General features: G+C 61.4%; 56 protein-coding genes, 3 pseudogenes and 1 riboswitch (1 of these 60 cut by a window edge). Of the genes and pseudogenes, 32 read left to right on the top strand and 27 right to left on the bottom strand.

The annotated features are described in order from the left end of the window. Window positions 1-110: riboswitch (cobalamin riboswitch) on the bottom strand; it reaches 287 nt to the left of the window's first position. 235 nt (window positions 111-345) lie between these two features. After that, window positions 346-1356, top strand: a complete 1011-nt coding sequence (locus tag ATC00_RS23365; RefSeq protein ID WP_037386339.1) for a FecR family protein — start codon at window positions 346-348, stop codon at window positions 1354-1356. Between the two features lie 53 nt (window positions 1357-1409). On the opposite strand, the gene ATC00_RS23360 is transcribed toward ATC00_RS23365, so the two are convergent. Beyond that, a complete protein-coding gene (locus tag ATC00_RS23360) occupies window positions 1410-3578 on the bottom strand; it encodes a CHASE2 domain-containing protein (RefSeq protein ID WP_064254670.1) in 2169 nt (722 codons plus the stop codon). A gap of 152 nt (window positions 3579-3730) precedes the next feature. Then, window positions 3731-5185: a cobyric acid synthase gene (locus ATC00_RS23355; RefSeq protein WP_064254594.1), complete on the bottom strand. Its 1455-nt coding sequence runs from the start codon at window positions 5183-5185 to the stop codon at window positions 3731-3733. Between the two features lie 244 nt (window positions 5186-5429). Here ATC00_RS23355 and ATC00_RS33070 point away from each other — a divergent pair, with 244 nt between their 5' ends. From ATC00_RS33070 to ATC00_RS23345, 3 genes are all read left to right on the top strand, one after another. After that, window positions 5430-5573, top strand: coding sequence for a hypothetical protein (locus ATC00_RS33070; RefSeq protein ID WP_153045277.1), 144 nt, complete (start codon window positions 5430-5432; stop codon window positions 5571-5573). A 415-nt stretch (window positions 5574-5988) separates the two neighbouring features. Beyond that, window positions 5989-6987, top strand: a complete 999-nt coding sequence (locus ATC00_RS23350) for a glycine betaine ABC transporter substrate-binding protein (RefSeq protein WP_064254593.1) — start codon at window positions 5989-5991, stop codon at window positions 6985-6987. A 293-nt stretch (window positions 6988-7280) separates the two neighbouring features. Continuing rightward, complete coding sequence (locus tag ATC00_RS23345) at window positions 7281-8327, top strand: quaternary amine ABC transporter ATP-binding protein (protein WP_064254592.1); 1047 nt, start codon at window positions 7281-7283, stop codon at window positions 8325-8327. 53 nt (window positions 8328-8380) lie between these two features. Here ATC00_RS23345 and ATC00_RS23340 read toward each other — a convergent pair whose 3' ends face one another. Then, window positions 8381-8791, bottom strand: a complete 411-nt coding sequence (locus ATC00_RS23340; RefSeq protein ID WP_064254591.1) for a tautomerase family protein — start codon at window positions 8789-8791, stop codon at window positions 8381-8383. Between the two features lie 109 nt (window positions 8792-8900). On the opposite strand from ATC00_RS23340, the gene ATC00_RS23335 reads away from it, so the two are divergent. Together ATC00_RS23335 and bmt are read left to right on the top strand one after the other, a co-directional pair. Continuing rightward, a complete protein-coding gene (locus ATC00_RS23335) occupies window positions 8901-9764 on the top strand; it encodes a LysR substrate-binding domain-containing protein (protein WP_064254590.1) in 864 nt (287 codons plus the stop codon). Window positions 9765-9874: 110 nt separating this feature from the next. Beyond that, on the top strand, window positions 9875-10891 hold the full coding sequence (gene bmt, locus ATC00_RS23330) for a betaine--homocysteine S-methyltransferase (RefSeq protein ID WP_064254589.1): 1017 nt from the start codon (window positions 9875-9877) through the stop codon (window positions 10889-10891). 80 nt (window positions 10892-10971) lie between these two features. Here the strand turns inward: bmt and ATC00_RS23325 are convergent, their stop codons facing one another. Continuing rightward, window positions 10972-12945: an acyltransferase family protein gene (locus ATC00_RS23325; protein WP_268801748.1), complete on the bottom strand. Its 1974-nt coding sequence runs from the start codon at window positions 12943-12945 to the stop codon at window positions 10972-10974. Between the two features lie 255 nt (window positions 12946-13200). Here ATC00_RS23325 and ATC00_RS23320 point away from each other — a divergent pair, with 255 nt between their 5' ends. Next, window positions 13201-13545 (top strand): hypothetical protein, encoded by a 345-nt coding sequence (locus ATC00_RS23320; RefSeq protein ID WP_037386359.1) that lies wholly within the window; start codon window positions 13201-13203, stop codon window positions 13543-13545. Between the two features lie 210 nt (window positions 13546-13755). Here ATC00_RS23320 and ATC00_RS23315 read toward each other — a convergent pair whose 3' ends face one another. The 5 genes from ATC00_RS23315 to ATC00_RS23295 form a co-directional block, all read right to left on the bottom strand. Beyond that, on the bottom strand, window positions 13756-15759 hold the full coding sequence (locus tag ATC00_RS23315; protein WP_064254588.1) for a vWA domain-containing protein: 2004 nt from the start codon (window positions 15757-15759) through the stop codon (window positions 13756-13758). Next, window positions 15759-16286, bottom strand: a complete 528-nt coding sequence (locus tag ATC00_RS23310) for an RNA polymerase sigma factor (protein ID WP_064254587.1) — start codon at window positions 16284-16286, stop codon at window positions 15759-15761. The genes ATC00_RS23315 and ATC00_RS23310 overlap by 1 nt, the downstream gene beginning before the upstream one ends. A gap of 103 nt (window positions 16287-16389) precedes the next feature. Continuing rightward, a complete protein-coding gene (locus ATC00_RS23305) occupies window positions 16390-17142 on the bottom strand; it encodes a phosphodiester glycosidase family protein (protein WP_064254586.1) in 753 nt (250 codons plus the stop codon). A gap of 98 nt (window positions 17143-17240) precedes the next feature. Beyond that, window positions 17241-17939 carry a 4Fe-4S dicluster domain-containing protein gene (locus ATC00_RS23300; RefSeq protein WP_064254585.1) on the bottom strand — a complete coding sequence of 233 codons (699 nt, stop codon included), beginning with the start codon at window positions 17937-17939 and terminating at the stop codon, window positions 17241-17243. Window positions 17940-18046: 107 nt separating this feature from the next. Continuing rightward, window positions 18047-19621 carry a trimethylamine methyltransferase family protein gene (locus ATC00_RS23295; protein WP_064254584.1) on the bottom strand — a complete coding sequence of 525 codons (1575 nt, stop codon included), beginning with the start codon at window positions 19619-19621 and terminating at the stop codon, window positions 18047-18049. A 519-nt stretch (window positions 19622-20140) separates the two neighbouring features. On the opposite strand from ATC00_RS23295, the gene ATC00_RS23290 reads away from it, so the two are divergent. Further along, window positions 20141-20839, top strand: coding sequence for a corrinoid protein (locus tag ATC00_RS23290; protein WP_037386375.1), 699 nt, complete (start codon window positions 20141-20143; stop codon window positions 20837-20839). Window positions 20840-20946: 107 nt separating this feature from the next. On the opposite strand, the gene ATC00_RS23285 is transcribed toward ATC00_RS23290, so the two are convergent. Further along, window positions 20947-21105, bottom strand: a complete 159-nt coding sequence (locus ATC00_RS23285; protein WP_037386377.1) for an entericidin domain-containing protein — start codon at window positions 21103-21105, stop codon at window positions 20947-20949. Between the two features lie 39 nt (window positions 21106-21144). Here ATC00_RS23285 and ATC00_RS23280 point away from each other — a divergent pair, with 39 nt between their 5' ends. The 3 genes from ATC00_RS23280 (at window position 21145) to ATC00_RS23270 (ending at window position 22927) form a co-directional block, all read left to right on the top strand. Then, window positions 21145-21765, top strand: a complete 621-nt coding sequence (locus ATC00_RS23280; protein ID WP_064254583.1) for a DUF1638 domain-containing protein — start codon at window positions 21145-21147, stop codon at window positions 21763-21765. Between the two features lie 138 nt (window positions 21766-21903). Beyond that, window positions 21904-22722, top strand: a complete 819-nt coding sequence (locus ATC00_RS23275; protein ID WP_082912520.1) for a formyl transferase — start codon at window positions 21904-21906, stop codon at window positions 22720-22722. 16 nt (window positions 22723-22738) lie between these two features. Continuing rightward, complete coding sequence (locus ATC00_RS23270) at window positions 22739-22927, top strand: hypothetical protein (RefSeq protein WP_037386383.1); 189 nt, start codon at window positions 22739-22741, stop codon at window positions 22925-22927. Between the two features lie 540 nt (window positions 22928-23467). On the opposite strand, the gene ATC00_RS23260 is transcribed toward ATC00_RS23270, so the two are convergent. Continuing rightward, on the bottom strand, window positions 23468-23935 hold the full coding sequence (locus tag ATC00_RS23260) for a BA14K family protein (RefSeq protein ID WP_064254582.1): 468 nt from the start codon (window positions 23933-23935) through the stop codon (window positions 23468-23470). A gap of 512 nt (window positions 23936-24447) precedes the next feature. On the opposite strand from ATC00_RS23260, the gene ATC00_RS23255 reads away from it, so the two are divergent. From ATC00_RS23255 to ATC00_RS23225, 7 genes are all read left to right on the top strand, one after another. Continuing rightward, window positions 24448-24750 carry a virulence factor gene (locus tag ATC00_RS23255; RefSeq protein ID WP_037386389.1) on the top strand — a complete coding sequence of 101 codons (303 nt, stop codon included), beginning with the start codon at window positions 24448-24450 and terminating at the stop codon, window positions 24748-24750. Next, a complete protein-coding gene (locus tag ATC00_RS23250; protein ID WP_037386393.1) occupies window positions 24743-25324 on the top strand; it encodes a methylenetetrahydrofolate reductase C-terminal domain-containing protein in 582 nt (193 codons plus the stop codon). The genes ATC00_RS23255 and ATC00_RS23250 overlap by 8 nt, the downstream gene beginning before the upstream one ends. Beyond that, window positions 25321-26412 (top strand): methylenetetrahydrofolate reductase, encoded by a 1092-nt coding sequence (locus ATC00_RS23245; protein WP_037386396.1) that lies wholly within the window; start codon window positions 25321-25323, stop codon window positions 26410-26412. The genes ATC00_RS23250 and ATC00_RS23245 overlap by 4 nt, the downstream gene beginning before the upstream one ends. 117 nt (window positions 26413-26529) lie before the next feature. Beyond that, complete coding sequence (locus ATC00_RS23240; RefSeq protein ID WP_064254581.1) at window positions 26530-27492, top strand: methyltetrahydrofolate cobalamin methyltransferase; 963 nt, start codon at window positions 26530-26532, stop codon at window positions 27490-27492. 42 nt (window positions 27493-27534) lie between these two features. Further along, a complete protein-coding gene (locus ATC00_RS23235; RefSeq protein WP_064254580.1) occupies window positions 27535-27837 on the top strand; it encodes a hypothetical protein in 303 nt (100 codons plus the stop codon). Between the two features lie 45 nt (window positions 27838-27882). Next, window positions 27883-28221, top strand: coding sequence for a hypothetical protein (locus ATC00_RS23230; protein ID WP_037386436.1), 339 nt, complete (start codon window positions 27883-27885; stop codon window positions 28219-28221). Between the two features lie 160 nt (window positions 28222-28381). Beyond that, window positions 28382-30454: an ASKHA domain-containing protein gene (locus ATC00_RS23225; protein ID WP_064254579.1), complete on the top strand. Its 2073-nt coding sequence runs from the start codon at window positions 28382-28384 to the stop codon at window positions 30452-30454. Between the two features lie 60 nt (window positions 30455-30514). On the opposite strand, the gene ATC00_RS23220 is transcribed toward ATC00_RS23225, so the two are convergent. Next, window positions 30515-30754, bottom strand: a complete 240-nt coding sequence (locus ATC00_RS23220; RefSeq protein ID WP_037386440.1) for a DUF1127 domain-containing protein — start codon at window positions 30752-30754, stop codon at window positions 30515-30517. 189 nt (window positions 30755-30943) lie between these two features. Here ATC00_RS23220 and ATC00_RS23215 point away from each other — a divergent pair. Then, window positions 30944-31699: pseudogene (locus ATC00_RS23215) on the top strand (winged helix-turn-helix domain-containing protein); the annotation flags it as partial. Window positions 31700-31767: 68 nt separating this feature from the next. Here ATC00_RS23215 and ATC00_RS23210 read toward each other — a convergent pair. The 3 genes from ATC00_RS23210 to ATC00_RS23200 all read right to left on the bottom strand — a co-directional run bounded on the left by ATC00_RS23210 (window position 31768) and on the right by ATC00_RS23200 (window position 33585). Next, window positions 31768-32241 carry an SRPBCC family protein gene (locus ATC00_RS23210; RefSeq protein ID WP_037386442.1) on the bottom strand — a complete coding sequence of 158 codons (474 nt, stop codon included), beginning with the start codon at window positions 32239-32241 and terminating at the stop codon, window positions 31768-31770. Between the two features lie 40 nt (window positions 32242-32281). Then, the gene (locus ATC00_RS23205) at window positions 32282-32602 is read right to left on the bottom strand and encodes an ArsR/SmtB family transcription factor (RefSeq protein ID WP_037386444.1); all 321 of its coding nucleotides are present in this window, start codon (window positions 32600-32602) and stop codon (window positions 32282-32284) included. Between the two features lie 68 nt (window positions 32603-32670). Then, entirely contained in the window at window positions 32671-33585 is a 915-nt protein-coding gene (locus ATC00_RS23200) for a LysR substrate-binding domain-containing protein (protein WP_037386446.1), read from the bottom strand. A 131-nt stretch (window positions 33586-33716) separates the two neighbouring features. Between ATC00_RS23200 and ATC00_RS23195 the strand changes: the two genes are divergently transcribed. The 3 genes from ATC00_RS23195 to ATC00_RS23185 all read left to right on the top strand — a co-directional run bounded on the left by ATC00_RS23195 (window position 33717) and on the right by ATC00_RS23185 (window position 35867). Beyond that, a complete protein-coding gene (locus tag ATC00_RS23195; protein WP_037386448.1) occupies window positions 33717-34055 on the top strand; it encodes a hypothetical protein in 339 nt (112 codons plus the stop codon). 114 nt (window positions 34056-34169) lie between these two features. Then, a complete protein-coding gene (locus ATC00_RS32345) occupies window positions 34170-34367 on the top strand; it encodes a hypothetical protein (protein WP_037386450.1) in 198 nt (65 codons plus the stop codon). Between the two features lie 495 nt (window positions 34368-34862). Further along, window positions 34863-35867, top strand: a complete 1005-nt coding sequence (locus tag ATC00_RS23185) for a GlxA family transcriptional regulator (RefSeq protein WP_012708387.1) — start codon at window positions 34863-34865, stop codon at window positions 35865-35867. Between the two features lie 52 nt (window positions 35868-35919). On the opposite strand, the gene ATC00_RS23180 is transcribed toward ATC00_RS23185, so the two are convergent. After that, window positions 35920-37251 carry a GGDEF domain-containing protein gene (locus tag ATC00_RS23180; protein WP_064254577.1) on the bottom strand — a complete coding sequence of 444 codons (1332 nt, stop codon included), beginning with the start codon at window positions 37249-37251 and terminating at the stop codon, window positions 35920-35922. Window positions 37252-37529: 278 nt separating this feature from the next. Next, on the bottom strand, window positions 37530-38363 hold the full coding sequence (locus ATC00_RS23175; protein ID WP_064254576.1) for a response regulator: 834 nt from the start codon (window positions 38361-38363) through the stop codon (window positions 37530-37532). A gap of 232 nt (window positions 38364-38595) precedes the next feature. On the opposite strand from ATC00_RS23175, the gene ATC00_RS23170 reads away from it, so the two are divergent. The 4 genes from ATC00_RS23170 (at window position 38596) to ATC00_RS23155 (ending at window position 41667) form a co-directional block, all read left to right on the top strand. Next, window positions 38596-40005 (top strand): adenylate/guanylate cyclase domain-containing protein, encoded by a 1410-nt coding sequence (locus tag ATC00_RS23170; protein ID WP_064254575.1) that lies wholly within the window; start codon window positions 38596-38598, stop codon window positions 40003-40005. 94 nt (window positions 40006-40099) lie between these two features. After that, on the top strand, window positions 40100-40342 hold the full coding sequence (locus tag ATC00_RS23165; protein WP_037386460.1) for a hypothetical protein: 243 nt from the start codon (window positions 40100-40102) through the stop codon (window positions 40340-40342). Between the two features lie 108 nt (window positions 40343-40450). Then, window positions 40451-41110 carry a dihydrofolate reductase family protein gene (locus tag ATC00_RS23160; RefSeq protein WP_064254574.1) on the top strand — a complete coding sequence of 220 codons (660 nt, stop codon included), beginning with the start codon at window positions 40451-40453 and terminating at the stop codon, window positions 41108-41110. A 137-nt stretch (window positions 41111-41247) separates the two neighbouring features. Next, the gene (locus tag ATC00_RS23155) at window positions 41248-41667 is read left to right on the top strand and encodes a CBS domain-containing protein (RefSeq protein ID WP_037386466.1); all 420 of its coding nucleotides are present in this window, start codon (window positions 41248-41250) and stop codon (window positions 41665-41667) included. A gap of 79 nt (window positions 41668-41746) precedes the next feature. Here ATC00_RS23155 and ATC00_RS23150 read toward each other — a convergent pair whose 3' ends face one another. Then, window positions 41747-42010, bottom strand: coding sequence for a hypothetical protein (locus tag ATC00_RS23150; protein ID WP_064254667.1), 264 nt, complete (start codon window positions 42008-42010; stop codon window positions 41747-41749). Window positions 42011-42387: 377 nt separating this feature from the next. Between ATC00_RS23150 and ATC00_RS23145 the strand changes: the two genes are divergently transcribed. Next, window positions 42388-43020, top strand: a complete 633-nt coding sequence (locus ATC00_RS23145; RefSeq protein WP_037386469.1) for a TerC family protein — start codon at window positions 42388-42390, stop codon at window positions 43018-43020. Window positions 43021-43283: 263 nt separating this feature from the next. On the opposite strand, the gene ATC00_RS23140 is transcribed toward ATC00_RS23145, so the two are convergent. From ATC00_RS23140 to ATC00_RS23125, 4 genes are all read right to left on the bottom strand, one after another. Then, entirely contained in the window at window positions 43284-45986 is a 2703-nt protein-coding gene (locus ATC00_RS23140; RefSeq protein ID WP_234782408.1) for a mechanosensitive ion channel family protein, read from the bottom strand. A gap of 106 nt (window positions 45987-46092) precedes the next feature. Next, window positions 46093-46560 carry a GFA family protein gene (locus ATC00_RS23135; RefSeq protein ID WP_064254572.1) on the bottom strand — a complete coding sequence of 156 codons (468 nt, stop codon included), beginning with the start codon at window positions 46558-46560 and terminating at the stop codon, window positions 46093-46095. 83 nt (window positions 46561-46643) lie between these two features. Further along, a complete protein-coding gene (locus tag ATC00_RS23130) occupies window positions 46644-47204 on the bottom strand; it encodes a DUF924 family protein (RefSeq protein ID WP_064254571.1) in 561 nt (186 codons plus the stop codon). Between the two features lie 168 nt (window positions 47205-47372). Then, the gene (locus ATC00_RS23125; protein ID WP_064254570.1) at window positions 47373-49148 is read right to left on the bottom strand and encodes an SLC13 family permease; all 1776 of its coding nucleotides are present in this window, start codon (window positions 49146-49148) and stop codon (window positions 47373-47375) included. Window positions 49149-49482: 334 nt separating this feature from the next. On the opposite strand from ATC00_RS23125, the gene ATC00_RS23120 reads away from it, so the two are divergent. Both ATC00_RS23120 and ATC00_RS23115 read left to right on the top strand, forming a co-directional pair. After that, window positions 49483-49761, top strand: a complete 279-nt coding sequence (locus ATC00_RS23120) for a putative periplasmic lipoprotein (RefSeq protein WP_064254569.1) — start codon at window positions 49483-49485, stop codon at window positions 49759-49761. 32 nt (window positions 49762-49793) lie between these two features. Then, window positions 49794-50084 carry a hypothetical protein gene (locus ATC00_RS23115; RefSeq protein WP_037386496.1) on the top strand — a complete coding sequence of 97 codons (291 nt, stop codon included), beginning with the start codon at window positions 49794-49796 and terminating at the stop codon, window positions 50082-50084. Between the two features lie 76 nt (window positions 50085-50160). Here the strand turns inward: ATC00_RS23115 and ATC00_RS23110 are convergent, their stop codons facing one another. From ATC00_RS23110 to ATC00_RS32675, 4 genes are read right to left on the bottom strand one after another with little or no spacing between them, the layout of a single operon-like run. Beyond that, window positions 50161-50499 carry a DUF1515 family protein gene (locus ATC00_RS23110; protein ID WP_037386497.1) on the bottom strand — a complete coding sequence of 113 codons (339 nt, stop codon included), beginning with the start codon at window positions 50497-50499 and terminating at the stop codon, window positions 50161-50163. Next, window positions 50492-50704, bottom strand: a complete 213-nt coding sequence (locus tag ATC00_RS33745) for a hypothetical protein (RefSeq protein WP_082912518.1) — start codon at window positions 50702-50704, stop codon at window positions 50492-50494. Before ATC00_RS33745 ends, ATC00_RS23110 begins: the two co-directional genes overlap by 8 nt. Further along, window positions 50622-50867 carry a hypothetical protein gene (locus ATC00_RS33155; protein ID WP_064254568.1) on the bottom strand — a complete coding sequence of 82 codons (246 nt, stop codon included), beginning with the start codon at window positions 50865-50867 and terminating at the stop codon, window positions 50622-50624. Before ATC00_RS33155 ends, ATC00_RS33745 begins: the two co-directional genes overlap by 83 nt. Then, a complete protein-coding gene (locus tag ATC00_RS32675) occupies window positions 50864-51682 on the bottom strand; it encodes a lysozyme family protein (protein ID WP_064254567.1) in 819 nt (272 codons plus the stop codon). Before ATC00_RS32675 ends, ATC00_RS33155 begins: the two co-directional genes overlap by 4 nt. A 541-nt stretch (window positions 51683-52223) precedes the next feature. On the opposite strand from ATC00_RS32675, the pseudogene ATC00_RS23095 reads away from it, so the two are divergent. The 3 genes and pseudogenes from ATC00_RS23095 to ATC00_RS23085 all read left to right on the top strand — a co-directional run. After that, window positions 52224-52532: pseudogene (locus tag ATC00_RS23095) on the top strand (hypothetical protein); the annotation flags it as partial. A 118-nt stretch (window positions 52533-52650) separates the two neighbouring features. Then, window positions 52651-53493, top strand: coding sequence for a glycosyltransferase family 2 protein (locus ATC00_RS23090; protein ID WP_064254565.1), 843 nt, complete (start codon window positions 52651-52653; stop codon window positions 53491-53493). 57 nt (window positions 53494-53550) lie between these two features. Then, a pseudogene (locus ATC00_RS23085) lies at window positions 53551-54551 on the top strand (glycosyltransferase family 2 protein). Window positions 54552-54638: 87 nt separating this feature from the next. Here the strand turns inward: ATC00_RS23085 and ATC00_RS23080 are convergent. Then, complete coding sequence (locus tag ATC00_RS23080; RefSeq protein ID WP_064254563.1) at window positions 54639-55109, bottom strand: hypothetical protein; 471 nt, start codon at window positions 55107-55109, stop codon at window positions 54639-54641. Between the last annotated feature and the right edge of the window lie 233 nt (window positions 55110-55342).

Raw genomic sequence — 55342 nt, 5'->3', positions numbered from 1 at the left:
GTCGCGGGGTCGGCTGCGATAAGGGCGCCCGGTGTGGGTCCGCCCGTCACATTCCCATTTACTCTCCCGCGCCGCTTCGGTGCGGGGGAACCATCCAATGCGTTAATTATGAAGCGGATGCGGCAAAGTCAATCGACGGTCTGCGACGCGAGGTCGGCAAGTTGCGGCAGCGCGAGGCGCGTCGCCAACTCGGCGCCTTTCTCATAATCCGAACGGGTAGGCAGACGCCCGTCCCCAGCGCGTGATAAAACGGGCATTCGAACCCGAGGCGGCTCCGATACTTCGCCACGGTGTTCGATCATGTCCACGGCACTGAAATTGTCAGTTCAGCCTGGAGGGGGTGCGATGGCATATCTGCGTCGTGCCGCATTTGTCGCGCTAAGTGTCGCGCTTTACGGCTCCATGCCAAGCAAGGCCGCCGAACCGATTGGTCAGGCGATCCGGATCAGGACTGAGGTCAGCGGGGCGAGCGGACCACTGGTGGTCAAGGACCCCGTCCACCGCGACGAGCGGATTCGGACATCCAGATCCGGCCTTGGCCAGTTCGTCTTCCGAGATGGAAGCAAGCTTGCCGTCGGTGCCGGCTCGTCGGTCGTCATCGACAAATTCGTCTTCGACGACTCGAGATCGGTGCAGAAGCTGACTGTCGCGGCAGCGAAGGGTACGTTTCGCTGGATCAGCGGCAACTCGGGGCACTCGGCCTACCAGATCCTGACACCGGCCGGAACCATCGGCGTTCGAGGCACGGTCTTCGACTTTTACGTCGGCGGCGACGGCACGACGGCAGTAGTGCTCCTGAGCGGCGCTGCCGAATTTTGCGGCCGAGGCGGCTGTCAACAGCTGACGCGGCGCTGCGACTGCGTGGTCGCCCGTCCCAATGGCGATATGACCGATACGCGACGGGTCGACCGAAGCATCCTCAGGACACTCGGCAACCAGCAGGCCTTGCCGTTCCTCTCCGGCAGGCAGCAGCTGTCGCCCGGATGGAGCGGCACCGGCTGCGGCCTTTCAGCTGAGATCCAGATCCGTCCTGATCGGGTCCGGCCACTCGTCGCACCGCCCGAACCGGCTCGGCCTGTCGAGACGCCGCCCCAACCCAAGCCTCCCAAACCCGATAAGCCACCCAAACCCGACAAGCCTCACAAACCGGACAAACCCCACAAACCGGACAAGCCCCACAAACCAGACAAGCCCCACAAACCAGACAAGCCCCACAAACCAGACAAGCCGGGCAAGCCGGACAAACACGACAAGAGCTGGCACGATAAGCCGAACAAGTTCGACAGGTCGGACAGGCCGCGCAACCGTGATTACTCGCACGACCGGAGCAAGGCCCGTTCGTTCGGACGACGGTGACTATAATTGAAGTTCCGAAAAGCGGCACCTTTTGCAGTGGTCGGCGACGCACTCTACTCGCCAACCGCATCCTTCGCCGTCGGCTCACCAATGAAATGATCGCCGCGCCGCGAAATCCGCCGATAGAACTCCGACAAGCCCGGCGTCAGCGCGGACGCCTTGAGCTTTGCCACGCCCAGCATGCGCCGGCTCTCGGGGGAGCGTGCGCGCAATGCGTCGACCAGCTGCCGGTGAACTTCGAGCAGCTCGGCGAATTCATCCGACTCGGCCAGCCGCTCGTCGCCAACGACTCCAAAGAGTCTCGTTCGGGTGCTCTTGCCTTTGAGCCCCAACGCTCCGGCCTCCAGCAGGGCGCAGCCGCCAGCCAAATTTGCCGTCGCCTCCGACACGAGGATGTCGTAGCCGATCTCCTTGCAGGCGGATTCGATGCGCGCCGCCACATTGACCGTGTCCCCGACCGCCGAATAGTTGAAATGCGTCTCGGCGCCCATGTTGCCGACGCAGGCAAGGCCGGTGTGGATTCCAATGCCGATGGCCACGCTTTGCCCCGCCCCGAAACCGAAGGCATCCGTGTCATTGAGACGAGCAAGCGTTTCCCGCATCGCCAAAGCCGCGCGAACGGCCCTGCGAGGATGATCTCTGACATCGACGGGGGCGTTCCAGAAGGCCATGATCGAGTCACCTATGAACTTGTCGAGTGTGCCCTCGTTTTCGATGACATGGCGGCTCAACGCATCGAGAAGCGTATTCAGGAACCCTACGACCTCGGTCGGCGCCAGGCGCTCGCTGATCTCGGTGAAGTTGCGCACGTCGACGAACATGATCGTCAGTTCCCGATCGTCTCCCCCGAGGCGCAGGGCGTTCTGCGTGTGCTCGACGCGGTAAAGCAGCGACGGCGACAGATATTGGCCGAAGGCGCGCCTGACAACGCGGCGTTCCCGGTCGGTCACCAGGAAGCGGTAGGCCGTAGCGGCGAAATGCGTGACCGATCCGGAAAAGATCGGAGCAAGCGGGTCGAAGAGCAGTCCCGCATAGAGAAAGGCGGTCCAAGAAGCCGCGAGAGCCAAGCTGGTGATCAGCAGCCCGCAGGCGAGCGCCACGCCGGGGCTGACGAAGGTCGTCACCATGACGAGGAGGGTGCCGGCAATGGCGATCGACAGTATCTCAAGCCCTTCGGCCCAGTCCGGACGGGAGAGGAAGCGACCCGACAGGATCTGCTCGACGGCCTGGGCATGCAGCGAGACGCCCGGGACGTTATGGCCGAGAGCCGTAGTGCGGATGTCGAGCAAACCGGCAGCCGACGTGCCGACGAAGACGATGCTGCCTTCGACCGCAGCCCTGACATCCTGGGGAGCACCCGATGCGGCAAGCACGCGGCCGGCCGACACATATCTTTCCGCCCGGTCCTCACTGACATAGAGCCATAGCTCGCCGGCCGCCGTGACCGGCACCGCGAAATCGCCGATCTTGATCCGGGTTAGGGTATCGGGCACGTCCGTCGCACCGGCCAGCAGGTAGGTGGAAGCGCCCTGTGCGACACGCAGCGCCTCGAGCGCCAGATTCGGATAGAGCTGCTCGCCATCGCTCAGAAGCAGCGGCACCGCCCGCACGACCGCTGACGGGCTGTCGGGATTGAGGCTGATATGCCCGATGCCGGCTGCATTGGCCTCGAGCTCCGGCCGGAGCGGCGTTGCGGCTGTTAGGCGCGGCGGCGCTCCGAAGGGGCTCTCGCCGGTGAAGGCGAAGCCGGCCTTCACCGGCGGCCGATAATTTCCCTCTCTCGAAAGGCCGAAGCCCAGCACCACCGGCTTGCCGGCAATCGCCTCCGCAAAGATCTCGTCATTGTCCGGCAGCCGCTCCAGCAAAGCCGGCTCGATCCCCCTCACGTCGCGCAGAACGGTGCGCGGCGACAATCGATCGGGCTCGGCGAACAGAATGTCGAAGGCGATCACGGCGGCGCCCATTTCCGAAAGCCTGTCGACCAAGGCAGCCAATCGATCCCTTGGCCAAGGCCACTGGCCGAACTCCCGGAGCGACGCCTCATCGATATCGACGACCCGCACGGGCAGGTTTTCGAAAGGCCGCGGCGCCAGGCGCTGGTATTCGTCAAAGGTGATTTCGCGGGCGAATCTCAGCAGTTGTGGATCGCTTGCCCGCAGCATCGTCAGAGCCGCGACAATCACCAATCCGATAAGGACGCCGACCAGCTGGGCGCGTGTCATGACCGCCGACCTTTGTGCCGGGCGGCGGCAAGACTTGTACTTTTCGGAAAAAAGGTCTGCCGCCTCGCCCGCCATGCTGCATCCTTCGCAGCGGCCATGCAATATCGACCAAAGAGGGCTGGACTGCGTGTCGCCCGCCGGCGGCGTAGCAGCTACCCGAGCAAGCCGTTGAGCCAGGCGCGGTCGAGCACGCCTTCGAGCTCGGAGGCAATCTCGTCGAGTGCGCTGTCGACCGACTGACGATAGTTGGCGCCTCCGCCTTCGATTCCCAGGCTCTTCAGCAGTGCAGCGCGATAGGCGTCGCTACCGAAGAGGCCATGCAGATAGGTTCCCATGACGCGCCCGTCCGGCGAGACCGCGCCATCGGGGCGACCGTCGATCGTCACAGGCGCTCGTTGGCAATCTGCCCCGATTGTCTTGCCGAGATGGATCTCATAGCCGTCGAGCGCCACGCCATGCTCCAGCGACCAGGCGCGGCTGTTGCGCACGGTCTTTTCCGGCGCCATTTCGGTTTCGACGGAAAGCAGCCCGAGCCCGGCGATCTCGCCGCCGCTTCCCTCGATGCCGAGCGGATCGGTGACGCGGAGGCCCAGCATCTGATAGCCGCCGCAGATGCCGATCACCCGACCGGCGCGGCGGACGTGGCGCTCCAGGTCACGGTCCCAGCCCTGCGCGCGAAAGTCCTTCAGATCCGAGATCGTCGATTTCGAACCGGGGATGACGACAAGCCTCGCATCCTCCGGAAGCGGCATGCCCGGCCGGATGAAGACGAGTTCGACCTCCGGTTCTGCCGCAAGCGGATCGAGATCGTCGAAATTGGCGATGCGCGACAGGACGGGCACGGCGACCTTCAAGGCCTTGCCGCCGCCGCGCGCCAGCTTCTCGAGAACGACCGAATCCTCGGCCGGCAGCCGCCCGGCGCTTTTCAGCCAGGGCACGACACCGAAACAAGGCCATCCGGTAAAGCGGTCGACAGCGGCGATGCCATCGTCGAAAAGCGTGACGTCGCCGCGAAACTTGTTGATGAGATAGCCGGTGACCATCCGCCGGTCTTCCTCCGGCAGGATTGCATGGGTGCCGACCAGCGATGCGATGACACCGCCGCGATCGATGTCGCCGACGAGAACGACCGGAACATTGGCGCGCGTGGCGAAACCCATATTGGCGATGTCGCCGGCCCGGAGGTTTATCTCGGCCGGCGAACCGGCGCCCTCGACGACGACGAGATCCGCGCCGGCCGAGATATGCTCGAAACTCTCCATCACGGCGCCGAGCAGCTTCGGCTTCAGCGCCTGATATTCCCTTCCCTTGGCCTGCCCCGCGACCTTGCCCTGCAGAATGATCTGGCTGCCGACATCGGATTGCGGCTTCAGGAGCACCGGATTCATGTGCACCGACGAGGGTACGCGCGCGGCGAGCGACTGCAGCCACTGCGCCCGGCCGATTTCGCCACCGTCATCGGAGACGGCCGCATTGTTCGACATGTTCTGCGGCTTGAAGGGCCTCACCTTCAGGCCGCGATTGGCGGCAAGCCGGCAGAGGCCTGCCACCATTACCGATTTTCCGACATCCGAGCCGGTCCCCTGGAGCATGATCGCGCGTGTCATGCGGTCTCCGTAGCATCGAAACCCTTTGCCGCAAAGCCCTGTCTCGACGTCATTTCACCGCACTTGCGGCAGCGGCGATCCCGGCCTCTGTCATCCGCTCATCAAGCTTGCGACGAACTTTGGACCTCTGGCCAAAATGCGACATGCGATGCCGAGTTTGGCATCGGGAAATACCCGCCGCACGCCTATATCGCCGCCATCGCAACAACCGGGAACAGACCGGACTCCCAAGGCAGGAAAAACAATGCTGTTCATCTTCAGCAAACCGAACTTCGTTCAGATCGCCTGGAACTCACAGGCGCCGCGCAGCCAGTCCCGCGTACGCAATTTGCCGGCCGACGCGCCATTCGGCCCGCTCGGCTTCATCCGCACGTCCAACGTCGGATAATCGGCTTATCGGGCTCTGACTTTTGTCGACATTCTGCGTCCCTGCAAGAATCGCATGCTGATCGCGTCCGTCGCCCGGACGCGCCTCCTGCCCCGCAAAGCGTCGAGCTTGCCAGGGAGGCAGGTCCGGTACGCAACACCTGAACCGGACCTGCGGCAGTCGCCCGCCGCAGCAAACAATTAGCCTGACATTCTTACCGGATGGTTAGTGAGAGCTTAACCAAACATGAATTCGCACTTTTTTCGAGTTCTTCGCGCGATCCTCCGTTGAAAGAGCAGCCGGCGCGGCAGCGCCTTACTTAACAGCAGTGCCTCGAACGGCAATCCATTCCAGATCATTTGAAGAGGTTGATTTCTCTTCGAAAACACCTAGGCTGATAGGTCGTGGGCCGCGTAAGGGCGGGAGGCCTGGGAACATGACGAAACTGCTCGCAATCACGTTTGCCGCTGCTGGCATCTGTGTCCTGGCCGCACCGACGCGGGCCGCCGAGTGCGGCGAGATCAGCATTGCCGAAATGAATTGGGCTTCGGCAGGCATCGCCGCCCATGTTGACAGCCTTATTCTCGAGAACGGCTATGGCTGCACCGTCTCTCTGGTCGCCGGTGACACGATGCGGACCTTCGCATCGATGAACGAGAAGGCCGAGCCCGACATGGCACCGGAGTTGTGGATCCATTCCGTGCGCACGCAGCTCGAAACGGCCGTCAAGGAAGGCCGCCTTATACAGGGTGCGCCTATTCTGAGCGAAGGCGGCGTCGAAGGCTGGTGGATTCCAAGATTCCTCGCCAATGCCCATCCGGAAATCAAGACCGTTCAGGACGCCCTGAAGCAGCCGGATCTGTTCCCCGCGCCTGACGATCCTTCAAAGGGAGCGATCCACAGTTGCCCCTCCGGCTGGAACTGTCGGATCTCGACGACCAATCTCTACAAGGCACTCGGTGCGGAGAAGGCGGGCTTCAAGCTTGTCGGCCCCGCTTCGGCAGCCGAACTTGACGGTTCCATAGCGGAAGCCTTCGAGAAGAAGACGGGCTGGCTCGGCTATTATTGGGCGCCGACGGCGATCCTCGGCAAATATGAGATGATCCGGCTCTCCTTCGGTGTCGACCACGACAGGGCGGAATGGGACTCCTGCTCGGCCGTGCCGAACTGCCCAAGTCCGAAGGTCAACTCCTATCCGGTCTCGGACGTGTTTACCGTGGTGACGAACTCCTTTTCCGAAAAGGCAGGCGTCGCCATGGATTACGTGAATGCCCGCGGATGGGACAATGCCACAGTCAACAAGATCCTCGCCTGGATGGATCAGAACCGCGCGACCAATGAGGACGCTGCACGGTATTTTCTCGAGCACTTTCCAGACATATGGGCAAAATGGGTGAGCCCGGACGTCGCAGAAAAAGTGAAGGCGGCGCTTTGAGGCTGTCCTTGCTGTGGACCGAGACTGGACCTCTTGCACTCGGTCGCGCTGCGGATCGAATGTTCGCGACGAAGCGGCTGCACGCCGCGTCGCAAACAGCACAGCAGCGAACCTGTTCCGCTGTCACATTGCTCAAGGGGAACCTGGAAGCGGTTGCGCCCGTGCACGCGCCCAAAGAAGCGCAACGGCGGAACGCGGCTCCAGCGGTGTTGCATTGATCGGCAGCGCCATCATTTCGATCGTGCCAGCCAAGCCTTCGGTAGGTGGCTGCAAAAGCATTCGGAGGTTAGTTCATGGCTAGTCGCGCAATCGAGGTGAAGAACCTCTACAAGATCTTCGGCCCGCGCGGGCACGAATATATCGATCCCGTCAAGAACGGCATGAGCAAGGCCGAACTCAACGAGAAATATGGCCATGTCCTCGGCTTGCAGGACATCAACATCCCGATGCCCGGCGGCTGCATTACGGTCGTGATGGGCCTTTCCGGCTCAGGAAAATCGACGCTCATCCGCCACATCAACCGGCTGATCGACCCGACCGCCGGCGAAGTGCTCTACGACGGCGTCGACGTCTGCAAGATGAACCAGAACGACCTTCGCCAGTTCCGTCGCCACAAGACGGCGATGGTGTTCCAGAAGTTCGCGCTGCTCCCGCACCGCACCGTGCTCGAAAATACCGTTTACGGCCTGGAGATCCAGGGCATCGATCAGCGCGAGAGCGAGAAGCGGGCGCTTGGCTGGATCGACCGCGTCGGCCTCAAGGGCTTCGAGAAGCACTATCCGAACCAGCTTTCGGGCGGCATGCAGCAGCGCGTCGGCCTGGCCCGGGCGCTGACCAATGACGCCGAGATCCTGCTGATGGACGAGGCCTACTCGGCGCTCGACCCGCTGATCCGCGTGGACATGCAGACGGTGCTCCTCGAACTGCAGAAGGAATTGAAGAAGACCGTGGTGTTCATCACGCACGACCTCGACGAGGCGCTGCGGCTCGGCGACAAGATCGCCATCCTGCGCGACGGCCGTGTGGTGCAGCAGGGAACCGGCCAGGAAATCGTGCTTGCGCCGGCGGACGATTACATCACCGCCTTCGTCAAGGAGGTGAACCGCGGCCGGGTCGTGCATGTCGCGACGATCATGCGGCCGCTCTCCGGCAATCCGGAGGGCCTCGCAATCGCGGCAGACGCGGTCCTCGAGGCGGCCGCCCGTACGATGACGAGTGCGCATATCAACACCGCCCACGTCGTCGACGCCCACGGCCGCCCCATCGGGGCCATCGACCTGCAGACAATAATCAGCGCCATGGTGACGCCGACAAGTTACGGCGACCGCGAGGCGGCATAAGAATCCTTCACGGGTTTAGAGGGGCGACCGAGGCGGTTGCCCCTTTCCCACTTCTACGCGGCCGGCTGCAATTTGCCGCTGATGAAGCGAAACTCCTGCGTCTTGCCGCCAAAGCCGTAAGCTGCAGCCGCTACCTCGTGAACAAGCACGTAGCTTTCGGGGTGAACCGTTCCGAGCAAGCTCTCGAACCCGGCATAAACCGCCTCGATATAGCTGGCGAGTTCCTGTTTCGTATTGGTTCCATCGACAACCTTGATGTCGAGCCAGAAACTCGCGGTCTCCTGTGAGGCAATCGACCTTCCACCGGCAAACCAGTGTTGCGGATCGATATAGCTGATCGTAACGGCCGTGACGGTCGGATCCTTGCGCAGGTGCAGGCGCGTCAATTCGGTCATGGACGCCGCGATTTGCGCGGAAAGGCTGGGGTTCGCCGGGGCCGCAACGGCGATGCTGATGATCGGCATGAGAGTTCCTTTCTCGTGTGAATAATGAGGTGACGAAATCAAGCCTGGCATCATCATTGCATCAATAAAATCGAATTGTTTGGCATCGACAATTCTGTATTATTGAAGCATGAGAATGATCGATCCGGAGCTTCTGCGTACTTTTCTCGCCTTTGCCGAGGGCGGCTCGCTCGCCCGGGCGGCGGATGTCGTCAGCCGCTCGCCTTCTGCCGTGACGGCACAGATGCAGCGGCTGGAAGAGCTGGTGGGCGAAGCTCTTCTCGCGCCGGCCGGGCGCGGGCGCTCCCTGACACCTGTGGGCGAGGAGTTCGTGGGTCATGCCCGCCGCATCCTCGACGCCCATCGCGAGGCGTGGTTGAGCCTCAAGGGTGCTCGGGCCGACGGCCGCGTGACACTTGGCAGCACCCAGGATTTCGCCGACACCACGCTTCCGGATCTGCTCGGCCGCTTCGCCCGATCGCATCCGCGGGTTCGCCTCGACCTTCGGATCGGCCGCACGAAGGAACTGACGGCCGCATACGAGCAAGGCCAGATCGACATCGTCCTGGCGATGCGGCAAGGGCCTTCGGCGGACGAACTGGTTACCTTGCGCGATCCGATGATCTGGTTGTGTGCCGAGAGGGGCCTGACTTTGCCCGACGCCGATCTCCCCGTAGCTGTACTCGACCCACCCTGCGGCTTCCGCGCTGCCGCGATTGCCGCGCTCGAGGCGATCAACCGCCCCTTCCGCTTGGCCGCAACCAGTCCGAGCCTTTCGGGTCTGCGGGCCGCGGTCCTCAGCGGCATCGCAGTGACGGCGCGCACGGGTCGTTTCCTGGGCACGGGGATAACGGCCGTGCCGAAGCACCTCGATCTGCCGCCGCTGCCCGACGCGGAATTCAGCCTGCGCCTGCGCCCCAACGCAGGGCCCGCCCCGACCGACCTCGCCCGTCTCCTGGCGGATGAACTGCCGCGGCTCTCGGCAGGCGCGTAGTCGCGGCAGGCCAGCGCGAGGTTCGATACACATTTAGCTTGCTTCCTCATGCGCAAGCACATAAAGATATGTTTATATCTTGCTACAAGCCATTCAGCCGGGAAACGCCGATGCCCATCGCAGCCAACGCCCTCTCCGACCTCCTCGCCCAGAAGGGCGTTCTGCTTGCCGACGGCGCGACCGGGACGTCGCTCTTCGCCATGGGTCTCGAGGCCGGCGAAGCGCCGGAACTCTGGAACGAGACCAAGCCTGAAAACATCACCAAGCTGCATCAGGATTTCGTCGACGCCGGCGCCGACATCATCCTGACCAATTCCTTCGGCGGCACGCGCCACCGGCTGAAGCTCCACCAGGCGGAAGACCGGGTTCATGCGCTCAACAAGCGCGCCGCCGAGATTGCCCGTGCCGTCGCCGACAAGGCGCCGCGCAAGGTCATCACCGCCGGCTCCGTCGGCCCGACCGGCGAGTTGCTGGTGCCGCTCGGCGCCCTCTCCTATGAGGACGCGGTCGCAGCCTTTGTCGAGCAGATCGAGGGCCTCAAGGCCGGCGGCGCGGAAGTCGCTTGGATCGAGACGATGTCGTCGCCGGACGAGATCCGGGCGGCAGCCGAGGCTGCCAGCAAGGTCGGCCTCCCCTTCGTCTATACCGGCTCCTTCGATACCGCCGGCAAGACGATGATGGGCCTGCATCCGAAGGACCTCCACACGGTTGCGGCGGGCATCGGCGAAGGCCCGGTCGCGGTCGGCGCCAATTGCGGCGTCGGCGCATCCGACATTCTGTCCTCGCTCCTCGACATGACCGCCGCCAATCCCGAGGGCACCGTCGTCGTCAAGGGCAATTGCGGCATTCCCGAGTTCCGCGGATCGGAGATCCACTATTCCGGCACGCCGCCGCTGATGGCCGAATATGCGCGCCTGGCCGTCGATGCCGGCGCCAAGATCATCGGCGGCTGCTGCGGCACGTCCTGCAATCACCTCGCCGCCATGCGCCTTGCGCTCGACAACCACACCAGGGGCGAGCGCCCGACGCTCGAGGTCATCGTCGAAAAGATCGGCCCCCTGCGCAACAAGACGGCCAATGAGGGCGCAGCGGCACCGGCCCGCGAACGGAGAAGCCGCCGCGCGTAGCCTGCCCCGTCTTCAGAGCGTAACTCTTCTCGTCGGGGCGATAGCGGCCCCTCGTCGCGGGTTTTCGCCTGACCGATGGATCACAGGGCCGCCGATGGGAGCGAAGGTTGCGCCGGTGCGATCTGTGCGGATACTGGATCGCGCTTCGCTGCATCGACAAAGGAGCGGTAGAAGTTGAGCGCGCGGCCCATCTGTCGCGATCCTTGCGCGGAGAAATGCCCATGGTCCTCAAAAAGCTCTACGCCCTGATCCTCGACCTTGCAGGCATCCGCATCGCAAAGGTAATTCATGAAGCTAACCACGGGATACTCGTCGGCGATATCGGCGAGGACATTTAGTATGTCCTTGTCATGAACGCGAACATTCTTGAGCGGCAACTCGCAGCGCTCAATCGGTTGTTCCAAGAGCCTTGCCCGCGCCACGCAAAGGCCGGTGTCGCGGCCGTCATGTGGCGTCGGCGCGACGAACACGGCCTCAAAACCATTTGCCTTCAGCCAAGCAAGCGTCGAGCGCAGGCTGGCCGTGAGTGTCTTCACCTCGGTCGGAACTTCGCGCTTTCCTTCGACGAGCACCATCTCTTCCGTCAGATACTGGCTGAGCTGCGATGACAGGACGACGTAGCGGATCGACTTGTTCGCTAGCAGGAAACGCCGGACATCATCATTATGTTGGGCGCATTCCTTCGGCCAGCTCCCGCCAAGCCGCGGGGCGATCGGGGCTAGGTCGAGAAACGGCCCGCAATTGTTCTTGGTAAGTTGTAGCAACCGGACGTCATGCTTCGAGGCAATGATGCCATCGACCAGATGTCGGGCAAAGGAATCGCCCCAAACAGCCATTTCCGGTGTGTGGCTTGTAGCGCATTTGAGATCGACCACCGCGTCGCACCGCTTGCCGAGGCCGATACTCGATCCGGTCAGCCGCGCCAAGTCCGGTTTTTGCGCAACCATGCCGTCCGTCCCATCAAGGCCAAGGCCCAAAAGGATTGCGACAGCGCCAGAGGCGATCGTGGAACTGAAGACGGCGCGCCGGCCTAAACGCGCGCTCTTGCGGAACGGCTGCTCGACATAGCGCCAGCTGAAAAAGGCGAGTACGAAGCAAAGCGCGATCAGCAGCAAATAACCGAGACGTGGAATCTCGTCGATCCAACGCAAGCGCGCGAAGGCGAAGACCGGCTGATGCCACAGATAGAGACTGTAGCTTAGAAGTCCGATTGCCACCAAGGGCCGCCACGAAAGCAGTTTGCCCACGATCGTGTCTCCGTGTGCAAAGGCAAGCACCAGAGTGGTTCCCAGCACCACCGGCAGCGTCGTCCAGCCGGGGTAGTAAGCCGTTCCTTGAAGGAGGATGTAACTGGCGGCGATGGCGAAAAGACCGAGCGCTGCCAGGATCTCACGCAGTCGTTGGGGAAAATCGAATTGCCTCTCATTGGCAATCGCCAACATTGCACCAATGCCGAGCTCCCAAAAGCGGCTCGGCAGCAGGTAGAAATTTGCGGCCGGATCGATGCGGGCAAGAATCTGCGTGGCTCCAAAGCTGAGGATCACGCCAGTCGCCAGAAGCGTCATCACCGTAGCCACCGAGTAGCGGCGAAGTGCGAATAGAAGCAGGGGCAACGCAATGTAAAACTGCTCCTCAACGGCCAGTGACCAGGTGTGCAGAAGGGGCATCAAGTCCGTGTTGGGCGCGAAATACCCGGTCTGATCCCAGAACAGGAAATTCGACCCGAGAAGACTCACCGCATAGAGGCTCTTGCCGAAATTGTTGAGCTCCTGGGGCAGCATCCAAAGAGCGGCAAAGACGGTCGAAACGGTGCAGATGAAGAGCAAGGCTGGCGCAAGGCGCCTCGCGCGGCGTTCGTAGAATCCGACAATGTTGAAGCTACCGTCGCGAGTTTCGCGATGAATGATCGCCGTGATCAGATAACCACTGATGACGAAGAAAACGTCTACGCCAGCAAACCCGCCCCCGATGAAGCCAAAACCAGCATGGAAGAGAAGCACGGGCATGACCGCGAGCGCGCGCAGTCCATCGATTTCGGGTCTGTATTGTAGCAACGGTGGAGCACCTCGTTCAGAGCTTGCCGGTTAACATGGCCCTGCCGAAGCCGCCACTGCGCGGTCGGGTATATCCACATTGGTGTGATTTCTATGGCACGGCCGACTTGATAAGCGGATTAGGCTGACGCAGCCGCTGTCCGCGCGCTCCACTGGTAGAGGTTCGGGAACTCGGCAAAGACGGCCGCAAGCTATCAATTGCAGATGGAGCGCGAGTCGCCTATCCGAGGATGTGCGACCAACGAAGATAAATCCATGAGCACGCCAGCCGCCTTTCCCGACCGGGACACGACCGCCGCCAAGCTTTCGAGCTTCGGCGAAGCGGAACAGGCTTTCGTCAAGCTGCTGATGGAAAATCCGGAACAGGATGAAAATCTGATGGAGGGGCTGCACCACCACCTCGACCTTGCCGCCGAAGCGCGGTTCCTGAATACGCTGAAACTCGAAAGAGTCGGAGAATGGCTCGGTAACGAGGCGCCGCCGCGTCTTCAGATGCGCCTGATGGAGGTGGCGCGCTCCAGCCAGCATGCGGCCTATCAGGCGTTCCGGAGCGGGCTGATCAAATCCGGTGGATTGCAGCGCGCGTTTCCAAAGGCGTGACGAGGAAGAGCGTCAGGCGGGCAGCATCTGCGAAATTCCAGGCTGTCGTATACCGTGCTGCCAGCCACTCCTGACGGTTCTCAGCGCGTCAGGAGTTGCCCGCCCTACAGCGCCGCGCGTCTTATCAGACGCGCGGCGCTGTAGGGCTTTGAATTGCTGCATTCTTTGCCCTTAAATCGAGGTCGATTTAAGGAGACATGCAGTAGGCAGCTACTGCTTTGCGCCCGAAAGCCCTTTCGCCAACCGCACCAAATTGACGAACTCGCCGCGGTAGCCGAACGGATCCGTGCCCTTGGCGGCGGCGGCGAGATCGGCGATCGCCGCATAGGAATAGTCGGCAAGGGCAGAACTTCCGGCAAGCTTCTGGCCAAACGCCGCGACAGCGACGGAAAAGCGGACATCAGCCGACGCCTCGGCGAGGCTCGGTACCGCGTTTGCCTCAGTGACCGGCGTGGTGATCAGCTCGCTCCTGTCGCCGTCCGGCTTCTTGTAGCGGATTTTCAAGAAAGCGAGTTCGCCGGAATGCGCCGCTGCCCGCTTCTCGACTGTCGCATAGCGCAGGTCATCGTTGAGCACGGCCGGACTGCCCTTGGGCGTCACTTCGTAGATCGCCGTCACGCTGTGGCCGGAGCCGATGTCGCCTGCGTCGACCCTGTCGTTGTTGAAATCCTCGCGCTTCAGCGCCCGCGTCTCATAGCCGATCAGCCGGTACTCGGCGATCGCCGCCGGGTTGAACTCGACCTGCAGCTTCACATCCTTGGCGATCGGGAAGAGCGACGACCCAGCCTCCTCGACCAGCGTTTTCTGCGCCTCGGCCAGCGTGTCGATGTAGGCAGCAACGCCGTTGCCGTTCTGGGCAATCGTCTGCATCAGCGCATCGTTGTAATTGCCGCGACCGAAGCCGAGGACGGAGAGAAAGATGCCGCTTTTGCGCTTCGCTTCGACCACGCGCTTCAATTCCTCGTCGCTCGAAGGACCGACATTGAAGTCGCCGTCGGTCGCCAGGAGGATGCGATTGACGCCGTTCTGAACGAAGGCCTTCTCCGCCAGCCGATAGGCGGCGTCGATGCCCGCAGCACCGGCCGTCGAACCGCCCGCTTGCAGCGTGTCGATCGCCGCCAGCACCTTTGCCTTGTCCTTGACTGCCGTGGGCTCCAGCACCGTACCGGCATTGCCGGCATAGGTGACGATCGACACTGTATCGTCCGGTCTCAGCCGGTCGACCAGCAGCCGGAAGGCATTCTTGAGAAGCGGCAGCTTGTCCGGTTCATCCATTGAGCCGGAGACGTCGATCAGCAAGACGAGATTGGCTCTCGGCGCCTCCTGCTGCACCACCTCATACCCCTTGATCGCCACATGCATCAGCCGTGTTGCTGCGTTCCATGGCGACGGCGTCACCGTGACCGTGGCCTTGAACGGCTCCGCAGCCGCCGTCGGACGGGGCCAGTCATAGGGGAAATAATTGATCATCTCCTCGACGCGGACGGCATCGTGGCTCGGCATCTCGCCTGCCATCAGCGATCGGCGGACGAAGGCGTAAGAGGCGGTATCGACATCGACGGAGAAGGTCGAGACCGGTTCGGTCGCAACGCTTTTTACTGGATTGGCATCGGAGTTGCCGAAGCGCTCGCGGTTTTCTATCGGCGGCGGAAGGATATCGCCTGGCACGGCCGGCGCCGGCATGAGTGCGGCGCGGCCACGCGCGGCAAAGCCCACCGTCCCGCCTTCGGCAGCGGGCGCTGCGGCCGTATCGGCCGTCTGGCTTGCCGTTGCCTCAGTTTCGGCGGCCGCCGGAGACACTTCGCTGAGGGCGGAGCCGGACGCTTCCCGCTTCGCAGGGGCAAGCGCCCCCTCTTCGATGGTCGCTGGCGCAGCCGATTTCGGCTGCGGGCGCGGTACCGGCTTGGCCGCCACCTGCACCTCCGCGTCACGTGATAAACCGCTGCGAACCAGTTCCAGCGTCAGGAAGGCGGCGGTCGGGACGACGATCAGTGTCGCCAAGGCCGATCCGGCAAGAAATTTCCGGTTCATGATGGGGCTCCATATCCGGTTGAGGATGGAGCTTTGACGCGCGGGCCTTGTCGAACCTTGGGCAGGCGACGAAATTTCCGCCGCGTCATAGGCCTGCATGGCGGCAGCAAGCGCCCGCGCCCGTCCCTCGTCCCTCGGCTTCGGCGGCGTCCGTCCGGAGAGCATCTCGAGTTCGTCGGTCATTACACAGCCTCCTTGCCGAGCAGCGTCCGCAAGCGCTTCCGGGCCTCATGGACATGCCAGGAGATGGTCGCTTCCGAGCAGCCGAGCACGTCGGCGGCTGCCGCATGGCTCAGACCCTCGGCATAAACGAGCAGCACGGCATCGCATTGCTTTTCCGGCAGTGCCCGCACCGCCGCCCACAACGCCTCCCGCCGCTCCTCGTCATCGCCGGCGGACATGGCGGACAGTGCCGGATCGGATGCATAGGCCTGCATCTTCCGCTCGTCGCGCGCCCGCCGGCGCCGGTGATCACGGGCCGCATTCAGCGTCAATGCATAGAGCCAGGTGCGGAACCGGCTGGTGCCGCGGAAGCCGCGAATCGCCGAGCCAAGCCTTATGCAGACCTCCTGGGCAATATCCTCCGCATCGGCCTCATTGCCCGACCACCGCCAGGCGACCGCATGGACGAAGTCATAGTGGCGCTCGATCAATCGGCCAAAGGCCTCGCGATCGCCGCTCACCGCCCGTTCAACGAGTTCCGCGTCCAAATCCCTGCCCGCCCAATCCCTGCCCGCTCTGTCCTATTTCAAGCTTAGACGGTCGCCGACCGCCATTCCTTGGGTGGAGCCGACAAATTCTTTTGCGGTGCGCTCAATGCGGAAACCTCGCGACGACGGCGATGATTGGCCCGAGCGGAAACAGCCGGTCGTGGCGGTTGATCTCCGGCGCATAAAGGCTCGAAATCGTGCCGTCGAGGAACAGCGCGTTGGGGCAGTCAAGCGCGTCCCGGAACAGCGTCGCGAAATTGTGGAAGCGCACCGGCCGCTTCGAGACCGCGAAAACCACCTGGCCTTCCGTCGTCACACCGACGCCGTTGCGGGTTTTGAAACTGTCGCTGTCCGGCAGGAAGCGCGGGTGAAGCTTGCCGTCGATCACCAGCATCGGCCCGGATTGCGTGGCAAAGCGCGGTGTGATGCCGGCGTCGCGGTAAGCCTCTGCCGCCATAACGCTCGCCTTGCGGTCCGTCACGTAGAAGACGCCGTTCGGCAGCAGGTGGAAATTGCCCCAACCCGGATTGGTGTTGAGCGGCGTCTGTTCGATGCCATCTTCGACATGCAAGCCGACGGGCGACAAATCCTCGTGATACATGCCGCCGTTCATGGCGAAGACCAGATATTCGTCGCGATGGCGCAACTCGAGCGATAGGGCCTTGAAGGATTTGAACGGTACGCCCGCCTGGTCCCTGTTGTAGAGGCGAATGTCGCTAGCCGCCGGATCGAAGCCGCAGGCGATGTAGTCCTCGCCGAGATGATTCACGTTGCGGCAGGCGGCGAACGCTGGGGCCGCGAGACCCATGGAGAGAATGGCGGCGCCGGCGAGAACAGATTTGGGAAACAGCGGCATGGATCCAAAACACAAGTGGAATCGTGACGCGAAGCATCGCATGGATTGCGGCGGATTGATGCCGGAGTTCCGCTCGACCTGCCTGCCACACGCGCGATCTACAGGCTCAGCGCTGCCATATGAAAACGCAGTTGCTCTATCGGATAGCGGTGATCTCGGCCGACCGGGCAGGCATCGCGGGAGAGGCAGCCGTGCCCAAGGCAGGCCTTTGCTCCCGTCCTCAGATGGGCGCGACATCGTCCCGCATCGAACACACCGAACGCCAAGGCGGAAGACGGACAGGCGGAAATGCAGGGCTTCTCGGCGCAGACATCGCATGGATGGCCGGCCGCCACCTCGCTTGTTGACGGCAAGGGCCGATCAAATCCGAGTGCGCCGCGATAGCCGTGCCAGAGGCCATAATGCGGGTGGATGAGGATGCCGAGGGGCGATGATTTCAGCCCTTCGGCATCCATTGCCCATCGCTGGAAGGGCTGCCAGGGCGGATCGGATGGAAAATAGGCCGTGGCGCCGAGCCGCTCCGCGACAGGTCGGATCACCTGCTTCGACCAATTGTCGAGCGGATCGCTGCCGCCGTGATCCGGCTCGCCTGCGCGCCAGCGGCTGAACGGCTCCCAGAGCGAGCTGCCGATATTACCGACGAGCAGGACGCTCGCGGCAGGCTCCCCGCCCTTTAGCTGCGGCGCCGCCTCACCCGACGCAAAATTCACAGTGCCGCGCAAAAAAAGACCGTGCGGCTCGAGAGCCGCACGGAGCGTTTGAAGAAGACTGTCGTCACAAGCGGAGGCCGCCGTCATTTCGGTTTCGGCCCCTGGGTTTCGTAATGCGGGCGCCAGACCTCCTTCTGGATCATGTCGGCCACCTGCGCCGCGCCGCCTTGCTCCCTGGCTCGCTCGGGAGCCCTTCAGGTGAAGGCGTCCGGCATCGAATCCTTGCGCTTGGCGATAAACTCCTTGAGCGCATCGTCGATCGCCGGGTCGAGATAGGGTGCCTCGTAATGTTCAAGCCACGACCGGGCGAGCGCATTGGCGCGCTGCTCGATCCGCTTTTCGCCTTCGATTTCCCACTGTTCGAAGGAATTGTTGTCGGCGAGCGGCGAGCGGTAGAAGGCCGTCTGGAAGTTGGCCTGGGTATGGGAGCAGCCGAGATAGTGGCTGCCCGGGCCGACTTCGCGGATCGCGTCAAGCGCCTGGGCGTTTTCGGAAAGGTCCACGCCCTCGGCCATCTTCTGCATCATGCCGAGCTGGTCCTGGTCGATCATGAACTTCTCGTAGGACGAGACGAGACCACCTTCCAGCCAGCCAGCCGCATGCAGCACGAAGTTGGTGCCGGCGAGCAGCGTCATGTTGATTGTGTTCGCCGATTCGTGTGCCGCCTGAGCATCCGGAACCTTGGAGCCGCAGAGCGAGCCGCCGGTACGGAACGGCAGGCCGAGGCGGCGGGCGAGCTGCGCCGCGCCGTAGGAGACGAGCGACGGCTCCGGCGTCCCGAAGGTCGGCGCGCCCGACTGCATCGAGATCGAGGCGGCGAAGGTGCCGAACAGCACCGGCGCGCCCTTGCGGATGAGCTGGGTGAACGAGGCACCCGCGAGCACTTCGGCCAGAATCTGCGTGAGTGTGCCGGCGACGGTCACCGGGCTCATCGCACCGGAGAGGATGAACGGCGAAAGCACGCAAGCCTGGTTGTGGCGCGCATAGACCTTGAGCGCGCCCACCATGGTCTCGTCGAAGACCATCGGCGAGTTGGCGTTGATGAGGTTCAGCGTCACCGTGTTCTTCTCGACGAAGTCGTCGCCGAAAACGATCTTCGCCATGGCGATCGTGTCTTCGGCGCGCTCGGGCGCGGTGACCGAGCCCATGAACGGTTTGTCGGAATATTTGATATGGCTGTAGACCATATCAAGGTGGCGCTTGTTGACCGGGATGTCGACCGGCTCGCAGACCGTGCCACCCGACGAATGGACGGACGGGGCCATGTAGGCAAGCTTCACGAAATTGCGGAAATCCTCGATTGTCGCATAGCGGCGGTTGCCGTCGAGATCGCGGACGAAGGGCGGGCCGTAGACCGGTGCGAAAACCGTCGCCTTGCCGCCGATATGGGCGTTGCGCTCCGGATTGCGCGCGTGCCAGGTGAAGTTCGACGGCGCGGTCTTCAGAAGCTCGCGGCAAAGGCCCTTCGGGAAATGGACGCGCTCGCCGCGCACATCAGCTCCCGCCGCCTTCCAGAGCTCCAACGCTTCCGGATCGTCACGGAATTCGATGCCGATCTCTTCTAGAACGGTATCGGCATTGCGCTCGATGAGCTGCAGCCCCTCCTCGTCGAGAACTTCGTACTCGCGAATCTTGCGCTGAATATAAGGCAGAGACGGTCCCGGACCGCCGCCGGTGCGGGAGGCCCGGCGTGCTGCCGCCCCACGTCCCTCGCCACGCGCGCGGCGTCCGCCGCCTTCGATCGCGCCTTGTTCTGTAACGTCGCTCATTCGCTCATTCCTCTCCCGCCAGGTCTCCGCACGGAGGACGCTGCAATATTTCGGTAGGTGGGCGCATAGTCCTTTCCGCCGGTCGAATCCAGTAGCGGCACCATGCGCCCGGCATGGATTTGGCCTAATGCTACCAAGCCGCCGGATCGGTACGGGTCTCAATGCGCCAACAGGTGGCGCAACTTAGACACTCGGCCGGCCCCGTCCACACGGTCCGTTGGTGCCGCCTGAAACCGTGGCTGTGTGCCGGCAATTCCCTAAACACTTGCTCAGTTGCCTAAACTAACACCTTGAACCGTTGCATAATTTTACCGAGCGGCGGATTCCGCATCGGTGAATTATGCGATACGACTGGCATGACAAACGTTGGGAAGCAACGCGTCGTCGTTTTTCACCATATGCGACGTCGCTTTCGAAAAGAGTTTTTTAGGCGCCGCCCGCTAAGGATGGGACAACGCGTCCGGAGTGTTATCGTGCCACCCCCGCGAAACGACTATGCCAGGAACCGAGGACCCTACTATGGCAGATGATGAAATCATTCTCGAGGACCTTTCCGACGAGGAACTCGTGCAGCAGATGCATGACGACCTTTATGACGGTCTCAAGGAGGAAATCGAGGATGGCACCCGCATCCTCCTCAAGCGCGGCTGGACGCCCTACGACATCCTGACCCAGGCGCTCGTCGAAGGCATGCGCATCGTCGGCATCGACTTCCGCGACGGCATTCTCTTCGTGCCGGAAGTTCTGCTTTCCGCAAACGCGATGAAGGCCGGCATGACGATCCTGCGGCCGCTGCTCGCCGAGACCGGCGCGCCGAAGCTCGGCAAGATGGTGATCGGCACCGTCAAGGGCGACATTCACGACATCGGCAAGAACCTCGTCGGCATGATGATGGAAGGTGCCGGCTTCGACGTGGTCGACCTCGGCATCAACAATCCGGTCGAGAACTATCTGGAAGCGCTCGAGCGCGAGCAGCCCGACATCCTCGGCATGTCGGCGCTGTTGACGACGACGATGCCCTACATGAAGGTTGTCATCGACACCATGAAGGAGAAGGGCCTGCGCGACGATTACGTCGTTCTCGTCGGCGGCGCGCCGCTGAACGAGGAATTCGGCAAGGCCGTTGGCGCCGACGCCTATTGCCGCGACGCGGCGGTCGCCGTCGAAACCGCCAAGGATTACATGAGACGCAAGCACAACCAGCTTGCCGCCGGCTGAGTCCGCCTGATGTAGAAGAAACGCCGGCTGTGCGGATGAAACCGACAGCCGGCGTCTTTGTTTATTATAAAGCGAGGCCGCTACGCCTCCTTACAGCCGCGTGGCGGTCAATTGGCCGCTCGGGCGACCCGGCGCCCGGCTCCCTCTGTGGCGTTCACGGTATTCGCAGTATCCTGCCCCATGCCGCGGATCGTATTGGCGCAGGAACTCAGGGTTGAGAGCGCTACCAGAAGAGCGCCGATCATCGCGATGGACTTTATTGTCATGACCGTGATTCCTTTGTGTTGATACAAGGCGGAATAAAGATGGAAAACGCACCGTCGGCAAGAGAACGTGCACAACCAAAGAAAGTTCATGTCATTGGCTGCGGCGCCATCGCGCGCGAAATTCTTGCGATCTGCGAAGCCAACAAGCTCGACCATATCGAGCTCAACTGTCTTCCGGCCATCTGGCACAACACGCCGGAAAAAATCGTGCCCGGCCTTCGCGATGCGATCGCGCGCGCCCGCGCCGACGGCTTCGAGCGCATCTTCATCGCCTATGCCGATTGCGGTACCGGCGGGCTCATCGACCGGCTCTGTGAGGAGGAAAGCGTCGAGCGCATTCCCGGCCCGCACTGCTATTCCTTCTTCGCAGGCAATGCCGATTTCGCCGCGCGCTGGGACGACGACCTCACCGCCTTCTTCCTCACCGACTTTCTCGCCCGCCAGTTCGAGGCCTTCGTCGTCGAGCCACTCGGCCTCGACCGGCATCCGGAACTGCGCGATATGTATTTCTGCCACTACCGCAAGCTCGTCTACCTGTCGCAGGTGGAGGACGAGGCGTTGCAGGAGAAGGCCCGCCGCGCCGCCGACTATCTCGGCCTCGCCTATGAGTACCGCTATACCGGTTACGGCGATCTCACCCGGTCGCTGATCGAGGCCTGATGCCCGGCAAACCGAGTTCTGTGATGTCCTGGAGGCTGCCCGTTTAAGACGACGGTAACACCTGTATCGGCATATCTGTTTCTGCGCGCCCCTGTGTCCGGGCGCCGCAGATGATCCTCAGACAACCCTTACCGACCTATGTATCGATCGAACAGCGCCCTCTCGGAAAGTGAAACGGAAGCGGCCGCCGCGACCGGCCGGCGCATAGTCGTCGTTACCGCAGGGGGCGACAATCCGAACATCCTGATCAACGCGCTTGCCGCACGCTTTTCAGACATTGTCGTGCTGCAGGAGCAGCCCGAATCCAAGGCGCTCTTCGTCAGACGGCGCGCTCGAAAGCTCGGATGGACGACGGCTTTGGGCCAGCTCGCCACGATGATCGCCTCGCGTTTCGGCAAACGATTCACGCGCCGGCGGGCAGCCGAGATCCTGCGCATCTACGGCGTGTCTGCCGATAAAGCCCCCTCCGTCCCGGTGCACCGGATCGTTTCGATCAACGATGCCGAAGGCCGCGCGCGGCTGACGGCGCTTGAGCCCGCCGTGGTCTTTCTCGTCAGTTGCCGGATGCTAAAGCCGGCGACGCTGGCGGCAATCCCCTGCCCGGTCCTTAACTTCCATGCCGGCATCAATCCGCAATATCGTGGCCTGATGGGCGGCTACTGGGCGCTCGTCGGCAAGGATCGGGAGAATTTCGGCGCCACCGTTCATCTCGTCGATGAAGGCGTCGATACCGGCGGCATTCTTTACCAGTCGCGGCAGATGCCGAACCGCGCTGATACGATCCACACCTATCCGCTGCTCCAGACTGCCGCCTCGACCGACCTTGCGATCAAGGCGGTCGAGGACGCACTCGACGGCAACCTCCGCCCCCTCGATATCGCCGCTCCGTCGCGCCAATGGTATCATCCGCCGGTCTGGGCGTGGCTGTGGAATGGCATACGGCGCGGGATCTGGTGACTAGGAGGGAAACCTGATGCAACACGACCGCTATGAACTCGTCCTCGACCCAACCGACCACTGGACCGTGTGGGACAATCTGACGGGTGTCCCGGCAGTCTTTGCGGGCCAGACTCTAGCCGGGCTCACCGAGGCTGAAGCAAATCTCAGAGTGCTCACCGCAGTCGAGCGAAAGCCCTCGAAGGCGGCCGAGAATGCGGCATAGACCCCGCTGCCGGAAGCGTTGTTCTACTGAGCAGCACCCAGGACACGCTTCGTAGCACTATCCACAGCGTGGCCGGTCTGCGTGCTATCCTGTCGGAATCCCCGCGCCGTGTTGGCGCAGGACGAAAGCGCGAGAAGCGCGAGGCACAACATTGCGATCGCAGTCTTTGACATCGTGACCTCCGAATGCGTCGGCACATCCAGTGGAAATGATGCGCGTTTCTGCGAAATCAAGCGGCGCGGATGTCGGGTGACCATCTCTCTGGGGAATACCAGCGGCACGCCATACGTCATACCCAATCTATGATTGGAGACTCATGATGACCCGCAAATCATCGATGGTCGCAGCCGCGATTGCCCTTTTGACGCTCGCGGGGTGTATGACCAATCAAGCCAGTCGAAACACGAGCCCGCCTCCCTCAAGCGCTTCAAGCGGCTCCGGCGGCAGCAGCATGGGCGGCAGCCAAGGCGGCAGTTCCGGTTACTGATCCGCATCCAGGCGACAGCCCGCTCGCGGTGTGGCGAGCGGGCTTCGATAGCCTCAATAATAGGGCGAATAGCACTGCTGCCGGGGACCGCCGTAGGGCTGGTAGGAATTGTCCCATGCGCGATAGGAGCGGTATTGATCGTAGCACCAGCTGACATGGCGCTGCGGCAGCCGAGGTTCGGCATAGCGGGGCTCTGCGTATTGCGGGGGCGCGGCGATGGCGCCGCCGATAATCATACCGGCTCCGAAGGCGGCCAGCGGATACCACCAGCCATCGTCATGCCGGCGATACCCGTCCCGATAATGGCGATAACCGCGATACCCATTGTAATAGCCGTAGCGAGCACCTTCCGGTTCACGCCAGGCCCGGCGGGGGCCGCCACGGTGGTGCCACGGCTTGTGGTGAACCAGCTCTACGCTAGAACCGGGCTGCGGCGCCGGCGGAACGGGCATGGCCTCGGCAGACCCATAACTCGTGAAAGCCGTCGCGGCCGCGACGAACAGGATGCCAACCTTCTTCATCTCGACAATCCGATCTGTTGCAATGGTGCATACTTGCCGGATGTGACGTGAATGGATGGTGAATGACGCCTTGCTTATATTCTGCGCCGGCTGCGTCGCCAGTATCTGGAGTAGCCAGCGCAACAGCGGCCTTCCCGACGTGTTTCGGCGTCTCGAAGGTCAAACACAGCCGCTCGGAGAGCCATGGAGCATTCCGCTCCTGTGCGAACCGTGGAGCGTCGTTTTTTGACATATCCGACGTCGTGTCAAGGTAAGCCACGTCGCATGGACATGCGCATTGTCGGCATTACAGCGCCGCGCGTCAGAATTGACGCGTAGGGGACGCTGTAACACTTTGACTGGGCGCATAGGCCTTCCCGAAAGCCGATTTCGATTTTCGGGCTTATGCGCTCTGCATGTATCCGTAAATCGCAATCGATTTACGGATGAATACATGCAGCAATTCAAAGTGCTACAGCGACCTTTGCGCGTCGGACAAGACGCGCGGCGCTGTAGAGGAGAACAGGAATCCCATGGCAGACCGCATCATCGTCTACTGGCGCGATATCCCCGCCCAGGTCATTATCAAACAGGGCCGCAAGAGCGCCAAGCGCGAGCTTTCGCTGCGCTTCACCGAGGCGATCGACATGTGCGCCATGCGGACCGGCGCTGCCGAGACCGACGACTACCTGGCCGAATGGCGCAAGGCAGATCCGGTCCCGGTTTCAGACGATCTGGAGGCGGAAGCGGACAAGGCAGCAGCCGAACTGGAGGCCGCCTACGATAGGGAGCGGCTCGTTGCGCTCGTCAAGGCCGGAGGGCGGGACAATGTCTGACCCGAAAGTCGTCACCGGCAACGCCCAGTCCGCCAAGAAGGCGGCCACCGGAGCCTATACGCCGACAAATGTCTCGCCGAGCCGCCGCTCGCGCCACAAATATACGGTTCGGCTCTGGGCGGTGCGCAACTCGCGCTTCCTCGAATGGTTTTACAACCGCTTCGCCGACATGTTCCTTATGCTCCATCCGCTCTGGAACGCTCTCGGTTACAATCGCGTGGAGCGCCCGGTGACCTTCGTCGAACGCCACGTCAAAGGTTTCCTCTTCGACTGTCGCATGTGCGGCCAGTGCGCGCTGTCCTCTACCGGCATGTCCTGCCCGATGAACTGTCCGAAGCAGCTCCGCAACGGCCCCTGCGGCGGCGTCCGCGCCAACGGCAACTGCGAGGTCGAACCGGATATGCCCTGCGTCTGGGTGCAGGCGTGGAAGGGGTCGCAGAATATGGTGAAGGGTGATGCGATTATGAATGTCCAGAAACCCGTCAACCAGTCGCTGCGTGAGACCTCGTCCTGGTTGCGGGTGACCGCCGAGGCCGCGGCTCTCGAAGACGCGAAAAAGGAAGGCCAGCGATGAGCCCGGATGTCAACCCTTTCGACCCCAGTGCGCCGCTCGATGCCCTGCCCGGTCATTCCTCACGCGGCCGACTGGAGCGCGTGCTTCGCCGCGGCGAATTTGCTGTCACGGCCGAGCTCAATCCGCCGGACAGCGCCAATCCTCAGGACGTCTACGATCGGGCGGCGATCTTCGACGGCTGGGTGGACGGCATCAATGCCGTCGACGCCTCGGGCGCCAACTGCCACATGTCGTCGGTCGGCATATGCGCGCTGCTGACGCGGATGGGCTATGCGCCGATCATGCAGATCGCCTGCCGCGACAAGAACCGCATCGCCATACAGGGCGACGTGCTCGGCGCCTCGGCCATGGGTGTGCAGAACATCATGTGCCTGACCGGCGATGGCGTGCAGGCCGGCGACCAGCCGGGGGCCAAGCCCGTTTTCGACCTCGACTGCATGTCGCTGCTCGAGACCGTCAGGATCATGCGCGACAATTCGAAATTCCTCTCCGGCCGCAAGCTGACGACGCCGCCGCAGGTCTTTCTCGGTGCGGCCATCAACCCCTTCGCGCCGCCTTACGACTTCCGGCCCTACCGGCTGGCAAAGAAGATCGAAGCGGGCGCCCAATTCGTCCAGAGCCAGTACTGCTTCGACGTGCCGATGTTCCGCGAATACATGAAGAAGGTGCGCGACCTCGGCCTGCACGAGAAGTGCTTCATCCTCGTCGGCGTCGGCCCGATGGCCTCGGCCAAGACGGCGCGCTGGATCCGCTCCAACGTGCCGGGCATCCACATTCCCGATTCGATCATCACGCGCCTCGAAGGCGCCCAGGACCAGAAGAAGGAAGGCAAGCAGCTCTGCATCGACATCATCAACGAGGTGAAGGAGATCGAGGGGGTATCGGGCGTTCACGTGATGGCCTATCGCCAGGAGGAATATGTGGCGGAGATCGTCCACGAGTCCGGCGTCCTGAAGGGCCGCAAGCCATGGAAACACGAAGCGACGCCGACGGAAACGCTTGTCGCCGAACGGCTTGGGCATCTTCGTGAAGGCATCGAGGAAAACCAGCAGCAGATGGCGGAGGCCGCAGCACACCATCCACATTGAGAGGGCCGCGGCCAGCGGCTTTAACAGAGGAAAACCGGCGTTTCGGCTCGTCCCGCGCTGACAAACACGAACGGGGCCAATTACATAGCCCCAGGCTCCAGGATCAGAGGATCTTTTATGACCCGCACCATCGTCGCTTCCGCCACCCGCGAGATCGTCATCGGCTTCGACCAGCCCTTCTGCGTCATCGGCGAACGCATCAACCCGACCGGTCGCAAGAAGCTCGCCGCCGAAATGATCGAGGGCAACTTCGAGACGGTCATCAAGGACGCGCTGGAGCAGGTCGCCGCAGGTGCGACCATGCTGGACGTCAATGCGGGCGTGACAGCTGTCAACCCGAACGAGACCGAACCGCCGCTGCTCGTCAAGACGCTGGAGATCGTCCAGGACCTCGTCGACGTGCCGCTGTCGATCGACAGCTCGGTAACGGCGGCGATCGAAGCCGGCCTGCGCGTTGCCAAGGGCCGCCCCCTCGTCAACTCCGTGACGGGCGAAGAGGAGAAGCTGGAAGCAATCCTTCCGCTCGTCAAGAAGTACGACGTTCCGGTTGTCGCGATTTCCAACGATGAGACCGGCATTTCGATGGATCCGGACGTCCGATTCGCTGTCGCCAAGAAGATCGTCGAGCGCGCCATGGATCATGGCATCAAGCCGCACGACATCGTCGTCGATCCGCTCGTCATGCCGATCGGCGCCCTGGGCGATGCTGGCCGGCAGGTCTTCGCACTGCTCCGCCGGCTGCGTGAAGAGCTCAAGGTCAACACCACCTGCGGCCTCTCCAATATTTCTTTCGGCCTGCCGCACCGCCACGGCATCAATGCCGGCTTCATCCCGATGGTAATCGGTGCCGGCATGACCTCGGCGATCATGAACCCCTGCCGTCCGCAGGAAATGGAGGCCGTGCGCGCCGCGAACGTCCTGAACGGCACCGACGCCAACTGCACCAACTGGATCATGACTTACCGCGACCACAAGCCGGCCGAAGGCGGACATGTGGCGGCCGCCGCGGCTCCGGCCGGCGGCGGTGGACGGCGTGGCGGACGTGCGGCGCGGGCTGGCGCCGCAGCGGTGCGGGAGTAATATCCTGCTTCGACGCTGCACTGCCCATCAGGGGGAATTGCCATGAGGAGCCATCTTCGGCTCCTTGCGGTCCTCATCCCGTTAATCCTCTTCGCCAGATACACGCTGTTTGAGGATGCGGAGGAGTTTCGAAGGTTCTACGGTGCGCTCTGGAACTATGTTCTGCCGATTGTGTTTCTAAACCTCGCGGTGCTTGCGGTCGTATCCGGCTTGGCTTTGACGAATAAGACCAATCCGGGATCTCAAGAGCGGGTCATAAACCTGTGCTTTTGGGGTGGTTCGATGGTGTTGGCCACGGCAGTCGCCTATGCATTCGCAGTCGTGAAGCTAACCGTGGCACCATAGCGAAGTATCCGGAACTCGCATCCGGCCGAAGAGTGGAGATAACCCATGACACCGCGCCGCCTCCGCTTGGACACTGCCACGCTTTGGTTCGATGCTCCATTCGTCATCGCGATTCGGCTGCATCAGATGCAGCTTGCGGCTATGACCGGCAAGACGCACGACGTGGCCGAACTCCAGCGCATGGTTTCCGAAAAGGTCGCAGCTGCGGTCGAGAGCGGCATGGCCGTGAACGTGGCCCTCTGGAAGGCCGCTCTCGACAGCACGATGCGGCTGATGACCGGAAGCGGTTCCCGGCACGGGACGGCTATTGCCGCGGCGGCCCTCAAGCCCTATGGCAAGCGGGTGCGCAGCAATGCCCGGCGGCTATCCCGCAGGAAACCGTGACCGTCCTGTTCGCAAGCGCACGGCAACCCTTCTGAAATGTGCTGGCAGATCTTTTCATGTCGGGATCTGACAACTATCAGGCGTCATTCCGGTGCAGTCTGAAGCGGTTTACCCGCGCTTCGCTCCCCGGTTGAAGCGGACCTACGAGAGACCGACCAGCATGCGCATCGAAAGCACTTCCGAAATCGAGAGCAATATGACCGAAGCCGCGCAGAAGGATCCTCTTGTGCTTTTCATGCCGTCGGGCAAGCGCGGCCGCTTCCCAGTGGGCACGCCTGTGCTCGATGCTGCGCGCAAGCTCGGGGTCTATGTCGAAAGCGTCTGCGGCGGCCGCGCCACCTGCGGGCGCTGCCAGGTTTCCATTCAGGAAGGCAATTTCGCCAAGCACAAGATCGTTTCGTCGAACGACCATATCTCGCCGATCGGCCCGAAGGAGCAACGCTACGCCACAGTGCGCGAACTGCCCGATGGTCGTCGCCTGTCCTGTTCGGCGCAAATCCTCGGCGATCTCGTCATCGACGTGCCGCAGGATACCGTTATCAACGCCCAGGTGGTGCGCAAGGCCGCAACCGACCGGGTTATCGAGCGCAATGCCGCCGTCCAGCTCTGCTATGTCGAAGTGGACGAGCCGGACATGCACAAGCCGCTCGGCGATCTCGACCGGATGAAAGCGGTTCTGGAAAAGGATTGGGGCTGGAAGGATCTGCTGATCGCGCCGCATCTGATCCCGCAGGTCCAGGGCATTCTGCGCAAGGGCAACTGGGCGGTGACGGCCGCGATCCATCGAGACATGGATTCCTCTCGCCCCTTTATCGTCGGCCTTTGGCCGGGATTGAAGAACGAGGCCTATGGGATAGCCTGCGATATCGGCTCGACGACGATCGCCATGCACCTAGTGTCGCTGCTCTCCGGCCGCATCGTCGCCTCTTCGGGCGCGTCGAACCCGCAGATTCGCTTCGGCGAGGATCTGATGAGCCGCGTCTCCTATGTGATGATGAACCCGGATGGCCGCGAGGCTATGACCAAGGCCGTGCGGGAAGCGGTGAACGGGCTGATCGGCAAGGTCTGCAGCGAAGGCGGCGTCGATCGGCACGATATTCTCGATATGGTGATTGTCGGCAACCCGATCATGCATCACCTTTTCCTCGGCATCGACCCGACGGAACTCGGCCAGGCGCCCTTCGCACTCGCGGTTTCTGGCGCGCTGCAATATTGGGCGCATGAGATCAACATCGAGGTCAATCGCGGCGCGAGGCTTTATATGCTCCCCTGCATCGCCGGCCATGTCGGAGCGGATGCGGCAGGCGCGACGCTTTCGGAGGGTCCGCATCGCCAGGACAAGATGATGCTGCTCGTCGACGTCGGAACCAATGCCGAAATCGTCCTCGGCAACCGGCAACGCGTTGTGGCAGCGTCCTCGCCGACCGGCCCGGCCTTCGAGGGCGCCGAAATCTCCTCCGGCCAGCGCGCCGCACCCGGCGCGATCGAGCGCGTCCGCATCGACCCGGAGACACTGGAACCACGCTTCCGCGTCATCGGCGTCGACAAGTGGTCGGATGAGGAGGGGTTCGCCGAGGCTGCCGCAGTGGTGGGCGTTACCGGGATCTGCGGCTCGGCGATTATCGAAGTCGTTGCCGAGATGTATCTCACCGGCATCATCTCGCAGGACGGCGTCGTCGACGGCGCGATGGCTGCCAGAAGCCCGCGGATCGTTCCGAACGGCCGCACCTTCTCCTACCTGCTCCATGACGGCGAGCCGCGCATCACCGTGACGCAGAACGACATCCGGGCGATACAGCTCGCCAAGGCTGCGCTCTATGCCGGCATCAAGCTCTTGATGGAAAAACAGGGCGTCGAGCATGTCGACACGATCCGCTTTGCCGGCGCCTTCGGTTCCTTCATCGATCCGAAATACGCCATGGTGCTCGGCCTGATTCCGGATTGCGACCTCGCCGAGGTGAAGGCAGTCGGCAATGCCGCCGGCACCGGTGCACTGATGGCGCTCCTCAACCGCGGTCATCGTCGCGAGATCGAGGAAACAGTGAGGAAAATCGAGAAGATAGAGACGGCTCTTGAGTCGAAATTTCAGGAGCACTTCGTCAATGCCATGGCGATGCCGAACAAGGTCGACGCTTTCCCGAAGCTCTCCGAGGTCGTCGCGCTGCCGGAGCGCAAGGTGCTGGCCGATGACGGCGAAGGTGGCGGTCGTAGACGGCGGCGTAGCCGGGAGTAGCCCCGACCGCCATGCTCGCCGGCACATCCCCCGTCATGTCCTGCGTGTCACAAGAGCCGCTCACTCGCGCCAGAACGGCTTGGTGAGTTCGTCCTCGACTTGCCGGGTGGTCAGCCCGATGTCATCGAGCAACTCGGGGCCATCCTTCGAAAGCCGCGCCAGCTCCTCACGATAGTGGATGCGCCGATTCCAGATCTCGACAAGGCTTCCGGTGGTCACCGGACCGTCGAGTGCGGTGGCTTCGCCTGTCCATGCATGCGCAAGCCAATGGCGACCGGTAGTTAAGGAAAAAATGTGCATGGAGCTCCCCCTTCCCTCCGCTGGAGTCCGTTCATGGCTGGCAGAACTCGCGCATTCTGGAGAAAGCGATACTCGGTGTATCGAAGCGGCGCCGAATAGTTCCGAAAAATTCCGAAACGCGTGACGACGCAGCGCCATTGTTTCACTCGGCACAATTTCCCATCGTGCCGCCATGCACTAAGATGCCCTATGCAGCGACCGTGCTTTGCCTTCGGTACGTTCGTGCTCGATCCCGAAGCGGGGACGCTCCGGCGCGAGGATATCCTTGTGCCCATTGCGTACCGCGGGCTGTTGCTTCTGGCGGCGTTTGCCCGACGTCCAGGCGAGGTCTTGCGCAAGGCCGATCTTCTTGAGGCAGCATGGCCGGGACTGGCCGTAGAAGAGAGCAACCTCTCAGTTCAGATAGCTGCCCTGCGGAAGCTTCTTGGTCCGGGCCCTCAGGGCGGCGAGTGGATCGCAACGATCCCTCGGGTCGGATACCGTTTCACCGCCCAGGTTCAGAGCTTCGGTGACGACCAGGGGTCGCCGCCGCCCGCGGCCCGACCATCGATCGCTGTACTGCCCTTTTGCGACATGAGCGACGATCTGGGGCACGCCTCCTTTGCGGATGGATTGACCGAGGATGTAATCACGGATCTGTCGCGGGTTCCGGACCTGTACGTCGCCGCGCGGAACTCGAGCTTCGTGTACAAGGATCAATCCGCTGACGTGCGCAGGATTGCCCAGGAACTGGGGGTCCGCTACTTGCTAGAGGGAAGCGTAAGGCGCGCCTCGGATCGTGTGCGTATCAACGCGCAACTGATCGATGCAATCGGCGGAGGACATCTCTGGGCCGAACGTTTCGACCGAAGCCTCGAGGACATTTTCGCGGTCCAGGACGAGGTTGCCCGGAAAATTGTCAAAGCGCTCATAAGCCAGCTCACAGCTCGTCCACCGCACCAGCAACTCGCCAGTCGCGAACCCTAGCGCGGCGATTGCGGGCGAAAAACCGCGCATACTTTTCCTCAGTCGCTCTAATTCGCGCTCACCTTGGCCGCATAGGACGCCAGCAATCCACCCCATCCTTTCTCAGAATCGAGCACCCCGCGCAGATCCTCGGCCCTCACGCCGTAATTGCCGAGATCGCGGTGCTCGAGCGTGACGATGGTCTCGCTTTCGCCCTTCGCCTCGAACCAGACTTCGACTTCGGTCTGGAATGTCGGGTCGAAGTCGAAATCGGCGTTGAGCTGCCAGGCGAGAAGAATGCGGTGCGGCGGATCGCAGGCGATGACGCGGCCCCATTCGCGCTCCTCGCCGGCATTCCCGACCTCGTACCATCTGCCGCCGGCTCTCGCCTCGATGATCACCGTCCTCTGTCCGGACTCCGTCAGGCTGTGCTCTTTGATCCACCAGTCCCCCATGCCGTTAACGAAGACCTCGAAGGCCTTCTGCGGGGATGTGCGGACGGCAATGGATTTGCGGACCGGAACCGGTTCGATCCTGTGCATGAGGTTTCTCCCGGTTGTTGTGCCTCTTTCAGGTGGTCGTTCAGCCTTCCTCCCGATCGGCCACCGCATCGACCTTTGATTGGAAGGCGGCGAGCTGCTCGATCCAGAAGCGGTCCAGCCACTGCCGCAACGGCCCCAAACCACCGGGATCGATGGAGTAGATCCGCCGCGCCCCCGCAGGTTCGTCACGAACGAGACGGGCTTCCTTCAAGACTTTCAAGTGCTGCGAGATCGCCGGTTGCGATACGGGCATGGCGCGCGACAGTTCGGAAACCGACTGCCCGCGAGCTGCAAGGCGCTCGAAAATCGCCCTTCGCGTCGGATCGGCCAGCGCAGCAAAGAGCCGAGTTTCATAAGTCATGGCTTATTATAAGCCTTGGCTTATTGCCGTCAACCCAAGCCCCTTGTCGCAAGCCGCAAGAGCTCCGTTTAAACGGGCTCGGCCACCCTGCCTGCCTGCAGTTGGAGGTCGGCGAACGCCTCACGGACGTGATCGGCGACCGCCAGCACCGGTGCCGGCGCATCCTCAACCACCTTCAGCCCGATATCGTAATGGCCGAGATCGGGCAGCCCGTCACGCTCGCCGAGCTGCACCATCTCCCCTTGGACCAGATAGCGGGGCAGCGGCGCGATCGCGAGGCCGGCGAGCACCGCCGCACGCTGTCCCGTCGTGTAGGCGCTCAGGAACGCGACGCGGAATTTGCGTCCGGCCCGCGACAGCTTCTCGACTGCATCGGCGCGCCACACGCATCCGTCTTCCCACATCGACACTGGCAGGGGATCGCGCATATGCGCGTTGCCGCACTTGGCGCCGGCCCAGACCAGCTTTTCCTGCATCAGGATTTCGCCGTCCTTGGACGCCTCGTCGGAAAGGCTATTGTAAATGGCAATATCGAGCCTGTGCTCGTCCACGCGCTTGCGCATGGCGTTGCTCATGCCGATCGACACGTCGACCGTGACATTCGGATAGGTTTCGGCAAAACGCTTCAGCACTTCCGGCAGGATGCGCTCGCCGACATCTTCCGGTGCCCCAACGCGGACGACGCCGTTCATGTCGGGCAGCAGGAAGCGAGACACCGTCTCGTTGTTGAGCGACAAGAGCCGGCGGGCAAAGCCGAGCAGCAACTCACCCTTCGGCGTCAATGAGACCGACCGCGCGTCGCGCAGAAAAAGAGTACAGCCCAGCGTCTCCTCGAGCTTTTTGATCTGCATCGAAACCGCGGATGGCGTGCGGTACACGGCTTCGGCCGCAGTCGTAAAGTTGCCGGTTTCGGCAATGGCGACGAAGGTCTTCAACACATCCATTTCAAGCAGGGGAAGCGCGTGGCGCAGGATCATGTTCATGGCGGCCTCCTCATTCAGAAAATCTGAAAGATAGCTTAACTCCATTTCGTTTGATTGAATATCACATAGGAGCGATAGTCAAGCTCGCAAGGAGGCGGGAAGCACCCCGCAAAACGCAAAGGAGCAAGGTCATGACCGCCCTGACATTGGCGATCGACAACGCCGCAACCCCACGACGGCTTACTGGCACTCCTATATTCGGGAACGGGGTAACGGACGGATCGACGCTGCAACATGATCGCGCCGTCCGGCAGGCAGGTGACGACGATTTCGTTCTCGCAACGCTGTCCCGGGTCCAGATCCTCATCGAGCGGATTGCGAACAGAAGGCGCGCGATGAAGCTCGCCAGAAATCGGGTGGAAACCCTGCGCCAATTGGCGAAACTGCCGGCAAGGGTCAGAAATGACCTGTTACAAGCGGAACAGAAGGTGATCAGGTCGCCTGATACAAGCTGTTACGTGCAGCAGTAAGAGATCACGATGTTTGATGAAATGTATCAAACATATTCGTTTGATTGATCAATATGGTTGCGCCATAACCAAGACGTGGTCGCGACCTTTTGAGAAGCTCAGAAGGAACCAGCAATGTCTACGAACCAACATTCGTCATCGTCGAGCCAGAGCCTTGCGGCTTTGCCCGGTCTTTTCAGCCTGCGCGCCCGCGCCTGGGCCGCCTGGAAGCGGCACCGCAACGAGCGCATATTGGAGAACCTCTCCTATGACACGCTGAAGGACATCGGCTTCCCCGCCGTCGACGACGCCGTGCATAAGACGGAACAATGAACAGCGACACGACCTGTCGAAAGCCCCGCGCCTGGCGGGGGTTGATGAACTGAAGAAGGGCATTCCCAATCGGGATGCCCTTCTTGCTTTAGGATATGCGCTAACCTTCCGCTGCGACCCGACCATGCCCGACCTGATGTCGTCCTGCAGATGGACTTGTTCTGAGCTAGTCCCGATGCGGCTCTTGTCAGATACCGACACCCTCCGCCGCCTCCTCGAGAAAGTCGCAATCTGCACAATGGCCTCAGCAACCCGGACATGGCGACATTTCGGACGTCGGACGACATTTCTTGTCGAAATGCGCCACGTCAGCGGGCCCTTCTGTCGCTTTCGTGCAATCGGCAATTCCTCGGACCGGAGAAGGTCCATTGTCGCGATGTCGCAATGCGAAATTTCTTCCCGGTCGCGGCTTTCCATGTCAATGTCGTAAACAGACAAGCCGCGTGACATATTACAAGCGACGAATAGACACCCTCGTCCAGCATGGGAAGCCTCATGAACAAGCCTCTGACCAAAAAGCGCTCGCTCGTCTTCTTTCTGGTGCCGAACTTTTCAATGCTGCCTTTTTCCGCGGCGATAGAAACGCTGCGCATCGCCAATCGCATGCTCGGCTACGAGGCTTACACATGGCGCCTCGCCTCGACAGACGGCCAGAAGGTCTTTTCATCGGCCGGCATCGCCCTCGAGGTCAATACGTCGCTTGCGGACGAGCGCAAGTTCCTGGCCGGCGAAAACCGCCCCTCCATGGTGCTTGTCTGTTCGGGCGTCTACGTCGAGGAGTTCCAGAACAAATCGGTCAATGCCTGGCTGCGCGAGGTCTACAATCGCGGCATTGCCGTCGGCAGCCTGTGTACGGGCGCCCATGTGCTGGCCTCCGCGGGCCTGCTCACGGGCAAGCGCTGCGCCATCCACTGGGAAAACCTGCCCGGCTTTTCCGAGAGCTTCCCGCAGGCGGAGGTCTATGCTGACCTGTACGAGATCGACAGCAACATCTATACCTGCGCAGGCGGCACCGCTTCGCTCGACATGATGCTGAACCTGATCGATCAGGACTTCGGCGAGAGCCTGGTTAACCGGGTCTGCGAGCAGGCCTTGACCGATCGCGTACGCGGTCCGCATGACCGCCAGCGGCTTCCACTGCGCGCCCGCCTGGGGGTCCAGAACGCCAAGGTCCTCTCGATCATCGAACTGATGGAGGCGAACCTCTCCGAGCCGCTCTCGCTCCTCGAAATCGCGGAAAGCGCCGACCTGTCGCGTCGCCAGATCGAGCGGCTGTTCCGACAGGAGATGGGCCGCTCGCCGGCACGCTATTACCTGGAGATTCGCCTCGACCGCGCCCGGCATCTGCTGATCCAGTCATCGATGCCTGTAGTCGAGGTGGCCGTCGCCTGCGGTTTCGTGTCGGCCTCGCACTTCTCCAAGTGTTATCGTGAGCTTTACAACCGCTCGCCGCAGCAGGAGCGCGCCGAGCGCAAGCTGACGCTGCAGATGGCGCGCTGAGCCCGGCTGGAGCAAGGCATCGAAGGCGGGCCGCCATCCGGCCCGTCAACACTCACGACGCCAGCGCGTCGAGCAGCGTCAGCTCGGAAATGACGCGGTTTCGCCCGGCATGTTTCGCCATATAGAGAAACTGGTCGGCGGCGTGCAGATAGTTCTCGAAGGCTTCCGGCGCTTCGATCGTCGCAAGCCCGATCGAAACGGTGATCGCCAGTTCCTCATCGTCGGCGACGATCCTCGTCTTCGCCAGTTCCGCCCGCAGCTTTTCGCAAAAGGCGAAAGCATCGCGCACGCCGAGGCCATCGAACAGGATACCGAACTCCTCGCCGCCGAGGCGCGCCAGAAGATGCTCCTCTCCGACGAGCGTCTTCAATCGCGCCGCGACATGCTTCAATACGAGGTCGCCGATCTCATGGCCGTAGGTGTCGTTCAGGCGCTTGAAATGGTCGATGTCGAGGACGGCGATCGAGGTCCCTTCGCCGCGTCGTAAATGTTGATCAACCAGCCGCGGACCGGTCATGAAGAAATGGCGGCGGTTGAAAATTCCCGTCAGGTAGTCGCAGGCCGCGGCGAGTTTCAGGGCCTGGATGCGCTTCTGAAGCATGGCGGCGTGCCGGACGCGGCCGCTGAACTCAGCCTCGAGGAAAGGCTTGCGGATGAAATCCGTACCGCCCGCCTCGATGAAGCGGGCTGCGACGCGTGCGTCGCCCTGTTCCGAGAGACCAATGATCGGTACGGCATCCTCACCTTGGCGCTTGCGCACCTCTTCGAGCAGGGCAAGACCGGCAAGGTCGGCAAGCCCCGTATCGGTGACGACGACGTCGACGGCACCGCCTTGGTCGAGGACCTGCAATGCTTCCCACGCTTCCGACGTCTCGATCACCGCAAACAGCCCACGCCGCAGGACGCCTGCCAGCTCCTGTCGCGAGGCCGCACAGGAATCCACCAGCAGCACATTGGTTCGTCCCTTTGTGAGGACCCGGTCGACCGCCGCGATCAGCCGCTCGATCGAATCCGGCTCGTTCTTGACGATGCAATCGGCAACACCCCGGTTGAGAATCTGATCGCGCGTGCTGTCGTTGAAGGCGGCCGTGAAGACGATGGCCGGGACATTGCTCGCCAGGATGAAATCCAAGGCCTCGCAATTCGGTGCGTCCGGCAGGTTGAGATCGAGGACCGCGAGCGAAAACGCCCATTCCTCCGCCGCAGCAACCTCGGCCTTCACCGCGGCGAGTGAGGCGCAATGGGCGACATTAATTCCGTGCATAAGTTCCAGCCCGTGCTTGAGAGCGGCCGCGAACATCCGTGAATCCTCGACGAGCAGCAGACGCTTGTCGCGGTGCTTCTGAATATTGTTCGCCCGGCCCGACGCGCGGCGCAATCTCACGACCCCTGCAACCCCATCCCCTGCGGCAGCTCGTTCCCAGTCGCAGCGACGCCGAGGTTTCTTGCCTCTGCGCGATCCGACTCTGCGGCGGAGCCCCGTGACCCAATATGCACTTGCGCCCATTCGCACCGTCACCGAAGCCCCTCGGTGAGCTGCGCCTATCTGGGAATTCCCCAGTTCATTATGTCGCGATTGAACGGGTTGCCGGTTGCAATTTCGTTAACGCAGCAACCACCAGCATGGAATTTCAACCGCTTGCTTGAAAATTCGCGCGAGCGTCAGGCGGGTATTTTCACTCTTTCGCTCAAAGTCTTGATTTTCGTCAAGGTGTCGAGATTCTGGTTGACGCGGCAATAGAACTCCTCGTTGACGAAGGGACGCACGACGAAATCATTACCGCCGGCCTTGAGGAAGCGTGCGGAAAGCAAGCGGTTGGTCGACGATGAGACGCCGATGATGCGCAACTGATGCGGTCCGTGGGCCGAGCGGATTCGGCGCGTCAGCTCAAACCCGTCGATGTCCGGCATGTTGTAGTCGGTGATGACCAGCGCAATATCGGGACTTTTCTTGAGGATCTCCAGCGCCGCCGCCCCGCTTTCGGCCGAGCTGGTGCGAAAATTGTAGCGCTTCAGCTGCGTTGTCAGCAGCGCCCGCGCGGTCGGGCTGTCATCGACGATCAGCACGTGATGCTTCTGGTTGGTGAGGAATCGGCAGACCGATTCTGCCAGCATATCGACCGCGAAGACGCTGTCCTTGATCACATAGTCGACGATGTCCTTGGCGAGAATCGCCTCGCGCGTCTTTTCCTGGAAGGAACCGGTGAAGACAACCGTTGGCACGCTCATGTCGATCAGATAGTTGAGCGCCTCGCCGTTCTCAGCACCCGGCAGGTTGATGTTGGAAATGGCAAGCGAGGCTGGAAAGGACGCATTCTCAACGGCGAACTGCAAATCCTCGTAATCGCGGCAGACGATCACGTCGATATCGAACAACTCCTTCAGTCGTTTCGAAACCATCGCTGAGAACAGGTTGGAGTCCTCGGCAAGCACAATGCGGTGCTCGCCAAGGGATTCGCCGGAATAATACATTCCGGAAACGCCGAAGAATGACATTGATCGCCTATGTGAAAGAGTGTTCCCCGAAAGCATCGTAGGGCAAGAGACTTTATCGGGTGTTAATGGGAGGCTTCGCGGGTGAAGCGCCGCAGTAAAGCTTGCGGATAAGGCTACCCTCACCTTGCCGGCAAAAGCATGACCGAGCCCCGTTTCGCGGAGCTGCTACTCGCGCTCTTTTAGGCAAGACAAATCGCCTGACCGTGCGGCAGTTTCCGTATAGAATGCCGCCATGGGTGAAGCTCAGACGCTATTCGAAGTGCTGCGCCAGTCTGTGAAGCCGGAGGTCGCTGATGCCTTCGAGCAGCTCGTTCGCGATGGGCCGGATCGCAAGCTCTGCCGCATCAATGCACTCGCCTTTGCCAGCGCCGAGGGGCTCGAGGAAGAAGAAGCGATTGCAGGCTTCCTGCACGCCTCCCGGCTCGGCATTTTCGAACTTTCCTGGAATGTCCTCTGCCCCGGCTGCGGCGGCGTGCTCGATGCCAATACCTCGTTGAAGACGGTGCAGAGCACCGAATACACCTGTGCGCTCTGTGCTGCCGGATACGAGCCAACCCTCGACGAAATGGTCGAGGTGACCTTCACGGTGAGCCCGCGCGTGCGGCACATCGAGGCACACAATCCGCACGAGCTGGCGCCGCTCGAATACTTCCGCCAGATGTATTGGGGTTCCGGGATCGATCTGCCCGAGAACGACTACGAGGAGAAATTCGACGAGTTCATGATCGAAACGCTGGAATTGCCGCCGGGCGAAAAGGCGGTCATCTCGCTGCAACTGCCGGCGGAATTCGTCATCGTCTTCGAGCCGGTGACGCATGCGGCGCAGTTCCTGGATGTCAGCGGCGAGCCGACCAGGGAGCGGCGGAACCTTTCCCTCGTCTTCGACCGCGCGCACCGGCATGCCGAAACGCTGAAGATGCAGCCCGGCCCGCTTCGCATCCAGGTGGAAAACCATGCGGAGGTCCGCACCCTCCCCTCGGTCTGCATGGCCAACGAGACGCTGCACGGCATGCTCGGCCGCCGGCGGCCGTTCCTGACCGCCAAGCGGCTGCTCTCCAACCAGACCTTCCGCGACATCTACCGCACCGACATGCTCGACGTCGATCAACGACTGAAGATCACCAGCCTTACCTTCCTTTTCACCGATCTGCGCGGTTCGACCGAGCTCTACGAGCGGGTCGGCGATCTAGCCGCATTCGATCTGGTGCGGGCGCATTTCCGCGTTCTAAACGAGATCGTTGCGTCCGAGGCGGGCGCCGTCGTCAAGACGATCGGCGACGCTGTGATGGCGACCTTTCCGACACCTGACCGGGCGGTCGCCGCGGCCATGCGGATGCGCGACGGCATGCGTACGCTCAACGACGAACGCGGCAGCGAGGACCTGCTCCTGAAGATCGGCATCCACGAAGGGCCGTGCATAGCCGTCAATTTGAACGAGCGGCAAGACTATTTCGGCCAGACCGTCAACATCGCCTCGCGCGTCCAGCACTTGGCCACGTCGCGCGAGATCTTCGCAACCGGCTCGGTGCTCGAAGACCCGCGGGCCTCCAACCTGCTTTCGGATCGGGGTCTGAGCCCGATGTCGCACAATGTCACCCTGCGCGGCATTGCCAACGAGATCAGCATCTTCGCTATTCCGTGAGGCCGCGACTGAGAAAGGTGCCGCACCTGGAGTCCATCGTTCAGTGGACGTTCAGGCTCGGAGGCCCACTCTGGCGGGAGTGAAGGAGGAAGCCATGCGTATCCTGCCGTTTCTACTTGTCGCCGCGGCAATGACAACCGAAAATGCCGAGGCCGGCAGTCAATCGTCGAACACGAGCTCGAACAGTTCATCCAACAACGGAGTCGTCAACGAGCGGATCGTCGACACCTACTGCGAGGACGGCTATTGCGAACGCCGCGTCTGGCGCCGGACTTATCGCGAAGGGCGCCATGGGGGCGAAGGCGAATGGCGCCGCTATTTTTATCATGAGGACTGACCTGATCGATTTTCGAAGTTAGGCCGAAATTGTCGCTGGCGGCTGTCGGAATCAGCCCCCACCATCCGTCTTAGTCGATATCAGGAGGCGACTAAGGAGAGAGCGATAATGAGAAAGATCATCGTTGGCGCATTCGTAAGTCTGGACGGAATCATGCAGGCGCCGGGCGGACCGCACGAAGATCCCGTCGGCGGCTTCAAATATGGCGGCTGGGCCTTCCCCTATTTCGACGAGGCCATGGGACAAGCGGTGGACGAGATGTTCGCCAAGCCGTTTGACCTTCTGCTTGGCCGGAAGACCTATGACATCTTCGCGGCGCATTGGCCCTATGCCGGCGCGGACGACCCGATCGGCTCATTGTTCGACCGCATCACCAAATACGTCGCGACGCGCAATCCGGACCTGAAGCTCGACTGGAAGAACAGCCAGACATTGGGCAACGACGTGCTTGCTACACTGCAAGAACTGAAAGCTGAGCAAGGACCGGACCTGCTGACGCAGGGCTCGACCGATTTCCTCCAGACCCTTTTCCGCCATGACCTGGTGGACGAGATGTATATCTCGTACTTTCCCGTCATTCTCGGAAAGGGGAAGAGGCTGTTCGGCGAAGGCGCAGCACCGATGGCGTTGAAACTGGTAAGTTCGAAGGTCTCCGGAACCGGCGTCACGGTCAACAAATATATCCGCGGAGGACCGGTCGTCACCGGTTCATTCGAATTCGATCAGCCATCCGAAGCGGAACTCGAACGGCGACGAAAATTGACGTGAGCGATTTCGCGACTGTGGACCGCATCTTTTCCACGAACGTGTAAAGTTCGTGCCGAATTCGCATCGAAACACCGGATTCCAACGATTGGCCATGTTTCAGGCGTGTAATGCGGCTGAGTATAGCAAGGGAGGATATGATGAGAACCGAAGAAGCGATGCATTCCGGTGTTCGTTGGATCGGCCCGGAAGCGGATCTGCGAACCATCGCGCGGATCATGAAGGAGGAAGACATCGGCGCGCTGCCGGTCGGCGAGAACGATCGCTTGATCGGAATGGTAACCGATCGCGATCTCACTCTGCGTGCATTGGCGAACGGCCGCGACGTCTCCTCGCTGACGGCTCGCGACGTTATGACCAGGGAGATCGTCTATTGCCGCACCAATGAATCCGTCGAAGACGCCATTCACCTGATGGAGTCGAAGAAGATCCGGCGGCTGCCGGTGATCAACGATGACAAGCGCATGGTCGGCATGCTGTCGCTGGGCGACATTTCCCACTGCACCAGCCAGCAATTGGCAGGCGAATTGGTCAAGGCAGTCAGCGCTCACCACGCCTGAGCCATTGGACACAATTGTCCAGCATTAAGGAGCGGCGGGGCACCACGGTCCCGCCGCCTTCACGCGACCGGCTGCTCCATTACTTCACCACAACGGAGCCGTTGACGATTTCGATGGTCTCGTCGCCTTGAAGGCCAATATGGTCGCCGCTCGGAGCGGTCACGAAGCAGCCGCTCGGGCAGATCATTTCCGTAGCGCCGGAATCGACGACCACCTCTATCCGGCTTTCTCCCTCGACGATCACCAATATGGCGGATTCGCCATCCTTGTTGGTCACCATTGCAGCATTCGCGACGCCAGCGGCAAACATGCTGCAAAGCAAGGCAGCAACAACTGTCTTCATCGCCATCGGCGCGCTACCCGCGCGCCGCCCCCTTTGGCCGGTCACCCTTTCGCCCCGTGGCAAAAACTACCGGCCCCCCTTCAGCCCACGCCAACCTAGACAATGGCCGGTTGAATTGCATGCTTTTTATGAGAGAACTGCTGAATAGGCGCTGAATGGCGCGTTGAGCTGTCGTTCAGAAGGACGAAGGCCGGCAGCTTGTATCGTGTTCTTCGACACGGGGACCGGAGCCGGACGCGGCGGCAATTTGCCGATCTCCGCAATATCTTTGGACGAGATCTCCCCCTGCCCCTTGATCCGGCGATTGTTGACGGTCTATGCGTTTGCGACGCCGGCCCGGCGTTTTCGGGGATCAGGGTATACAAGGATTACCGCTTATGGAGATTTTCACGTCCGCCGGACTATTGGCGCTTATGCAAGTTATCGTCATCGACCTCGTGCTTGCCGGGGACAACGCCGTCGTGATCGGCCTCGCGGCAGCGGGCCTGCCGATAGAGCAACGCAAGAAGGCCATTCTCGTCGGCATTATTGCGGCGACCGTACTTCGTATCGTGCTCGCGGCCTTCACGGTTCAGCTTCTGGCTATCATCGGGCTTCTCCTCGCCGGCGGCATTCTCCTGCTTTGGGTCTGCTGGAAAATGTGGCGCGAGATCCGTTCGGGCGGCCATGAAGAACTCGGATTGGACGCCGCCAACGCGCCGAAGAAGACATTCAGGCAGGCCGCGACGCAGATCGTCGTGGCAGACGTGTCGATGTCGCTCGACAACGTGCTTGCGGTCGCAGGCGCCGCACGCGAGCATCCGACCGTCCTCGTCTTCGGACTCATGCTCTCCATCGCCTTGATGGGCGTTGCGGCAACCTTCATTGCCAAGCTGCTCGCCCGCTACCATTGGATTGCCTATGTCGGTCTGGCAATCATTCTCTACGTCGCTCTCGACATGATCTATCGCGGCGCCCTGGAGGTATGGCCACACGTCGCGCCGGTCGCCCAGGCCATGGCCGGGCTCTAAAGCGGCTTCGATCGGGCGGCCTTGCGCCGCCCCGTTGGGTTGTCACCCTGTTGGGACCCGGTGCCTGAACGCGCCGGCTCCCCTTACTGCAGCGACACGACAACTTTGTGGAACGCCAAGGAGCGTGCCATCTGTGCCGGTGATGCAGGTCGCCTACACAGCGCGGTGCTTCTTCAAACGCACGAAGATCGCTTTAGCACATTGAATTGCTACCGACGCCCTCCGCGAACCGGCTCCCCGGTGACGAGCCTTCAAAATTCGCCTCAGCGGCGGCTGCTGCGCGTTCCGAAGGACCGGCGGCGCGTCTCGCTCTCCTCCGGCTGAATTTCCGCTTTTTCTTCCTCAGCTGCGGGGATTTCGATGTCGGATGGCGTCGCTTCCTCCGGCGTGGTGTCTTCCACCTTCACCGGGAATGGGGCGCCGATCTCCTCGTCGCGGAAACGCTCGTAGATCGAGACGCGAATGTCGTTGCGGACGTTGCCGGCCGTAAGCACGTCGGCGACATAGATGCGCAATTCGAAGGTCATGCGCTCGTCGCCGAAGGCGGTGAAGCCCACATTGGGCGCCGGATTCTTGAGGACCATCGGATGAGCGGCTGCGATTTCGTGCAGCACGTCGATGACCCGCCGCGGATCGCTGGCATAGCTGAGGGTGACGGAAATTTCGGAACGCCCTAGCTTGTTGCGATGCGTCCAGTTGCCGACCGACGCGTTGATGAGCAGCGAGTTCGGCATCATGATCGACTGGTGCTGGAAGGTCTCGATCTCCGTCGCGCGGACGGAGATGCGCCGGACGAAGCCCTCGGTCGTGCCGCTGACGATCCAATCGCCGACCTTGAAGGGCCGTTCGACAAGCAGGATCAGGCCCGAGACGAAATTCGAGACAATGTTCTGCAGGCCGAAACCGACGCCGAGCGAGAGCGCACCGGCGACAAGAGCGAGGCTTGAGAGATCGATGCCCGCCGCCGACAGGCCGATGAGGCCGGCAAGGCCGACGCCGATATAGCCGATGCCGGTGCGGATGGAATTGCGCACCCCGGCATCGACGCGGCTGCGCGCCATGACGTTGCCGTCGATCCAGCGCTGCACCCAACGCGTGAGCACGAAGCCAATCGCAAAGAAGAGCACGCCCGCGAGAAGGCCGACGAGCGAGATCGTAATCGTGCCGATCCTGATCTCTGTAACAAACCGATAGACCCAGGATTCGATATCCGCGATCTGAAAGCCCCATTGCAGCAGGATCAGCGGGATGAAGAAGAGCGCGACGAGCGCATATATCCCGAGGCCGGCAACAAGCCCGATCTGGTCGAGCCCCACCTGTTCCAGCTTGAAGCGACGCTCGAGATAGCGTCCCCCAACCGTTTCCGCGAAGGCGCCCTGTTTGGACACCGACCGACCGGTGAGAATGCCGATATACATCGTCACCAGGATGGCGCCGGTGACGATGATCTGGGTGGCGATGAACCGCGCCAGACCGACATAACCGGCAAGGGCTATTGCAATCAGCCCTGCTCCCAACAACAGCAGCGATACGGAAATGACCCGCGGCCATGGACGGCCCGGTGCGTCAAACGGCTCGTCCTGCCTGAGCGTCGGGCGGATCCATGCCATCGCCATCAAAATGAGCCCGATGATGATCGATGCGAGAAAGCTCTTGGCCACGGTCAGAAGGACCGGCGAACCGAGGGAATCGCTGATACTTCCGAGCAAGTAGTCGAGACCGTTGACCAGCACCATTGCGAAGATGGGCACCATCAGCATGCGTGCGCCGCGATCCGAAACGCGCACGAGACGCCAGCTCGAGCGCGCCGGCGAAAGCACGGCACTCGCGAGCCTGGTCACGAAGAAAACGGCGACACCCATGCCAAGCGTGACCGCAATGATGGGCGCTATGTCCGGCCGCAGGACATTGAAGCTGCTCAGAAAGAAATAGCTGGAGGCTGCGAAGGCGATCAGCGCCATCGTCGGTATAAGGGTGGACCAAAACGCCAGCGAAAGCTGCCGGAAATAAGTGGGCTCGTCCTGCTCCTCGTGCTGCAAAATGAACGGCGAGAAAAGCCTATAGCCCCCGACGAGAAAAATCATCGCCCCGCAGAGCGAAAGAAAGATCGCGGTCAAGAAGGGAATGCGCTTGTAGTTCCACGCAAACGTCAGCCAGCTGCTGACGCTGCGCCACAATGCCCTGCTCTCGTCAGCCGTGGTCGTGATCGCCTCGCTCAACATCGCCACGGAAACCTCGGTGCGCTTCAGCAGGGTGTTGGAGAACAGCGCGCGGCGGGTGGCAGTGATGCCGTTGGCGAGCTTCCTGGCCTCAACGGAAAGATTTTCCGCTCTCCCGGTCAGAGCGTTGATGGCGCCGCGCTCGGCCAGCAGGCGCTTTCGCTCCTCGGTGACGATTGCCGCCTCGGGCGGCTGGCCCTCGCCCGGCGGATCGCCCAACTCGGCAAGCCGCGCCTTGATTTCGTCGAGACGCGACCGCGTCGCCACCGATGCCGAGATGATCTGCTTCGACAGCTCGTCGACCTGCACCTTGAGTTCGGCAAGCAACGTATCGTCATCGGCAGCGGCGCCGACACGATCGGCCAGCCGCTTAAGCTCTTGGTCCGCCTGGTCGAGCTGGTCTTCCGCCTGCTGCAGCAAGGGTGAAGCATCTGCCGGGGCGTTGTCGGCTTCGCCTCGCGCCGCCGGAGCGGGTTGCGCTGGCTGCCCTTCCGGGCTCGGCTGGGGCGGCTGCGCAGCCGCCGGCGTCGCGGGCGCGGCGTGTTGCGGTTGCGCCGCCTGCTGGGCCGTCGCCGTGCCTCCGCCGGCGAGCGTCAGCACGACGAACGAAATGGCAATCGAGAGAACGGTCAGTTTCGCAGCGGAATGCAATTCGATATCCTTCGAAATCCGGGAGCCACACAGGCGAAAATCGCTTGCGTGATCAGTTCGTCCCCTGTGCATAGGCAAGACGGCAAAAAGATGCAAAAGCCGCGCTGGGCGACGAATTTCTACGTGAATCGGCGCCAATTCACAATTGTTTCACGGCACCCAAGTCCGAGACGAGGCGCTCTTCCGCAGACAACGCGACGTTCTACGAGTCGGGCTTCCCGGCCCATTCCGCATATTCTTGCAACAGGTCCTCATACTCCTCCATCGCCGGGATCGTTTCGTAACTATGGACGGCGGGCGTGGTCGCCCATGGCAATTTCTCGCTTGTCCAGGTTTCGATGAAGGGCGTGTACCAGCTGGCGTCGTCGAGCATCGTCGCGCGAAGGTTCACGAACCAGTCCATTCCTTCAGGGCGGGTGAACATCCAGCTCATGCAGTGCGGGCAAAAATAGTGGCGCGTCGCACCGTGCAGTCCGCCGATCACCGGGTCCCCCTTGGTTACCGCGAAGCCTTCGCTCGGGACTGCGACGCTCAATGAGTAAGTGCTCGCCGTCATTCGCTGACACCCCGTGCAATGGCAGGCCATGGTGACAAGCGGCGGAGCGCTGACCTCGATGCGCACCCGCCCGCAGCGGCACCCGCCTTCCCACGGCAGCCTTTTCATGCTCATGGCGTTCCTCCCTTGTCCACGGTCGCTGCGTCTGCTGAGATCGCAAACGGCGCTGTTGACCTGTTCTGTCTCGAGTAGCAGCTCTAGAATCCGGCGCCCGGTTGCGCGAGATAGTCCTCTTCGGCCGGCGTCGAAATTCGCCCCAGGATCGCGTTGCGATGGGGAAAGCGCCCGAACCGTTCGATCACTTCCCGGTGACGAATGGCATAGTCGAGATAGCCGGGGTCGCCGAGCGCCGTAAACAGCTTCACCGACATCGTCTGATCGGTCAGGTTCTCGGAGTGTTCGAAGGGCATGTAGAAGAACGGACGCCATTCCGCCGGCACGGCAATATCGGCACTGGCACCTACGGCGAGCTTCGCCTCGCGCAGCGCAAGACAGTCGGTAGCATAGACGAGTGGCGAGCCTCGATACATGTTCCGCGGCAACTGATCGAAAAGGAGGACCGCGGCGAGCCAGTTGCCCGGCGTCTGGCGCCAGCTATCGTCGAGCTTCCTTGAAAGCGCCAGATGCGACGCCTGAAACCGCTGCGCGCACTGCCGATCGAGCTCGGCACTCGGCGTGAACCAGTGGTCATAGGAAAGCTCCGTGAACCAGAACTCCAAAACCTCTTCCGGCGTGCAAATCTCCGCCCCATCGCTCATGTGACCGCCTCTCGTGACTCGTTCTTCAGATAGGAGCCGATCTTGCGGTTTCCACCGTCGATCTTCAATGTCGCCGATGCAGGCTTCAGCGCCGCCTCCGGAGGCCTGCTCCACAGGGCAGCTTCGGCAGGAGGCGCATAGAAACTGGGTGACCGGCCGCTTGCGTCTCTATCGCAGCGGCCAGACCCACATCAGCATCGGCACGGCGACGAGGATGATGACGATGGAGAGCGGCAGGCCGAGCCGCGGATAGTCGCCGAAGCGATAGCCGCCTGGCCCCATCACCAGCGTGTTGCACTGGTGGCCGATCGGCGTCAGGAAGTCGGAACCGGCGCCGATCGCCACGGCCATCAGGAAGGCATCAGGCCTGTAGTCCAGCGCCGATGCGAAGCTCGCGGCGATCGGCGCCATGACGAGCACGGTGGCGGCATTGTTGAGAAAAGGAGTCACAGCCATGGCTGCGACGAGGATGAGCGCGAGCGCGCCGGCCGGAGGCAGGTTGACCGCTATGCCGCTCAACCAGCCCGCTATCAGATCTGAGCCGCCGGTCGTGCGCAACGTGTCGCTGACCGGGATCAGCGCCGCCAGCATGACGAGGATCGGCCCGTCGACGGCCCGATAGACCTCCCGCAGCGGAATGACGCGCAGGACCACCATGGCAAGCGCGGCTGCGAAGAAAGCAACCTGTACCGGCAGAATGCCGACCGCCGTCGCGCCCATGGCCGTCGCCAGCACGATCAGCGGCACGGGCGCGCGTCGGGTCGTCCCGAGCAGGATGTCCCGCTGAGCAAGGGGCAAGCAGCTGAAATCCTGGAGAAACGCCGGCAGCTCCGCACGCCGCCCTTGCAAGACGACGATGTCTCCGGCCCGCAGCCTTATGCTGCCGAGGCGCTGCTTCAGCCGTTCGCCTTGGCGGCTTACGGCAAGCAGGTTGATATTGTGATTGTGAAACAGCGCGAGCCGCTCCGCAGACATTCCGACCAGCGGCGAGCCGCTGGCAATCACCGCCTCGATCGCCTCGACCTCCGTCCTCGCCGTCTCGGTGGACGTTGGCGATCGATCGCCGGAAATTTTCAGTTTTGCCTGGGAAACGATGCGGTCAAGCGCAGCAGGGCCACCTTCAAGCAGCAGAATGTCATCGGCCTCGATCACCACGTCAGGAAGCGGCGCCAGGTGGGTGCCGCGACGGAAGATGGCAATGACGACGGCGCCGCCGTCGCCGAGCTTCACGAGGTTGCTGAGCGACTTGCCGATGGCCGGAGAACCGGGTGCCGCCACAGCTTCGGACGTATAATCGGTGATTTCGATGGCGTGCTGCACCGAGACCTGCTGGCTCTTTCGCTCCGGCACGAGCCGATAGGCAAAGAGCAGAAAAATCGCCCCGACCAACGCCAGCGAGGCGCCGACGGGCGTGAAATCGAACATGCTGAAGCTTTCACCGGTCAGTTCCTGCCGCATACGCGATACGACAACGTTCGGTGAGGTGCCCACCTGCGTCATCAGCCCGCCGATCAGCGCGCCGAAGGCCATGGGCATCAGGAAGATCGACGGCTGCACATTCGAGCGCCGGGCGAATTGGAAGGCGACCGGCATCATGATGGCAAGCGCGCCGATGTTCTTGATGAAGGACGAAAGGACCGTAACGGTTACCACCAGCAGCGCGAGCTGTGCCCTCACCGAATTGAGGTCCGGCAGGAAGCGCTGGATCGCCGCATCGACGATGCCGGATCGCGCGACGCCGGCGCTGACGATCAGCGCACTGCCGACGATGATCACGATATCGTCGCTGAAGCCGTCGAAGGCGTGGTCGTAGGGTACGATGCCGACGGCGACCGCGAGCATCAGCGCCGAACAGGCTACGACGTCATAGCGGAAGCGGTCCCAGATGAAGAAGACCATCATCGTGCCAATGACGAGAAACGAAAGAGACTGTTCGACAGTCATGCAAAACACCTGCGGCGGACTGGTCGCGACATGCCAACAAGGACGCCCGCAGGGCGGCAACGCGTCATTGCCTGAAAAGGTCCACGTTCCCCCCGCGACGTCGCTGGTTGCGTGTCCGGCTGCCCTAAATCATTCAATCTTCCCGTTCTGCGCAACCGAAATGTTCGAGAATTTGAACTGAAATATCGTGTTTCACCAGAAATCCGCAGAAACGCGTTCCGCTCTTTGATCGTTGCGGCTTCGGGAATACAATGATGCACCAGTTAAACGTGCAAACAACTCCTGCGGACGCCGAGTTTACCGCGGCGTCGCGGCCGGAGCGGAGAACATCGCCATGCGGAGTGCCCTTTTCGCCATTTTCGCGGCACTGGTGCTCGGCGCTTGCAGTTCGACGCAGACCGTCGGCTATGGGCCCAATCTGGAGCCGATACCCGGCAGCATCACTTATGGCGGTCAGCCGCGCACCAAACTCACAAAGGCGCCTGTCGGCAGCATCGTGCCGCACCGCTTCTTCGACGATTTCGGACACCGCGTCTCGGAAACCTATATAATTGAGCCGGATCGCTCGCTGCGGCTGACGAGCCGGCGCATCGATTACGATATCTTCGACTGAGGCGGCAGGAACTCTGCAATTCGGAGATTGCCATGAAACACACACTTCCCACGCTCTGTACGGCCCTCTTGCTTGCCGGTTGCGAGATGACGACGTCGTCTGTCGGCTACTCGTACGGCCTTGAGCCCATTCCCGGCAGCATCACCTACGGTGGCCAGCCGCGTACGAGACTCACCAAGGCGCCGGTCGGCAGCATCGTGCCGCACCAATTCATTGGTCCGTTCGGTCGTCGCGTTTACGAGACCTATGTGATCGAGCCGGATCGGTCGCTACGGCTTGTCAGCCGGCGTTATCGGGATTTCCTGCTTTTCGACGACGACTGACGCGAAAGAGCCGTTCGAACCGGGCGACGAGGGCCAACTTCCCGAAGGCCCCGGGGGGGTGCGCACCGCACATAGGCTACGCTGCCCTGATCAGCATGATCGCCCGCCGGGCCGCATCGGCGAAGGTGACGCCGAGTGCCGCGCCGCCGATGCCGATGACGCCAAGCGCCCCCATGCCTATCAGCTTCCATTTGCGGACGTCCTCGGTCACCGGCTTCATCTCGGCGATCTCGTCCTTGACGAGCGTCATCGACGTCTCGAGCGTTCCAACCCGGTCGACGAGTTCGTCCATGCGCCGATCCATGGAGTTTCGCCCGGCGTCGGACCTGTCCTCCGCCCGGCGGAAATCCTCCCGCAGGTTCTTCACCTCGGCAATCAATGTCCCAAGCTGTTGGTGGACCGTGGCGTCAACCATCGCGAAGCTCCCCGTGTCTCATGCATTCGCTCTTTGTCCAGACCGAAGCGGCACAAAGGCCGACCACCGTCCTGTCGATCCGGTGCTGGTCTGCCGCCGTCGCGCCGCGAGCGCCGACGAGGTCAGTGCCGACCACCGCGCGCAGGCCGCTCACATTTGCCGGCGCCGAAGTTCCACAACCCGCCAGAATGAGAGCAGGCATCATAGTCAAGGCGCTTCGTATCAGCGCTATTCGCCGCTTCATTGTTTTGCCTTTCGATTGAATTGCGGACCGCCTGGGCACCGTTCTCGCGAATTTCCAGCACGGCCCAGGAGAGGGCGGCAAGCACGATCATGCCGCCTAATAACTTGACCCAGGGAAAACTCATCGCCCGAGCCCCAGCGCATCGCGTACCGCCGGCATCGATGAGATTGCGTAGATCGCGAAGCCGACGATCGTCGTCAGGATGGCAAGCTGCACCCGCCAGTCGAGCGCCACGAGGTTCAATTCCTTGAGCGCCGTGATGGTGGTTCCGCCGGCGGTCAACAGCCACGTCCAGAACCGCCCGGAACGGGCAACGGGTTTGCGCCGTACGTCGGGCCGCGCCATCACGGGCGGCACGTCCTCAGCTGAGTCCGGAACCGCTTCCGATGGTCGAGACGCAGCGAACACCTGGCGAAGCACCACCTCGACCTCGTCCGGTTTCACCAGCGCCCTGTTGAGTCCGTCTCCGGCATAATAGGACTGCCCGCGTTTCACGCGCCGCCGATCACCGTCCGTCTCCGCAAGCACCGGAAGCGATGCCCATTCCATGGCCAGCCGCCGGCCAAACTCGGTCAGGGTGATCTCGCCGGACGCGAAGCTTGCAAAGCCCCTGCGGTTCAGGAGATGGAGCCCCAATCCGTCCTGCAAGCCAGGCTCGAAGAGCTGCCCCTCCTCGAGCCACGGAACATCCCGCAGCAGCCCAACAAGCGTCGCGCGCATGAATTGGTAGGCGCCGGCCGCACTCGACCCATGCGTCTTCGACCAGGTCTTCTGGGCGGCGATCACCTCGCCAAGCGTCATGGCGGTCAGCGGCTTCTGCAGGCTGTTCTGTCTGTGTGCATAGATCACCTCATAGGAGCCGCGATCCTTTCCGCCGACTTCCGCTTCGCGGATGAAGCCAAGCAGAAGCGCCGCGCCCGGAGGCATGGTGTGGGTCATGGTGGTTACCTTTGCTGTTGGGGAAAAGGCTGATCGTACTCTTGGAGATGTAGACGGGCCTATTCTCTTTCGGTTCTACTTGCTGTAGGGATGCCTTCTGTTGAGGCAGGGCATCATTTCGTGGACAGCGTTCTTCTCACGGGAGCCAGCGGCTTTCTCGGGCGGCACATTCCCCAGTTCAGTTTGAAACCAGGCCTTGCAGTCCACACTCTGGGGCGGACGCCGTGGCCGGGACAATCGGACTGCGTGTCTTTTTCACGGAGTGAACCTGTTGTCCCCCGATGCGGACACATTCGAGCAGATATCCCGGATCGGAGCCGACACGCTGATCCACACGGCCTGGTGCACTAAACCGGGGGCTTACTGGAACAGTATAGAGAATATCCGCTGGCTGGCGGCCTCATTGCAGCTTGTCGATGCTTTCCTACGGGGGGCGGCAACCGCGTCGTCGTCGTGGGCACCTGCGCCGAGTACGACTGGCGATACCACACGCTGGTAGAACGAGAGGGCCCCTCAATCCGCCAAGACCTATGCTGCCTCGGAAAACCAAATGGTGAATACGGTGCGGACAGCCATAGCGGATATCAACAGCACGGCAGTTTGGGGCATGGCAACGAAAGGCGTCATGCTATCTTGCCTCATAAGCGACGGCCTCATTGGTGACGGCATCGACATCAAGCCAAGAAAGCAAGGCAAATTTGCTCCCCTGTCCGGCGTTCGCATTCGTGGGCCCGAATGGCTCAAGAGTCATCCTGTCCAAACGATTTTGGTTATGAACGGTAACTACGAGGCTGAGATCAGAGACGCAACGAACAAAATCGGCGTTGCTGCCAAAGTCATTGCAATGTAGTACCGGAGTTCGGCGCACGTCTGAGCACAGCGGGGATGATGCCGTCGTGAATGCAACCAGTTGCAGGCGATGGCGGCATTCTATATGAGCGGTACGATTCCAATCCCGAGATGGTGTAATGGCCAAATCTAAGGTCGTGGTCGTTTTTCCCGTATACAACGGCGAAAGGACCCTCAGAAGCAGTCTACAGTGCATCGCTGATCAGACCTATAGGGATTTCGAAGCGATCATTCTCGACAACCAATCAACAGACGACACACTGCACATCGCTCAGCAATTTTGCAGAAAGGATCGTCGTTTCTCCGTTGTGAGATCTGAGCAGCATGTGGGTGCACTGGAAAACTTCGCTCGCGCTGTCCAACTCGGCGCAACTCGTGGAGAATATTTCTGCCTGCGTGCATGCGATGACTACTCCTCTTCAGATTTTTTGGCGTGCCTGGTCGGAGCGCTTGATCAGAACGACGGAAAGTTACTTGCAGCATGCTCTACAAAGCTGGTTGGGCCGAACGGAAGCAAAATAAAATCTCCGGACAAATCCATATTTGATTTCACAAAAGGGTATGTATCTGGACGCGTCCCGAGAAACCTGACGTTTCCCGCAGAATGGATTTACGGTCTCTACAGGGCCAGCGCGAAAGACGTGTTGATGCCCCGCTGGTTCGAGCTCGGCAATCCATGGTGTTTCGCATCCTATGTCGTCTCAGAATTAGTAATTCGAGATCTTGTGGCGTACGTAGAAGGACCGACTTACGATTTTACAGAGGGCTCTGGATCAGAGCAACGTTATGGAGCAAAAAGCTTTCGTGACAAGCTTAATCAAAGGCTGAAATACACATTGGGATGCTACAAGATCTCAGAAAAGCTGCCCGAAGTGAATTTTATAACAAAATTTAAGTTTTTCAGAATGTGCTGGAACGATGCGCGACGGAAGACCCGCTACAAGCTCTTGTGGATTTTTTAAATGAAGTATCCTTTTGACCGTGACTTCTCGTTTCCTGAGCGGGGCATCGTTGATCGTCTGCAAACCCTCTACGACACCTGGCGGGTCACTGCGAGAGAGCGTAGGAACACTGAGGAAGCCATCATTCCCCCGCAAAGGACGTGCGTCCGCTGGATGCGGCGGATCTGCCGCTAGTATTCGTCACACACAATGAAATGTCGCTCATTCCCGCATTCCTAAGCCACTACCGAAAACTTGGCGTTACGCGGTTCATTTGCCTCGATGACGTTTCTACAGACGGGTCTCGTGAGCACTTGATGGACCAGCCGGACGTTGACGTCTGGACATCGCCCATTCGCTTTGAAGCGGCCCGAAGGGGGCGCCGGTGGCGTGAAGAATTGTTCGAGCGTTATGGATACAACCGCTGGTACATCAACGTCGACTCGGACGAATTCCTTGTCTACGATCAGTGCCCTCGCGAGCCGCTAAAAGCGCTGATTGAAGTGCTCGAAGAGCGCGACATCAAGAGACTCCCAGCGCCTATGCTGGATTTTTATCCATCCAACGAAGCAAAGAGCGGAAACGGCAACATGCCGTGGCATTCCGTAGACCATGTCGATGGCAGCGGGTATGAAGTAGAATTTCTCAAGCGCGGCATCAGTGTCAAAGGAGGTCCAAGAAAGCGTCTCTTCGACGAAGAAAATGAACTGATTAAATTCCCGGTGATTTATTGGGACAGGTATTGCTATTTTGGGAGCAGTATCCATCGCCCACTCCCTTTTTATCGTAATTTCTCGCAGATATGGGGCGTGTTGCTGCACTTCAAATTTTTTACGAATTACCGAGATAAGATTCACGAAGCTGCATCCAATAAGCAGCACTACAACGGCTCGCAACATTACTTAGCTTTGAAGAAAGAGATCGACAGGGCTGGCGTTATAGATTTTGTTAGCAACTCGTCGATCCGATTTCTTCATCCGGAACAACTCGTTGAACTAGGCTTCATGCCAACGATTGAGTTTGATCCCGACGATGTACGCCTCGGGCCACCGCGAAATTGGGGGTTATCGAACGTATAGCTGAGGACGAACTGGCTTTTGGCGCCGCGGCCAAACAAGACACCCCCAGATGATGAGGATTGGGGCGGCCCGCAGCAACCAATTCGCCTATAAACTTGCGGCATCTCTCCACATTGTATCGATTTGCTCCTCCGAAAGCCCGAGGACCACGCAAATGGTGCCAATTAGGTGATGTGCGCGATCAAAAGTAGCCGCGTACTCCCACTCTATCCGCGCTCGATCCTTAATCGCGCCGGCGGGCATAGCGCCGATTGCTGCCGAGACCTCGCTCGGCGAAATACCACCGTCAAGAAGGCCAAGTCGCAATTGCCGCGCAGTCAGAGGTGGCATCGAGGCCCGTATCTGCTCACTAGTTGGCGGAACATAAGGCTCAATCGTAGCGTCCGGGTTTTCCTGCAGCCATTTTCGGACAGAAGGATTGAGACCATAGGGATCGTCCGGTCGGCTCATATAGATAGTGTCATAGCTAGCTCCGGTGATGTCCGTGATATTAGACGACAGTTCGTAGACATCTTGGTTTCGGGTCGCTCTCACTGAGTGCACCTGGTTTAGTTTCATTAGGCTACCCTTTGCAAAATGTAGCGATCGGTGCCGCCCACAACACCACACGATCGCCACGTTCCCGACAAGGATGTACCGGCCCCGGAGGTGCCGCTTGCTACATATTGCATGGTGTCTGAGCTATATAAGCATGGCGCAACGGAGGCACGTCGTACGCATCCGAGGAGGGCCGCCTTGCTGAGAAGTGAGGCGAACTGGATGTTCTGTCTATATGGACGTCAATATAGACA

This window comes from Sinorhizobium americanum, from assembly GCF_001651855.1.
GTDB classification, from domain to species: domain Bacteria; phylum Pseudomonadota; class Alphaproteobacteria; order Rhizobiales; family Rhizobiaceae; genus Sinorhizobium; species Sinorhizobium americanum.
Note: the sequence above shows the minus strand (reverse complement) of the source record. Positions and strands in the feature narration are given on the sequence as shown.

Coding starts and splice junctions, on each gene's coding strand:
- ATC00_RS23365 (WP_037386339.1), top strand. CDS start 346: ATGGCATATCTGCGTCGTGCCGCATTTGTCGCGCTAAGTGTCGCGCTT.
- ATC00_RS23360 (WP_064254670.1), bottom strand. CDS start 3,578: ATGACACGCGCCCAGCTGGTCGGCGTCCTTATCGGATTGGTGATTGTC.
- ATC00_RS23355 (WP_064254594.1), bottom strand. CDS start 5,185: ATGACACGCGCGATCATGCTCCAGGGGACCGGCTCGGATGTCGGAAAA.
- ATC00_RS33070 (WP_153045277.1), top strand. CDS start 5,430: ATGCTGTTCATCTTCAGCAAACCGAACTTCGTTCAGATCGCCTGGAAC.
- ATC00_RS23350 (WP_064254593.1), top strand. CDS start 5,989: ATGACGAAACTGCTCGCAATCACGTTTGCCGCTGCTGGCATCTGTGTC.
- ATC00_RS23345 (WP_064254592.1), top strand. CDS start 7,281: ATGGCTAGTCGCGCAATCGAGGTGAAGAACCTCTACAAGATCTTCGGC.
- ATC00_RS23340 (WP_064254591.1), bottom strand. CDS start 8,791: ATGCCGATCATCAGCATCGCCGTTGCGGCCCCGGCGAACCCCAGCCTT.
- ATC00_RS23335 (WP_064254590.1), top strand. CDS start 8,901: ATGAGAATGATCGATCCGGAGCTTCTGCGTACTTTTCTCGCCTTTGCC.
- bmt (WP_064254589.1), top strand. CDS start 9,875: ATGCCCATCGCAGCCAACGCCCTCTCCGACCTCCTCGCCCAGAAGGGC.
- ATC00_RS23320 (WP_037386359.1), top strand. CDS start 13,201: ATGAGCACGCCAGCCGCCTTTCCCGACCGGGACACGACCGCCGCCAAG.
- ATC00_RS23315 (WP_064254588.1), bottom strand. CDS start 15,759: ATGACCGACGAACTCGAGATGCTCTCCGGACGGACGCCGCCGAAGCCG.
- ATC00_RS23305 (WP_064254586.1), bottom strand. CDS start 17,142: ATGCCGCTGTTTCCCAAATCTGTTCTCGCCGGCGCCGCCATTCTCTCC.
- ATC00_RS23300 (WP_064254585.1), bottom strand. CDS start 17,939: ATGACGGCGGCCTCCGCTTGTGACGACAGTCTTCTTCAAACGCTCCGT.
- ATC00_RS23295 (WP_064254584.1), bottom strand. CDS start 19,621: ATGAGCGACGTTACAGAACAAGGCGCGATCGAAGGCGGCGGACGCCGC.
- ATC00_RS23290 (WP_037386375.1), top strand. CDS start 20,141: ATGGCAGATGATGAAATCATTCTCGAGGACCTTTCCGACGAGGAACTC.
- ATC00_RS23285 (WP_037386377.1), bottom strand. CDS start 21,105: ATGACAATAAAGTCCATCGCGATGATCGGCGCTCTTCTGGTAGCGCTC.
- ATC00_RS23280 (WP_064254583.1), top strand. CDS start 21,145: ATGGAAAACGCACCGTCGGCAAGAGAACGTGCACAACCAAAGAAAGTT.
- ATC00_RS23275 (WP_082912520.1), top strand. CDS start 21,904: ATGTATCGATCGAACAGCGCCCTCTCGGAAAGTGAAACGGAAGCGGCC.
- ATC00_RS23270 (WP_037386383.1), top strand. CDS start 22,739: ATGCAACACGACCGCTATGAACTCGTCCTCGACCCAACCGACCACTGG.
- ATC00_RS23260 (WP_064254582.1), bottom strand. CDS start 23,935: ATGAAGAAGGTTGGCATCCTGTTCGTCGCGGCCGCGACGGCTTTCACG.
- ATC00_RS23255 (WP_037386389.1), top strand. CDS start 24,448: ATGGCAGACCGCATCATCGTCTACTGGCGCGATATCCCCGCCCAGGTC.
- ATC00_RS23250 (WP_037386393.1), top strand. CDS start 24,743: ATGTCTGACCCGAAAGTCGTCACCGGCAACGCCCAGTCCGCCAAGAAG.
- ATC00_RS23245 (WP_037386396.1), top strand. CDS start 25,321: ATGAGCCCGGATGTCAACCCTTTCGACCCCAGTGCGCCGCTCGATGCC.
- ATC00_RS23240 (WP_064254581.1), top strand. CDS start 26,530: ATGACCCGCACCATCGTCGCTTCCGCCACCCGCGAGATCGTCATCGGC.
- ATC00_RS23235 (WP_064254580.1), top strand. CDS start 27,535: ATGAGGAGCCATCTTCGGCTCCTTGCGGTCCTCATCCCGTTAATCCTC.
- ATC00_RS23230 (WP_037386436.1), top strand. CDS start 27,883: ATGACACCGCGCCGCCTCCGCTTGGACACTGCCACGCTTTGGTTCGAT.
- ATC00_RS23225 (WP_064254579.1), top strand. CDS start 28,382: ATGCGCATCGAAAGCACTTCCGAAATCGAGAGCAATATGACCGAAGCC.
- ATC00_RS23220 (WP_037386440.1), bottom strand. CDS start 30,754: ATGCACATTTTTTCCTTAACTACCGGTCGCCATTGGCTTGCGCATGCA.
- ATC00_RS23210 (WP_037386442.1), bottom strand. CDS start 32,241: ATGCACAGGATCGAACCGGTTCCGGTCCGCAAATCCATTGCCGTCCGC.
- ATC00_RS23205 (WP_037386444.1), bottom strand. CDS start 32,602: ATGACTTATGAAACTCGGCTCTTTGCTGCGCTGGCCGATCCGACGCGA.
- ATC00_RS23200 (WP_037386446.1), bottom strand. CDS start 33,585: ATGAACATGATCCTGCGCCACGCGCTTCCCCTGCTTGAAATGGATGTG.
- ATC00_RS23195 (WP_037386448.1), top strand. CDS start 33,717: ATGACCGCCCTGACATTGGCGATCGACAACGCCGCAACCCCACGACGG.
- ATC00_RS32345 (WP_037386450.1), top strand. CDS start 34,170: ATGTCTACGAACCAACATTCGTCATCGTCGAGCCAGAGCCTTGCGGCT.
- ATC00_RS23185 (WP_012708387.1), top strand. CDS start 34,863: ATGAACAAGCCTCTGACCAAAAAGCGCTCGCTCGTCTTCTTTCTGGTG.
- ATC00_RS23175 (WP_064254576.1), bottom strand. CDS start 38,363: ATGTCATTCTTCGGCGTTTCCGGAATGTATTATTCCGGCGAATCCCTT.
- ATC00_RS23170 (WP_064254575.1), top strand. CDS start 38,596: ATGGGTGAAGCTCAGACGCTATTCGAAGTGCTGCGCCAGTCTGTGAAG.
- ATC00_RS23165 (WP_037386460.1), top strand. CDS start 40,100: ATGCGTATCCTGCCGTTTCTACTTGTCGCCGCGGCAATGACAACCGAA.
- ATC00_RS23160 (WP_064254574.1), top strand. CDS start 40,451: ATGAGAAAGATCATCGTTGGCGCATTCGTAAGTCTGGACGGAATCATG.
- ATC00_RS23155 (WP_037386466.1), top strand. CDS start 41,248: ATGAGAACCGAAGAAGCGATGCATTCCGGTGTTCGTTGGATCGGCCCG.
- ATC00_RS23150 (WP_064254667.1), bottom strand. CDS start 42,010: ATGAAGACAGTTGTTGCTGCCTTGCTTTGCAGCATGTTTGCCGCTGGC.
- ATC00_RS23145 (WP_037386469.1), top strand. CDS start 42,388: ATGGAGATTTTCACGTCCGCCGGACTATTGGCGCTTATGCAAGTTATC.
- ATC00_RS23135 (WP_064254572.1), bottom strand. CDS start 46,560: ATGAGCATGAAAAGGCTGCCGTGGGAAGGCGGGTGCCGCTGCGGGCGG.
- ATC00_RS23130 (WP_064254571.1), bottom strand. CDS start 47,204: ATGAGCGATGGGGCGGAGATTTGCACGCCGGAAGAGGTTTTGGAGTTC.
- ATC00_RS23125 (WP_064254570.1), bottom strand. CDS start 49,148: ATGACTGTCGAACAGTCTCTTTCGTTTCTCGTCATTGGCACGATGATG.
- ATC00_RS23120 (WP_064254569.1), top strand. CDS start 49,483: ATGCGGAGTGCCCTTTTCGCCATTTTCGCGGCACTGGTGCTCGGCGCT.
- ATC00_RS23115 (WP_037386496.1), top strand. CDS start 49,794: ATGAAACACACACTTCCCACGCTCTGTACGGCCCTCTTGCTTGCCGGT.
- ATC00_RS23110 (WP_037386497.1), bottom strand. CDS start 50,499: ATGGTTGACGCCACGGTCCACCAACAGCTTGGGACATTGATTGCCGAG.
- ATC00_RS33745 (WP_082912518.1), bottom strand. CDS start 50,704: ATGATGCCTGCTCTCATTCTGGCGGGTTGTGGAACTTCGGCGCCGGCA.
- ATC00_RS33155 (WP_064254568.1), bottom strand. CDS start 50,867: ATGAGTTTTCCCTGGGTCAAGTTATTAGGCGGCATGATCGTGCTTGCC.
- ATC00_RS32675 (WP_064254567.1), bottom strand. CDS start 51,682: ATGACCCACACCATGCCTCCGGGCGCGGCGCTTCTGCTTGGCTTCATC.
- ATC00_RS23090 (WP_064254565.1), top strand. CDS start 52,651: ATGGCCAAATCTAAGGTCGTGGTCGTTTTTCCCGTATACAACGGCGAA.
- ATC00_RS23080 (WP_064254563.1), bottom strand. CDS start 55,109: ATGAAACTAAACCAGGTGCACTCAGTGAGAGCGACCCGAAACCAAGAT.